Here is a 57,671-nt window from a genome sequence, read left to right as displayed (position 1 = left end):
CAGTGCGCCGGCGGTGCGCGCCTTTGCCGCGTCGGTGGCGGTGCTGATCATCGCCTGCCCGTGTGCCATGGGGCTCGCGGTGCCGACCGCCGTCATGGTGGCGACCGGCAAGGGCGCCGAGCTGGGTGTGCTGATCAAAGGGGGCGAAGCTCTGCAGCGCGCCGGGGATCTGAACACGGTGGTGCTCGACAAGACCGGCACGGTTACCGAGGGCAAGCCCGCGGTCACCGACGTGGTCCTCGCCACCGATGGCGCGTTCGTGCACCGCGAGCATGACCTGCTGCGAATGGTCGCGTCGATCGAGTCACGCAGCGAACACCCGTTGGCCGATGCCATCGTGCGTCATGCGCGGGGGTTGGGCCTCACGGTGGCTGAACCCGACACCTTCGAATCGCAAACCGGCCGCGGCGCGATCGGCGTCGTGCGTGATGGCGACGCGACGACGGGCCGCGACGTCGCGATCGCCGTCGGGAACGCGGCGCTCATGGCCGACTATTCGGTGGACACGGCGTCGGCGCAGGCCGATGTGGATCGCTTGGCCAGCGATGGCAAGACGCCGATGTTCGTGGCGATGGATGGCGTACTCGCCGGCGTGATCGCCGTCGCCGATCCCATCAAGGAGAGTTCACGGGCCGCGATCACGCAGCTACACGCCATGGGTCTCGAGGTCGTGATGCTGACTGGCGACAATCAGCGTACCGCCGACGCGGTAGCGCGCCTGGCTGGCATCGATCGCGTGGTCGCCGGCGTGCTGCCGGCCGGCAAAGTCGCGGAGATCACCCGCCTGCAGGCGCTGGGACGGGTGGTGGCGATGGTCGGCGACGGCATCAACGACGCCCCGGCCTTGGCGCAAGCCGATGTCGGCATGGCGATCGGCACCGGCACCGACGTCGCCATCGAGGCGGGTGATATTGTGCTGATGCGCGGGGATCTGCGGACGGCGGCCCAGGCCATCGCGCTCTCCCGTCGGACCATGCGCACGATGAAGCAGAACCTGTTCTGGGCCTTCGTCTACAACGTGATCGGTATCCCGGTGGCAGCGGGTGTGCTGTATCCCGCCTTCGGACTCCTGCTCAGCCCCATTCTGGCCAGCGCGGCGATGGCGTTCAGCTCAGTGAGTGTGGTCTCGAACAGTTTGCGGTTGCGACGGTTCGCCGCGACCATCCAGTAGCCTTCGCACGGTACAGGCGTCTACACTTCATGGCGCTGCCATGACGTGCTGCCACGCATTTTCCGGCCCGACTGGATTGGACCTGTGACCGTTTCAAGCTCCGACGCGCTACGCCAGACGTTCCGCGACGTCGCCATCGGCATGGTCATCACCGATGCCGACGGTCAGATCGTCCAGACGAATGACGCCTTCTGCCGTCTCCTCGGCTACGACGAAACTGCCCTGTGTGGCCGCTCCATTGCCTCGTTGATTCACGCCGACGATCAGGCGGTCGATTCGCGCGTGCTGCGCGAGCTGCTCGCGGGCGTGCGCCGCAGCGATGTGATCACGAAGCGCTTCGTCCACGCCAGCGGCCGCGAGGTCTGGGGGAGCGTCAACCTCTCGGTCATTCGCGAAGACGACGGGACGCCGGCGTTTATCGTGCGCATGACCGAGGACGTCACCGAACGCCGGCGCATGCAGGTCGAGCGCGATCGGTTCTTCGATCTGTCGCTCGATATGCTCAGCATCGCCAACTACGACGGCTGGTTTACCCATGTGAATCCGGCGTGGACGCGATGCCTGGGATGGACGGCCGAGGAACTCACCAGTCGTCCATTGATCGAGTTTGTTCACCCCGACGATCGGGACAAAGTCTTTGCCGACCGGAAGAAGATCTTTCCCGGACAGCCCATGCGTGACATCGAAAATCGGTATCGGTGCAAAGACGGTTCGTATCGCTGGTTGTCGTGGAGCGTGCATCCGCAGGTCGATACGCGCCAGGTGATCGGCGTGGTACGTGATATCACCGAGAAGAAACGGGACGAGGCAGAACGTCGGCTGCTGGAGGCGCGCGTGGCCCGTGCGCAGCGCATGGAGGGCATCGGTACGTTGGCGGGCGGGATTGCCCACGACCTGAACAACGTGCTCGCGCCGATCCTGCTCTCGATCGAGGTGCTCAAGGACGAACTGGGCTCCGACACGCAGCGCGAGGTACTCGAGACGATCGAGGCAAGCGCCCGGCGGGGTGCCGACATGGTGCGGCAAGTCTTGTCGTATGCCCGCGGCGTGGAGGGCCAGCGCGTGACGCTGAGCATGTCGGCCGTGATGCGCGATGTGTTGCGGCTGGTGCGCGATCGCCTCATGTCCGACGTACAGATCCACACGTCACTCCCGGAACACCTGTGGACCTTCGCGGGCGACTCCACGCAAATTCAGCAGGTCATGCTCAATTTGCTGCTGAATGCCAAGGACGCGATGCCGGGCGGAGGAGCGATCACGATCGCAGCGCGCAACGTGGACCTCCGCAGCGTCGATATTCCCGAGCCCGGACTGCCGCCCGGTGCGTACCTACAGATTGAAGTGCGCGACACCGGCTACGGTATTCTGACCGAGCATCTGGACAAGATCTTCGACCCGTTCTTCACCACCAAAGGGATCGGCGAGGGTTCGGGACTCGGACTCTCGACCTCGCACGCCATCGTGCGCAGCCACGGCGGATTTTTTCAGGTCGAGAGCTCGCTGGGCAGCGGCAGCATCTTCCGCGTGTCACTTCCCGCATCGCAGTCATCGGCGGCACCGACGCCCGATCCCATGCCGACGATGCCGCAAGGCGCCGGCCAGTGCATTCTAGTCATCGACGACGAGGACTCGATCCGTCGCCTCCTGCAGACCACGCTCCGTCGCGCTGGCTACCGCGTGCACGTGGCCAGCAATGGCTCGGAAGGGGTGCAGCAATTCACGACGCACCAAGCTGAGATCGCGTTGGTCTTGACTGACCTCATGATGCCGGTGATGGACGGGATCGAGGCGATTCGGACCATCCGGGCCATCGATGCCACCATGCGAATCGTGGCGATGAGCGGGCTGGCCACGACGGAGCGTCGCCGGGATGCGCTGCTCGAGGGTGCATCCGACTTCCTCGCCAAGCCGTTCTCGGCGGATTCGCTGTTGACGACCGTGCGCGCGGCGATCCTGAGTATTCAGTAGAGGCTCAGCCGGACCGTCGCGCCCGGAATTAGGCATCAAGAAGGCTCAGGCGCTAGTTTGCACGTACGATGAGCCCTTACATCACCTTCCTGCTGTATCTGCTGGCGATCGTCGGATTTCTGGGGCTGGTGCTCACGCTGAACGCGTGGCTCGGCCCCAAGCCGGCGATGACGAGCACCAAGTTCGAGCCCTTCGAATGTGGTGCGACGCCGGTGGATTTCGTGAACGTGAAAGCGGTGCCCATCAAGTACTACGCGGTGGCCATCATTTTCATCCTGTTCGACCTCGAGACGATGTTCCTGTTCGTCTGGGCTCTTGGCGCTCGACCGCTCTCGGGGTTCCTGATGTTCACGCTGGCGCTGTTCATCTTTCTGCTGGTCATCAGCCTGCTGTACGTCTACAAGGCGCGCATTCTGGAAGCGGTGACGGAGTAATCATGTACGGCAAACCGCTTCCCATCGTGGACGCCCTCGGCGCGCCGGCTGCGTCAGCGCACGCGTCCGTGAACGCGCCCGCGCACACCAAGTCCGCGTCGTTCGAGTATCTCACCACGCGGAAGGACGAACTGGTGGGGTGGGCACGCAAGTTCTCGCTCTTCCCGTATCCGTTCGTGACCGCCTGCTGCGCCATGGAGTTCATGGCCGTGAGTGCCTCGGCCTACGACACCGACCGCTTTGGCGCCGCCCTGCCCCGTTTCTCGCCCCGTCAAGCCGATCTGCTCATGGTGGTCGGGACGGTCACGCAGAAGCAGGCGCCGATTCTTCTGAAAGTGTACGAGCAGATGTGCGAGCCGAAGTGGGTCATGGCCTTCGGCGTGTGCGCAACATCAGGCGGCTTCTATCAGAATTACGCCTCGCTGCCCGGCATCGATCGCATCATCCCGGTGGACGTGTACGTGCCGGGATGTCCGCCGCGCCCCGAAATGGTGATCGATGGCATCATGCAACTGCAGGAAAAGATCGCCAACGGCAAGCATCTCATCGTGAACGAGTCGTTCTGATCGTGACCACACCGTTTCTCGATCTCGTGGAGCAGCAGTTTGCGCCGAGCACCGGCATCGAGTCGCATGGTGTGCAGCATGGCGTGCTGGTACTGCACCTCGAGCCGGCGGCACTGCTGCCGGTGGCCGAACGCCTGAAGTCGCAGTTCGCGTTCGACCTCTTTCTCGACGTCACCGCCATCGATTGGCCCGACGACGCGCTCCGTTTCGAGGTCGTGCACCACTTCTACTCGACGACGCACAAGGTGCGCGTCCGGCTGAAAACGCGCGTGAGTGCAAGCGATCCCACCGTGGACACGCTGACGTCGCTGTTCGGATCGGCCGGGTACATGGAGCGCGAGTGCCACGACATGTACGGCATCGTGTTCCGCGGCAACGACGACCTGCGCCCCATTCTGCTGTACGAAGGTTTTTCGGGACATCCGCTGCGCAAAGACTACCCCAAGCAGCTGGAGCAGCCGCTGGTCCCCTACCGTCCGCCGCAGGGTACCCTTGTCCGCTAGCATCCCGAATCCGGTCCGCTCCGCCTTCACCACACACGAGCGCGACGACACCGTCATCGTCAACATCGGACCGTCGCACCCCGCGACGCACGGCACGGTGCAGATCATCGCCGAGCTCGATGGCGAGAAGGTGCTTCGCACCGACGTGCACTGCGGCTATCTGCATCGCGGGTTCGAGAAAGAGTGCGAGGATCACACCTGGCACAATCTCATTCCGTACGTCGACCGCCTGAACTACTGCTCGGCGCTGATCAACGACTTCGCGTATTGCGATGCCGTGGAACAGATGATGGGTATCGAGATCACGCCGCGTACGAAGTACCTGCGCACGCTCCTCTCCGAGTACTCACGCATCACCGACCACCTCACGTGCGTGGCGGCGAGTCTCATGGAGCTTGGCGCCATGACGGCGTTCCTGTATCTCGTCACGGTGCGCGACTTCATGTACGAGCATCTCGCCGCGCTCACCGGTGCGCGCGTAACGTACTCGTACGGCCGCATCGGCGGACTCGCCAACGACGTGCCCGATGGCTGGTTCGCGCGCCTGCACGAGATCCTGGCCGAGTACGAGACGTATATCGAGCGTGTGCACGGCCTGGTCGATCGCAATCGCATCTTCATCGACCGGTTGCGCAACGTAGGCACGATCAGCACCGCCGACGCGCTGCACTGGGGCTTCACCGGCGTGATCCTGCGCAGTACCGGCGTGCCGCGCGACCTGCGAAAGGACACGCCGTATCTGGCGTACGCCGAGCTCGACTTCGACGTACCGGTCGGAATCAACGGCGACAACTACGATCGGTACTACGTGCGCATGCGCGAGATGGACGAGTCGGTGTACATGATCCGTCAGCTCATGGACATGATGCCCGAAGGTCCGATCAACTTGGACGATCGCCGTTGCGTGTTTCCCGAGAAGACGCTCGTGTACAACGAGATTGAATCGTTGATCAACCACTTCAAGCTCGTCATGGAAGGCCCGTCGGTGCCGGCGGGCGAGATCTATCTGGCGCACGAAGCGCCCAACGGAGAGCTCGGATTCTTCCTCGTGAGCACCGGTGGCGGCACGCCGCACAAAGTGCATGTACGGTCGCCCAGCTTCGTGCATATGGGTGGCGTCCACCGCATGCTCGATGGCTATCAACTCGCCGACATCGTCACGACGTTCGGCTCCGTGAACATGATCGGTGGGGAGTGCGACCGATGACCGGTCTCGTACAACGTCTGATCCCCGAGTTCGAACAGTGGAAGCGCCGCTATCCGGCCGGCTTCGACGGTTCGCTCTCGATTCCCGCGCTCCGTCGCATTCAAGAAGAGCGCGGCTACATCGCCGACGAAGATATCTCCGATCTCACCGCGTACCTCGGTGTGCCGCGCACGCAGATCGATGAAGTTGTCGCCTTCTACACGCAGTTCACGCGCGTGCCGCTGGGCACGCACCACATCCAGGTGTGCCACAACGTGAGCTGTTCGCTGCGCGGCGCGGAAGGGTTGGTGAAGCATCTGTGCGGACGACTCGGCATCAAGCCGGGCGAGACCTCCGCCGACGGGCAGTTCACGCTGACCACGGTGGAATGCCTGGCGTCGTGCGGCACGGCACCGATGATGATGGTGGGCGATGCCTTCTACGAGAATCTGACGCCGGCGTCGGTCGACGCGTTGCTTACTGAGTTGAGGGGGACATCGTGAAATTCTTCATGAACTTCCCCGTTACCGACACGTCGCACACGCTCGCCGAGTATCGCACGCGCTTCGGCTATCAGGCGTTGGAAAAGGCGCTGAGCATGACGCCGACTGACGTGACCAAGGAAGTCGCGGCAGCGGGCCTGTTGGGCCACGGCGGCGCCGCCTTCCCGGCCGGTCGCAAGTGGGGCGTGGTCAAGCTGGGTGACGGCGAGCCGCACTACGTCTGCATGAATGCCGACGAAGGCGAGCCGGGCACCTTCAAGGATCGCTGGCTCATGGAGTGCGTGCCGCACATGGCGCTCGAAGGGCTGATCATCGGCTCGTACGCGCTGGAGGGACGTCACGCCTTCATCTACATTCGCGGCGAATTCGATCTGGCGCATCGTCGCATGGCCGAGTCCATCGAAGAGGCGTACGCGGCCGGACTGCTGGGCGAGAATATCCTCGGCACCGGCTATTCGCTCGACGTGGTGCTGTATCGCGGTGCCGGCTCGTATGTGTGCGGCGAGGCGTCGGCCATGCTGGCGTCGCTCGAAGGCAAGAAGGGCTGGCCGCGCAATCGTCCGCCGCGTCTCACGGTGAAGGGGCTGTACCAGAAGCCCACGGTCGTGAACAACGTGGAAACGCTGGCGAACGTGCCGGTGATCCTCCGCCTCGGTTCGGCGGAGTTCAGGAAGGTGGGCACGGCCAAGAGCCCGGGCACGCAGATGATCTCGATTTCCGGCCATATCGCGAAGCCGGGCGTCTACGAGGTCGAGTACGGATACTCGTGGACGAAGTTCATCTACGAGGATTGCGGTGGCATGCAGAACGGGAAGGCGCTCAAGTGCATCATTCCGGGCGGCGTGTCCACCAAGCTGCTCAGCGCGAGCGCGATCGAAGGCGTCACGCTCGATCACAACTCGGCGGTGGCGGCGGGTTCGCAGGTTGGCTCGGGAGGCATGATCGCGATCGCCGAAGGCACCTGCATGGTGCGTCTGGCGGCGGTCATTCAGCGCTTCTACCACCACGAGTCGTGCGGGCAGTGCACACCGTGCCGTCAGGGTATGGGCTGGATGGAGCGCATCCTGAATCGCATCGTGGCCGGCGGTGGACGCCCCGAGGACATCGACCAGCTCTACAAGATCTCCGAGGCGAACGACGGCACCACCATCTGCAGTCTCGGTGACTCGGCGGGTTACGCCTGTTCGGCCATCCTCGATCACTACCGTGAGGAGTTCGAGTACTACATCACGAACGGACGCTCCATGTATGACGGCAACCTGACCGTGGAAGACCCGTTCGCGACGTCTCCATTCGCGAATGCGCTGGTCGGAGCCGCCTCGTGAGCAAGAAGATGCTCGACTTCGCCATCGATGGCGTACCGATGCAGGCGGAAGACGGGCAAACCGTGATTCAGGCGGCGCGTGCCAACGGCGTGGAGATCCCGCACTTCTGCTGGCATCCGCAGTTGTCGGTGCCCGGCAACTGCCGCATCTGCATGGTGGAGATCGAGCAAGACTCGGGCGACCCGTGGTTCGATATCGCCTGCAACATGCCCGTCACCGCCGGCATGCGCGTCCTGACCAAGTCGGAGAAGATCAAGACGCTCAATCAGGATACAATGCAGTTCATCACGCTCAACCACCCGGTTGATTGTGGCGTCTGCAACAAGTCGGGTGAGTGTCTGCTGCAGGATTATCACTACGAGTTGAACGGCGCTGCGTCGAAGTCGCGCGATCCGAAAACGCACGCCACGAAGTTCTTCCCGCTGTCCGATCGCATCATGCTGGACAACGAGCGGTGCATCATGTGCACGCTCTGCGTCCGCTTCACAAACGAAGTGTCGGGCTCGAAGGCGCTTGGCGCCGTGAACCGCGGCGATCATGCGCTGATCCGTCCCGCCGAGGACGCCGACTTCAACCTCGACGTCTACTCCGACAACGTGATCGACCTCTGCCCGGTGGGTGCGCTGCTGTCCACCGAGCTGATGAATCATGCGCGCGTGTGGTACCTGCAGGCCACGCCGTCGGTGTGCCCAGGGTGCGAGCGCGGCTGCAGCATCGATGTGTGGCACCGCAAGCACGAGTGGAAGCTGAACGCGCTCGATCCGCGGTTGAATACGACGATCGATCGAGTCACACCGCACGAGAATCCCGAGGTGAACGGCCTCTGGGTCTGCAATAAAGCCCGTGATCTCGCGCATCTGTTCGAACGACCGCGCGCGGAGCAGTCGATGCAGCACGGCGCGCCGGTGGAGTTGGGTGTCGCGATCGCCGCCGCGAAGCAGCTGATTGCCGCAGCACGCAAGCCGGTGGCGATCGTGTCGAGCTGGGGGTCAAACGAGGAGTTGACGGCGTTCCATACTGCGTTCGGCACCACGGTGCCGGGCTTCGTGAAGGCCGATCACCTGCCGCTCCCCGGCGAAGTGCTCGAGGATCATCTACTCATCAAGCCCGACAAGAATCCCAATCGCAAGGCGGCGCTTGCGCTGTATTCGGCGCTTCCCGAGCGCGTGAGTGATGCCCTGTCGGCCGATAGCGACGTGGTGCTGGTGTGGGGTGAAGGCTTCGACAGCGCGTTGGTCCCGTCGGGGGCGAAGGTGATCCGCCTCGATTCGTACGCGCATGCCGCCAACGCAGCGGCCGATGTGTTCATTCCCATCAGCGTGCAGACCGAACGAAGCGGTCACTACACGAACTTCAACGGCGTGGTCACGCCGTTCGAAGCGTGCTTTCCCGTGAAGCCCAGCATCGTGCACGCTGAGGCCCTGTTCGCCGCGCTCTCCGCCGCGTCGGGCGCATGAACGTGTTCATGCCCGATCTCGTCGTGTCGCTGGTCTTCATCACGTATGCCATCGTCGTGCTGCTCAGCTTCGGCGGGTTACTCACGTGGGTGGAGCGCAAGCAGGCCGCCGTGATGTCAGACCGGATCGGCGCCAACCGCGCCTACATCAAGATCCCGTTCACCAACATCAAGCTGGTGTGGCTGGGACTCTTTCATGGCATGGCCGATGGCCTGAAGATGCTCCTCAAGGAGAACTTCAAGCCGAAGACGCACGACGCGCTGGGCTACTTCCTGGCGCCGTTCATCGTGTTCGCGCCGGTGCTGCTGGTGTTCGCCGTGATTCCGTTCGGCGGCACGCTCGATCCGGCCCAGCTGTTTCCGTCGCTGGCCTCGTGGTTCGGTGGCCGCACGTACCCGCTGCAGATCGCGCAGCTCGACGCCGGTATTCTGATTGTCTTTGCCTTCAGCGGACTCACGATCATCGGCACGATGCTGGCCGGCTGGAGCTCGGAGAACAAGTTCTCGCTCCTGGGCGGACTGCGGGCCGGTTCGCAGATGATTTCGTACGAGCTGGTCATGGCCCTCACCATCATGGGCCTGATTCTCGTGTACGGCACCGTCGATCTGGGCGCGATCGTGCGTCAGCAGTCGGGTGTGATGCTGGGGGTGCTGCCCAAGTGGGGCGTGTTCATGCAGCCCTTTGCGGCGTTCCTGTTTCTCACGGCGGCGATCGCCGAGAACAAGCGTATCCCGTTCGACCTGCCTGAGGCGGAGTCGGAGCTGATCGCCGGCTACTACACCGAATACAGCGCCATGAAGATGGGTCTCTTCATGTTCGCCGAGTTCATTCAGATCGCGATCGTGGGCGCGCTGTTCACCACGCTGTTTCTGGGTGGCTACAACCTGCCGTTCATGAGCGACGCCGGCTTCCTGTTTCCCGGCGGCCATGCGGTGGCGCTCAGTCACGGGCTGGTGGTGCCGCTGCAGATGCTCGGCTTCCTGGCCAAGGTCTTCCTGATGTGCGTGATCCAGATCCAGATCCGCTGGTCACTGCCCCGTTTCCGGTATGACCAGATGCTGTCGTTCGCGTGGAAGATGCTGTTGCCGTTGTCGCTGGCGAATCTGGTGGTGACCGCCGTGGCCATGTGGCTGATGGGGGGTGGCCAGTGACCACGCCGATCAAGCCCGACGTGAAGCCCCCGGCTCCGCCTGTTGTGCGCACCGTGAAGTACGCGCGGAAGCAGTACTGGAACGAGCCCACCATGACGTGGTGGGAGAAGGCGTACTTGCCCGAAGTTTTGCGCGGGCTGGCGATCACGACCGGGATCTTCCTGCGTAACATGGGCAAGTGGATCACCGGCCGTCGTGGCGCCGTCACCACGTACTATCCCGAAGAGAAGCGCGCGGATTTTGCGCCGGCGAACCGCGGCAAGCATATCCTTACACAGCGTCCCGACGGGTCGCCGCAGTGTATCGCGTGCAACATGTGCGCGACCGTGTGCCCCGCGAAGGTGATCGAGATCGAGTCCGCCTTCGACATCAACGATCCGGCGCATCCCAAGTCGCCGATCCGCTTTGAGATCGACTATTCGCGCTGCGTGTTCTGCGGCCTGTGTGTCGAGGCCTGTCCGGAGGATGCCATCCGCATGGAACAGGACATCCCCAACCTCGTGTCGGGCGATCGCTACAACATGTGGCTCACGATGGATGAGATGCTGACCTGGAATCCGAAGCAGGACGTGCTCAAGCCCTATCCACCGAAGCCGGTTGCTTTGAAGGTCAGCGACAGCATTATGCGAGGGCGCGAGTCATCGACACACTGATTCTGGGCCTGATGGGCGTCATCGCGCTCATCTCGGCCGTGCTGATGCTCGTGATTCGTGAGCCCATGCGCGTTGCGCTGGCGCTGATCACGAGCATGGTCATGCTGGGTGGCATCTATGGATTGCTGGGCGTGCACTTCATCGCCGCCTTCCAAGTGCTGATCTACGTCGGCGCGGTGATGGTCTTCATGGTGTACGTGATCATGTTGCTCGAGGTGCGCGAGGCGCCAGGCAATGCGCGATTTTCTCGCTGGCTCGTGCCCGGTGTCATGGGCTTCGCGGCGCTGGTGGGTGTGTTGGGAATCAGTGTGTACCGCAGTTCGGCCGAGGTCCTCACGGCACCGGGTGCCGCGCCGTTCAGCCTGACGCAGTTCTCTACCGCGTTTCTATCGCAGTACTGGCTGGAGTTCGAGCTCACGTCGGTGTTTCTGGTGGCGGTGATCGTCGCCGCGCTGGCCGTGATCAAGGTGAGCCGCCGAGCGCAGGGACGGGCCAATGGATAAGGTGCAGCTGTTGCTCGTGCTCTCCGGCGCGCTCTTCTCGCTCGGCCTGCTGGGCGTGATCGTGCGCCGCAATGCGCTGGTCATGCTGATGTGCATGGAGCTCATGCTGAACGGCGTGAATCTCAGCCTGGTCACCTTCTCGCAGCAACGCGGCGATGCCGCGGGCGCCGTGCTGGTGTTCCTGGTGTTCGTCGTGGCCACCGCGGAAATCGCACTGGCCATTCCGATCGTCCTGCTGCTCGTGCGCTTCAAGCGCTCGATGGACATCGATCGTTACGCTGATCTCAAGGGTTGAGCCGCATGCCTCATACGCTGGCGCTCATCGCCCTGCTGCCTCTCGTCGGCTTTCTGTTCAATGGATTCTTTGCCACGGCGCTCGGCGGCCACCGCGCCAGCGAGCGCGCCGCCGGCATCATCGGCTGCGCCTTTCCGATCGCGGCGTTCGCGCTCACGATCAAGGCATTCTTCGACCTGCAGGGCGGTGGCTATACGCCGATCGTCGAGCCGCTCTATCGCTGGGCGCTGATCGGCTCGTCGTCGTTCGAGATCGCGTTCTACTTCGATCGCCTCAGCGCGATCATGACGCTGGTGGTCACGGGTGTCGGATCGGTGATCCACATCTATTCCACCGGCTACATGCACGACGACAAGAGCTTCGGGCGCTTCTTCGCGTACCTGAATCTCTTCCTGTTCTTCATGCTGCTGCTGGTGCTCGGTCGTTCCATGCTCGTGCTGTTCGTGGGTTGGGAAGGCGTGGGAATGGCGTCGTACCTCCTCATCGGCTTCTGGTTCGACGATCTCACCAACGCCAAGGCCGGCCGCAAGGCGTTCATCACCAACCGCATCGGTGATGCCGGCTTCCTGCTGGGCATGTTCCTGTTGTATCGCGCCTTCGGCACGCTCGACATGGACACGATCAACGGCGCGTTCGTGAGCGGCACCGGCGCGGCGATGCTCGTGCCAGCCAGCCTGGTGGGCCTGCTGCTGTTCGTCGGTGCCACCGGCAAGTCGGCGCAGATTCCGCTGTACGTGTGGCTCCCCGACGCCATGGCCGGCCCGACCCCGGTGTCGGCGCTGATCCACGCCGCTACCATGGTCACGGCGGGTGTGTATCTCACGACGCGCATGTCGGGCATCTACATGATGGCGCCCGAGGCCTCGCACGTGATCGCCGTGGTCGGTGTGCTGACGGCGTTCTTCGCCGCCACGGTGGCGCTGGTGCAGACCGACATCAAGAAGGTGCTCGCCTACTCCACCGTGTCGCAGCTAGGCTTCATGTTCCTGGCGCTCGGCGTCGGCGCCTACGGCGTGGCGATCTTTCACGTCGTCACGCATGCCTTCTTCAAGGCGTGTCTGTTCCTCGGTGCGGGTAGCGTGATTCACGCGCTCGGCGGCGAACAGGATATCCGCAAGATGGGCGGTCTGCGCAACAAGATTCCGCTCACCTTCTGGACCTTCGCCGTCGCGACGGCGGCGATTGCCGGCATTCCGGGGTTGGCAGGCTTCTTCTCGAAAGACGAGATCCTCTGGTACGCCTTCGCCAGTACGAAGGGCGGCGCACCGTGGCTCTGGGGCATGGCCGCGCTGACGGCGCTGATGACGGCCTTCTACATGTTCCGCCTGTTGTGGCTCACGTTCATGGGCGCCTCGCGCATGAGCCACGAGGTGGAGCACCATGTGCACGAGTCGCCGATGTCGATGACCGGCGTGTTGATGCTGCTCGCGCTGTTGTCGGCGGGCGGTGGCTATATCGCGATTCCGCACTTCCTCGAGGCGCAAATTCCCCTGCCGCCGGTCGTGGATAGCCTCGAGCAGTATAAGGAGCCGCTGCTGATCGTGTCGATCGTGCTGGCCTTCGCCGGACTCGGAATCGCGGCATTCATGTTCGGTGGTCCGGCGGCGCGCCCTGAAGGCATCAAACAGGCGCTGCTGCCAGTTCACCGACTGCTGTCGGGCAAGTATTTCGTCGACGAACTGTACGATCGCATGATCGTGAAGCCGTTGGCCTGGTTCTCCGACGTCGTGCTGCTGCGCGGCGGTGACAAGATGCTGCTGGACGGCTCGCTGAACGGATTGGCGTCACTCGCCCAGCGTACGGCGGGTGTGCTCAGTCGCGTACAGACCGGCAGCCTGCACCTGTACGCCTTGTTGGTGATGGTCGGCATCGTGGGCGCCCTGCTCTGGAGCTGGCGTCATGTCTGAGTTCACGATGGGACCGATGCTGCTGAATCTTGTCCTGTGGCTGCCGATCATAGGGGTGGGGCTGGTCTTGCTGGCGGCCCGCGCGAACGACGGGCTGTCACGCACAATCAGCGTCGCCGTGATGACGGTGCAGTTCGCCCTCGCCACCGTGCTGTATCTCCAGTTCGACGCCACCGCAGCAGGGCTGCAGTTCGCCACCCAGCTGCCGTGGATTGGCCAGTGGGGCGTGTCGTATCTGATCGGGCTCGACGGCTTCAACATCCTGCTCGTGCTGCTCACGGCGTTCCTGGGTCCGATCGTGGTGCTGGGCGCGTGGACGTCGATCAAGCAGGATGTGCCGCTCTTCCACGTCATGGTGCTGCTGCTGCAGTTCGCCATGATGGGCGCGTTCGTCGCGCAGGATCTCTTCCTGTTCTACCTCTTCTGGGAAGCGATGCTGATCCCCATGTTCCTGATCATCGGCATGTGGGGCGGCGCGCGGCGCGTGTACGCGACGCTCAAGTTCGTGCTGTATACGGCCTTCGGCAGCATTCTCATGCTGGCCGCCGTGATCTATCTCGTGCAGTCGATGCAGCAGAGCAGCGGTGTGCTGTCGTTCGCCTTCGCTGACCTGTATCAGACGCAGTTGCCGCTGTCGGTACAAACGATTTTGCTGGGTGCCTTCGCGCTGTCGTTCGCGATCAAGGTGCCGATGGTGCCGCTGCACACGTGGCTCCCTGATGCGCACGTGGAAGCGCCCACGGCGGGCTCGGTGATTCTGGCCGGCGTGCTCCTCAAGATGGGCACGTACGGCTTCATGAAGCTCGGCTTCCCGCTCTTTCCCGACGCCGCGCGCGCCTTCACGCCGCTGCTGATGACGCTGGCGGTGATCAGCATCGTGTACGGCGCCTGTCTCGCCCTCGTGCAGACCGACATCAAGAAGATCATCGCGTATTCGTCGATCAGTCACCTGGGCTACGTGATGCTGGGGCTGCTCAGTCTCGAGCTGGTAGGCATTCAGGGCGCGATCATTCAGATGGTGAGCCACGGACTCGTGGCGGCCGGCTTGTTCCTGCTGGTCGGCATGATCTACGATCGCTGCCACACGCGCGAGCTCGCCGCGTACGGCGGTCTGGCCCGCCTGCTCCCGGTGTACTCGGTGTTCTTCATGATCTTCACGCTGGCGTCGGTGGGATTGCCCACCACCAGCGGCTTCACCGGTGAGTTCCTCGCTCTCATGGGCGCCTTCACGGCGGCGTGGCCGGCGCATCTCGACGGCAACAACCTGCCGTTGGTGCTCGCCTCAGTGGCGGTCACCGGCGTAGTACTCGGCGCGATGTACATGTTGCGCTTCGCGCTCACCTTCCTGTTCGGCGAAGTCAAAGCGCCGCACCAGTCGGCCGAACATCCATTGCTGGACCTGTCACTGCGCGAGAAGAGCATTCTCGGGCTGCTCACGATCGCCGTGTTCGCGCTTGGCCTCTTCCCGGACGGCGCGTTGCAAAAGACTGAGCTGGCGGCCAAGACATATCAGTCGTTGGTGACGACGTCGCGCACGCCGGCAGCCTCTCCGATGGTGGGGGTGACGCCGTGAATCCCGCGATGACCTCGTCAGTGAATGCGCAGGACGCGCTGTTGGCGATGCTCCCCGAGCACCTCCTGCTCGGCGGCATCGTGCTGGTGATCATCATGGAAGTGCTTGGACGTGGATCGCGGTCGGCGTTGTGGGTGGCGCTGGGTGCCGTCATCGCGTCGTCGGCCGCGGCATTCTGGTTGTCGAACGTGCCGTACGCGGCCGCACCGTTCGCCGGTCAGTTCTCGGTCACACCAGCCATACTGATGGCCAAGGGTGCCTTGCTCGCCCTCGCCGTGCCCGTCCTGCTCATGTCGCGCACAGAGTTCAGCGACGGTGAGTTCTCGATCCTGCTGCTGTCATCGCTGTACGGCCTCTGTCTGCTGCCGTCGGCCGACAGCTTCCTCGTGATGTTCTTAGGCCTCGAGCTTTTGGCGATGCCGGTGTATGCGCTGGTGCTGTTGGCCTTCCGTCGCCCACAGAGTGCGGAATCGGCGTTCAAGTACCTCGTACTCAGCGGCGCGGCGTCGGCCACGTTCCTCATGGGCGTGTCGCTGCTGTACGGTGCGACAGGCTCGATGGGCGTCGATGTCTTCGGCGCGGCTCTGGCCTCGAGCGATATCATGACGCGCACGGCCGTCGTGCTCTTGCTGCTGGCGTTGTTCTTGAAGGCCGCCGTCGTGCCGTTCCACGCGTGGGCGCCCGACACGTACGAGGGCGCGAGCATCCCGGTCACGGCCTACATGGCCACGCTGACCAAGGGCGCCGTGCTGCTCGCCGCGGTGCGTTTGTTCGCCGGCGCGAATGTCACGGGGCCGCTGGTCGACCTGCTGCTGGTGCTGCCGCTGGTGTCGATCGTGTGGGGCAACCTGGCGGCGATCAAGCAGCAGAGTTTCCGTCGTATGATCGCGTATTCCTCCATCGCGCACGCGGGCTACCTGTTCTACGCGTTCCTGGGCGATGCTGAAGGGCGCATGCAGGCGGTGCTGTTTTATGTGGTGGCATATTCGGTGGTAAACCTGCTGGCATTCGCGGTCATGCCGCAGAACGACAGCGACGAGCAGCGTGATTCGCTCGACGCGCTCAAGGGGCTGTATCATCGCAACCCGTTTGCGGCAGCGATGATCGCCATCGCGATGCTGTCGCTGGCCGGCTTGCCGCCGTTCCCGGGCTTCGCCGCCAAGTTCCTGATCTTCAAGAACGTCGTGGCGGCGGGTTACACCACATATGCTGTGCTCGGCCTCGTGGGCAGCTACCTCGGCATCTACTTCTACCTGCGTGTGATTCAGTTGCTGTTCATGACGGCTGGTGAAGCGGCGCCGAGTGAGCAGCGTGCGGGTGGTATGGCGCGCGCGGCGGGTGTGCTGTGCCTCGTGGGCACGCTGGTACTCGCCGTGCTTCCGGGATGGGTGCTGGGTCGGATGTAGTCGCGGTTGTGATTGGGATTTGAAAGGCCAGCGCAGAGTGTGCGCTGGCCTTTCTTGTGAGGGTCATCGAACAGCCTGACCGCGGATTTCGCGGACGTTGCGCGGATTCGCCGTGGCGAGTGTCAAGGATCGCGCGCGTCATGCGCTGTTCATTTCAAGAATTGAACAGCAGTCGCATCCACTGGCGACGGCGGCGTGTGCGAGCATCAGCGCCCTATCCGCGTGATCCGCGGTTACGCTTTTCACGATCCGTCACAGCAAAAGGCCAGCGCACCTTCGCGCTGACCTTGCCTGTCATCCATCACACGCGCACTGCCGCTCGTGTCAGTCGCGCCACTGCGTGACTTCCGCCACCGCGCGACGCACCTTGGCCTCGGGCGTTTCCAGCGGCTCACCGACCGTCAGCACGGCGATGATCCTCTCGCCTTCGGGCACACCACCCGCAGCGCGTGCGGCCGGATCGTCCATGATCGCGCCGGAACGGATGTGCGTGCCGAGTCCAATCGCGGTCGCTGCCAGACAGATGTTCTGCGTGGCCATCATCGTCGACGCGTAGTCTTCTTCGCGAATTTCGGCGTTCTCGTTCTGCACCATCGCCACCAACAGCATGCACGGCTGCGCGCGATGCTCGTCGCTCGTGTTGCGACGGATCGTCTCGGCGTGCGCCTCGTCGGTCGCCTTCTTCGCCTTGCGGTTGCCCAGCGCCAGGCCGTAGGCTGCCCGCGCCTCAGGGCCAAGCACGTAGAAGCGCCACGGATTCGTGAGGCGGTGGTTCGGCGCCAGCACGGCCGCCTGCAGCAGCTGCTCCAGCTCCGCCTGCGTGGGCGTGCGATCGGTGAACTTGCGGACGGAGCGGCGGGCGGCGATGGCGTCGAAAACGTTCATGATGGGCAACGAAAATGGGCAACAAAAGAAGTGTCGGTAACTGCGAACCGGAAAGATCCGCAGTCACCAACACTTTCGCTACGGCTGCAGGCTTCTGGCGTAGATCAAGTAAGCGGGCTCGAGCTGCGCCAGCGTGCGGCCGGTCCGGTCCTGGATCTCGGCGATCAGCATGTCATTCGTGAACGCGTTGCCCGGCGTGGCGCGAATGCGTGCCAGAATCGCGGGAATCACGAGCGGATAGTCGCGGTTCAGATACGCCAGGAACAGGCTGCTCTGCGCCTGCCGTATCGCCACCGGGGTGCGCTGCGGCAGGTTCTCGAAAAAGCGAGCGTTGGAGGTCCGCACGAGGGTGTCGATCGGCACCAGGAACCCCTGCGCGTCGCCGGTGCGGAAGTCCTGGATACTCGCTCGCAGCGGGCTGCCAGTGATCGCCGCCCCTTGGAACGACCCGCCGGCCAGCCACTGCGTGTAGCCGCCCAAGAACCACGGAAATTCCGCGACGCGCGTCATCGACGACAACAGAAACTGCCGCGACAGCCAGCGCGTGATGTGGTAGAAGTCGGTTCCCGAGGGGACCACCCAATGGGTCCACGTCGGTGAGTTGCAGCCCTGATAGACATCCTGATTGGCGAACAGAATCCCGCCGCAGAAAGGGGACACCTCGAGCCAGATCTCCGGCCACGTGCTGAAGAACATGTCGGTCGAAGCCGAGCCGCTCAAGGGAAGGACGGTTTCGAGGTAGCTCCAGACTTGCCCCATCAGAATGGCGCGCGCGTCCGCATTGCTCTGGCTGATCTCGGAATAGGCACGACGCTGTCCGGCCGACGCCGTGTACTCGAACAGCGGCGTCATGTCGCTCAAGCGCACGATGTTCGCGATGCTGCGCACGATGGATGTGGCCTGAAACGCGCCCGAACTCACGCGCATGCGCGCCACGCCGGGGTTGAGTGGGGTCACGGCACCGGTCTGGCTCACGGTGGCAAGCCCGGGATTTACCGCAGTCCATACGATCGGCGCATTGGCGATCACGTTGCCGCGCGCGTCGAGTGCGCTGGCACGCAGTGGACCGGCCGTCTTCATCACCGTGTCAGTCGGCAGTAGTCGCACCGACGCCACGACCTGCGCCACCGTGACCGTCGCTGTACCGGAGACCGTTCCAACCGTGGCCGTGATCGTGGTCGTGCCATTCGACACCGCCGTCACCGTGCCCGCAGTCACCGTCGCTACCGCCGGATTTGACGACGTCCAGGTTGGTGTTTGGGTGCCGGCGACGCCGTTGGACATCATCACGGCCGCTGCGACCTGCGTGGTCGCACCGAAGGAGGCGAGCGTGTTCGTGGCTGGCGTGACCGTGATGGACTGTACGAACGGAATGGCGACGGTAATCGTCGCGGTGCCGGTCACGGCGCCGACCGCCGCGGTGATCGTCGCGGTACCGGAAGCGACTGCCGTTACGACGCCCGCCGTCGACACCGTCGCCACGGTTGGGGTGGAGGAGCTCCAGGTCACCGCCTGCGACCCCGACGTGCCATTCGACAGTCGGACGTCTGAGGTGAGTGCCGTGGTCGCGCCCGCGGCGACGAGCGTGGCCGTAGCCGGAGACACGACCACCGACTGCACGGTCGGCGTTGGCGTAGGAGTCGGCGTCGGCGTTTTGGGTCCGCTGGGCGAATCACCGCCACCGCAGGCAATAGCGCCCAATAGCGCGAGGGCACCGACAACAAAGCGAACAGAGGGAAGTCGAGACATGGCGGGGGTCCGGGAACGTGGTGAGCAGACTGGCTACTCAGGTGGGCGTCAGTTCCCGGCAAACCGGCTCATTCCCGTCCCAACCGCACCTCCACGGCCGTCCCGCGAGGTCAGGACCCCTTAGCCGACCGTGCCATCCGCTCCTGCCACACGCGCACCGAATCGGGCTTCCCCCAGCGCTGGTACAGCTTCACCAGGCGCGTGCGCGCATCCACCACGATCGGCGCGCCATCGCCGCGCGCCGCCACGAGCTGCTGCTCACTCTTCAGCAGCATCGACTCCGCGCTCGCGTAGCGGCCACGAAGCGCCAGATGCGCACCGACCTGTCCCTCGCTCGACGCGATGAGAAAATGCCCCGGCGGATATACGGACTTTCTGATGGCCAGACTCTCGCGAAGCCACCGCTCGCCAGCGTCGAGCGAGTCGAGGCCGTCGAGCGAACGGCCCAACACACTCATCGACGCAGGAATGAGCGGATGCTCGTCCTTCATCGACTTCCCCCGCATCGCGAGCACCTGACGTGACCACGCCACGCTCTCGGCGTACCGCTCCTTCGTCATCAGAAAGTCGGCGAAGTTATGCATCGTCCACGCCAGGTCGGGATGGTCGTCGCCAAGCAGCGCCCGTCGCATGGCGATGGTTTCTCGGTAGGTCGACTCGGCGCGCGCCGGTAGGCCCGCCCGCTCCTGGATGCTCGCCAGCGGCGACAGAATGGCGGCCACATGCGGATGCGAGGTGCCATACGCACGACGTGCTGCCGCCACGGCCGCCACCATCAGCGTTTCCGCCGACCGGTTGTTGCCAAGGTCGCTCTGTACCACCGCGAGGTTGGTATACGACGCCGCGATGGACGAGTCGTTGGCCGGCACCTGACGACGTTGCAGTGCCAACGCCTCGATGAAGATGGGCTCAGCACCCTTGGTATCGCCGATGCTACTCAGAATGCGCGCCCGTGCATCGAGATGACTGATGCGCTGCTCGTCATCGACAAAACCGTGACGTGTGAAGAGCGTATCGGCCGCACGCAGCAGCGTGTCCGCAGCGGCGAACTGCCCCTGAAACTCCTTCGCCATGCTGAGCTGCGAGAGGGCGAGTGCTTCGCCGCGCCCTCCGGCGCTGCCGCGCCGCTGCTGCGCATGCACCGCGAGTCGGTACTGTGCCTCTGCAAGGGGAAACTCGCCGAGCGCGAGATAGGTACCGCCAATGATCATGCGGATCTCCGACTCCAGCGCCGGCTGACGCGCGAGGGCATTGGCCGAGATCGAGGCCGAGTCGAGCACCTCGCGCACTTTTACGTCACGACCAAAGGCGCCGGGGTTGGCCGCGCCGAGCATCGTAGTAAGAAATGCCGTGACTTCGGCGGCGCGCTTGCCTTCGGCCTCGGCACGAACGCGCTCACGATTGGCAGCGCGTTCCTGACGGATGGCGACGACACTACCACCCACGATCGAGACCAGTGTAAGCGCGACCGCCACCGACTCTGCACGACGGCGACGAACGAACTTGCCGACGCGGTAGCCCATGCTATCCGGCCGCGCGGAGACCGGACGACCGGTGAGATGATTGTTGATGTCGGCCGACAGTTCTTCAGCGGATCCGTAACGACGTTCGGGCTCGGTGCGCAGCGCTTTCAGCACGATCGCGTCGAGATCACCGGCGACGCGCATCCGTGCGCGGTCACTGGACCGCTCGGAGAGTTGCGTGAGACGCTCGGCGGTGATCGCACCGCTGGGTCGCGCCGGAACTGCGTCGCCGCTTCGTGACTGGAACGGTCGCTTGCCGCAGAGCAGTTCGTACAGCACCACGCCGAGCGAGTACACATCGGAGCGCGTGCCAATGGGGAGGCCGAGCAGCTGCTCGGGCGAGGCATAGCCTGGTGTGAGGGCGCGGGCGCCGGCGCGCGTGAGCGTCTCCTCCTCTGCACCGTCAAGCGCCGATGGTAGGAGCGACGCGATGCCGAAATCGAGCAGTTTTACCTGACCGTCGGCATTGACGAGGATGTTCGCGGGCTTCAGATCGCGATGGACGACAAGACTCTGGTGCGCGAACTGCACCGCCGAGCACACCTGACGGAACAGCTCGAGACGTTCGGTGATCGAGAGCGCGCGGGTATCGCAGTAGGTGGTGAGCGGTTCGCCTTCGACATACTCCATCGCGAAGAACGGATGGCCATCACCCGTCACGCCGCCGTCGAGCAGCGCGGCGATATGCGGATGTTCGAGTGTAGCGAGGATCTGTCGTTCCCGCCGAAATCGCCGCACGGCCGACTCGCTCACCGTCTGCGCGCGCAGCAACTTGATGGCCACGCGCTTGCGGAACTGATCGTCGTTGCGCGCCGCCGCGTACACGGCGCCCATGCCACCGACACCGATACGGCGCGTGATCTCGTACACGCCCACGGTGCGTCCAATCCATGAATCGACCCCTTCGTCCTCCGGGAACTCCAGCGATACCGGACTCTCGAAGCCGCTGCCCGTTTGTGCGTGCGCATCGAGGAGCCCGCGCAGGCGCATCGCGAGGTCGGCGTCTTCGGTCTGCAGGTCGCGCAGATACGCAGCGAGCGCGCTGTCCTCGAGCTCCAGTGCGCGCTCGAAGCACTCTTGCATGCGCGCCAACCGCTCGGGGGTGAGTGGGACGTTCGCCATCGCGTGGCCCGGGTCGCTCAGTGGATGCTCGAGAGCGCCTGCAGAAGAAACGCGCGCGCGAACGCCCAGTCGCGTTTCACCGTAGCGCGGGATGTGCCCAGCACCTCCGCCGTGGCATCAATATCGAGACCCGCGAAGAAGCGAAGCTCCACGACGCGCCCCTGTCGAGGGGCGAGCGTTTCGAGTTCCATCAGCGCCTGATCCAGCGCGATCAAATCGAGCGAACCGGCGCCCTCATCGCTCAACGCGTTGTCCAGCGTGACCTGTATGCCATGGTCGCGTTTCACACGGGCGCGGCGGCGCGCATGATCGACCAGAATGCGGCGCGTCACATTTGCCGCGACACCGTAAAAGTGTGAGCGACTTTCCCACGAGGTGTCGCGATGATTCACCAGCCGAACGAAGGCCTCGTCCACCAGCTCGGTCGGTTGCAGCGTGTGCCCGTCGCGCTCCTGACGCAACGCACTCACGGCGATGCGGTGCATGGTGTCGTAGACCGCACGGGCAAGCTGATCCGCCGCGCCGGCGGCGCCGAGCCGTGCCTCTTCCAGGAGCAGCGTGACGTCGGGTTCAGCCGGTGACATGCGGGGGAGTCCTGGGGGAGGGGGGTGATTCCTCGTAAATAGACACGCCGAAAGCGGCCGCGACTAGACGGCGTGGAAGATGCCGCGTACGGGAAAGGGTCAGCGTACCGTCGCGCTGACCCTTTCCGCACGTCGTCGCAACAAGGGCCGGTCAGCCGCCAGTCCCGAACTGGCGCGTGAACTTCAGGAACACCGAGCGCTGTTGCGGTGCGCCGAGGTCGAAGAAGCTGTTCGCCGCGCGACCATCATTCAGCACGATGAACAGGCCAGTGCCAGCGGTGTTCAGCCAACCGAAGCGGACGTTGGCGGAGAAGACCTTCTGCTGGTTGTTGTACTGCGTCAGCGTCTGCACGAACACGCGCGGCGAGAAGAAGTAATTCAGACGGACCGCTTCGAGTGAACTGACGAAGCCGCCCTGAGGCAGCCGCACATCGTTGTAGTCGGCGGTGAATGACCCGGAGAACGTGGCGCCACGACGCAGCGTGATCGTACCACTGCCGCCGCTTCGGCGACCCGTCCAGAACTGACCGACGTCAAAGCGGCCCGTGGCGGACAGGTTTTCGCTCGGGTCGGTGGTATAGTCCCAGCCGAAAGTGCCCCAGTCGTACTGACCGGCGGGAATCACCACACCCGGAGCGATCGTGAACGGCGCTTGCAGGCCTTCATGCGAGATGTTGTACTCGGGGCCGAACTTCGTGCTGTTCGCCAACTCGATCTCGGTGAGATCGATGTGCCAGTACCCCGACTGGTAGAAACCATCGTTGAGGCCGTAGGCGCTGCGGTAGCTCACGTGCGGATTCCACTGCCGGAACCACGCCCACTCCGGCTTGCGCACCAGCCGCATGAGCGACATATCGTAGGCGCGGTAGCCGCCCGGTCGGCTCATGAAGCCCACTTCCGGATTGAACGCTTCGCCGATCTGTGCGATGCGCGCGTTGTGATTCCAGACGTTCGTCTGATACGCGATGCGTCCACTAAACGCGTTGGCGTCGCCGTCGAGATCGCGCGTGGTCGTACGCGCCGCCCAGAGGTCACTGGTCCACCGCTGGCCGAGTCCGATGCGGCTGTCCACCGCGAACGTGCGGTTCACGTCGCCGCCGTCATCGGTGGCCATGCGCTGCACCACCATGGCGCCAACGCGCGAGCGCGCCGAGAGCTCGCGCGTCGCGCGTCCCACTGTGAACGACTGACCGGAATTCTGGGCATCGGGCGCGTCGGTCATCATCTGCAGCAGCCCCACCGTGGTGCCACCCACGCGTCCCGACAAACGACCGCCGCCCAGAATGGACTGCGGCGTTCCGTTGTTGGAGATACCGATGCGGCGCGTGAAGAACAGATCGACCGCCTGCGGCGTACCGGCCGAGAACACGCCGGCATTCTCGAGGAAGAACGGACGCTTCTCCGGAAAGAACACAGGGAAGCGCGTGAGATTCACCCGCTGATCGTCCACCTCGACCTGCGCGAAGTCCGTATTGACCGTGAGATCGAGCGTGAGCGACGGTGTGACGCCGTACTTGATTTCACCACCGAATTCCGTGGGACGCTTGCTGTCCTGCTTGATCCCGCTGGTCCACCGCTCCTGTGACGACGTGAGCACATACGGCGTGACCGTGCGGATGCGCCGCACCGGCAGCGTGAGATTGGCAAGAGTGCCCGCGATCGAGAGTCGATAGAGGTTGAATTGCCGCGGAATGAACGACCAGTACAGCTCCTCGTTCTTGCGACGAATGTTACGCGAGACATTCATGCCCCATGTCTGTTCGGCACTTCCAGACTGATACCGCAACGTCGAGAACGGAATACGGAACTCCGCCGTCCAGCCAAGCGAGTCGACCGTGGTGGCCACCGTCCAGCTGGCGTCCCAGTTCACGTTGAAGCCGCCCAACCCGCCGGCCTGCGTCCGATTCTGGCCCGCGACCTGCGCGCCGCCGCCTTCGCCCTCGCGAATCACCTGTCCGTCGTATTCCACACCGGCCGGTGTGGTGGCAAACACGAAGCCATTCTGGTGATCGTGGTAGGTGTCGAACACGAACGCGATATGATCGCTGTTGGCGAGCTGCACGTCGCGAATCTTCTCGCCGGGCACGATCAGATGCGGCTCGCGGTCGTACATGCGCGCGCCGATGTAGAGATTCACGCCGTCGGTCGCGAGGCGGACTTCGGTCCGTTCGGACGCGGGAACGCCTTCGTTCAGTTCACGCTGCACGAAATCGCGAATGGGCGTTCCCTCCGACCACATCGCTTCATCGAGCTTGCCGTCGATCGTCGGCGCGGTGGTCACGCGCAGCGCGCTGAATGAGGGCCGCGGACGGGCGCGGGCCGCACGGGCGAACGAGTCGGCCACGGCGGCATCGAGGCGTATCGGCGTGGTCGCCGGTGGGGTCGCCTGCGCAGACGCCGTCGGAGCGACCGTGGCGAGGGCGACCGCGGTAAGGAACGCGGTCGCGGACGTGCGAAGCGCGGGGTTTCGCCGCGTGGACGAGAAAGGCAAAGGAGGGGGAGCTGCGGGTGGGTGGGGGGAGTGCGGTCAATCTATGACGCTGGACAACGGCGAGCGATGAGTGCCATTTGGGGCATGTCCATCGACCCCTCTCGCCGTCATTTCCTTACGTTTCTGGCGGGCAGTCCGCTGTTGGCTGCCGCCGGTCTCGACGAATCGGTGTTCTCACGCCTGCTGCAGGCCAGCGACGGACCGCGAACTCGCCTGGACGACACGGCTCTTCAGCTGGCGCAGCAGATCCGCACCGCCGGCGAAGCGCTGGATGTTTTCGACTTCGAGCCGGTCGCCAAGCAGAACATTCCAGTGGCCCATTGGGGCTATCTCGCGACCGGCACGGACGACGACGCCACCATCCAAGCCAACCGCCAGGGCTTCGATCGTTGGGCGATGCGTCCTCGCCGCCTGATCGACGTGAGTCGGCTCGATACCAGCGTGTCGTGGTTCGGCACCAAGTACCCCACGCCGATCATCGTCAACCCGCTGGGCAGCCAGAAGGCCTTTAATCCGCTCGGCGAAATCGCCACGGCCCGCGCGGCCAAGACGAAAGATCACCTCATGGTACTCTCCACGGTGGCCACGACGTCGATCGAAGACGCCATCGAGGCGCGCGGTGGACCGGTGTGGTTTCAGCTGTATCACCAATCCGACTGGGCGGTTACCAAGCAGATGGTGAAGCGCGTGGAGAAGGCGGGCGCCCCGGCGATCGCGTTCACGGTCGATCTGCTGGGTGGCAGTAATCGCGAAACCATGATCCGCGAAGCGCGCAAGGACACGCGGACCTGCACCAAGTGCCATCTGGGCGGGGCACCGCTCCCCGGTGTAAGCGGACGCGTGGACGATCGCGACAACCGACGTAAGCCGAATCTCGTGGGCTATCAGAAAGCCACGCCGATCCCGGAGGTGGGCACGCCCACCTGGGAGTTCATCGATCGCCTCAAGCAGTCGACCAGCATGAAGGTCCTGATCAAAGGCATCGTGACCGCCGAAGATGCCGATCTCGCGGTGAAGCACGGCGTGGACGGACTGTTCGTGTCGAATCACGGCGGTCGCGCCGAGAACTCGCATCGCGCGACGATCACGTCGCTGCCGGAGGTGCTGCTCGGCACCGAACGTCGCATCCCCGTGATCTGCGACGGCGGATTCCGCCGCGGCACCGATGTGTTCAAGGCCATGGCACTCGGCGCCACGTCCATCGGTATTGGCCGTCCCTACATCTGGGGCCTTGGCGCCTTCGGGCAGGAAGGCGTGGAAGCCGTACTCGGCTTGTTGCGCAAGGAATTCGAAGTCGCCATGAAGCAGAGCGGCACCCGATCACTCGCCGACATTACGCTCAAGCACATCACACCGGCATAACGCCACCGTCTGCCGTCGGGCGTACGCGACGGCTAGCGACGGAGATCGGTGAACGCTGCGTACTGATCGGTCGCCACGAAGTCGACGCCGCTCGTAATGGCCGCGCGCCATCGCGCGGCGGCCGCCGCCCGCGACCCGAAGTTGTACGAGGCGGTGAAGCCGCGATCCTCGGTGGGGGAGAATCCGTCGAGCGTGTAGAAGCGAATCCAGAAGCCCTGCGCGTGGGCGCGCTGCACGAACGCGTGCAGCCGTGCCGAATCGGCCGGAACCCATGCGCCGGCAGTTTTCTGCCCACCGGCCTCGATCACGCTCCACGGAAAGTTCACCCAGCGCGCAAAGTTGTCGGCGTGCGCATCGATGTGCTGTGCACTCGTCATGCGCATGGCACGCTGCGCCCGTAGGGCTTTGGTGGCCCCACGTACCGGCACGGGCGCCATCGCACCGAAGGCGCGCAGTTTGGCGCCAACGGGTACATCATCGTGAAAACGGCGGCGTTGCGCCGTATCCGAGCCGGTCAGCACGAGTAGCGGCCCTGGAACGAGCGCCTCAGGGTGCGCCGGCGTGGCAGTGCGAGTGGCAGTCGTCAACCAAGCCTCGTACGTGCCGAGCAGCGCCCATACCGCGTCGAGATGCGCCGGTGTGTTGTCCTTGAAATCGAGATTGAGCGTGATCAACGGCCACGTGTCCCGCCTGTCCTCTGCCAGCGCGCGCTCCATGATCGGCCGGATGCGGGCGAAGAAGTGGGCGTCGAACGACGGGGCGCCCTCGAGCGCGTCGTCGTCGTGCGCCACCACCGTTTGCGGTGCGCTTCCGCCCGTCACCCGCCAATGCAGGTCTTGCTCGATCGCGATCGGCAGGCCGATGGCCAGCGCGTCATCGATCCGCGTACTCCACCGGCCCCGCTCGGGGTACGCGTTGTGCGCGTCCAACAACACCCGTGCACCCGGGCCGAAGTGAGCGGTGGCCTGCGGCGTGGCGTGAGCGCGTACGCCGTACGCCGTCAGGCAGGTGACCCCGAGAGCCAGGGCCGCCCGCACGCGGGTACGGTGAGGGAAGCGAAATGACATGCCGATAGTGTAGCCACGACATGAGAATCGGAACAGATTCCCTCGGTGATCGCTCGTGACCGGTGATGCGGCGAACCAACGCCGTATCGCGTCTTCTCCCTCCCGCGTACCTCTTGTGCCAACTGCTATCGTCACCGGCGCCTCCTCGGGTGTCGGCCTCTACGCCACCAAATCCCTGATCGACCGCGGCTGGCACGTGGTCATGGCGTGCCGCGATCTCGCCAAGGCATCACGTGTCGCCGGCTCGCTCGGCCTGAATCCAGCGCTTTTTACCGTCAGTCACCTCGATCTCGGCGTGCAGGACAGCGTGCGGGCGTTCGTGGCCGAGTTCCTGGCATCGGGACGCGATCTTGATGCGTTGGTGAACAATGCCGCCGTGTACAAACCGCGCCTGACGGAACCGGCCCGTTCACTTGAAGGGTATGAGTTGAGTGTCGCGACGAATCACCTTGGCCACTTTCTCCTGAGCCGCCTGCTGATGGCCAAGCTGCAGCAGGCCGCCTCGCCGCGGTTGATCACGCTGGGCACGGTCACGGCGAATGCGGAGGAGTTCGGCGGGAAAGTCCCTATTCCGGCGCCGGCCGACCTCGGCGAACTCGAGGGACTCGAGCAAGGGTTCCGCACGCCGGTGGCGATGATCGATGGCAAGCCGTTCAAGCCGGGCAAGGCGTACAAGGATAGCAAGCTGTGCAACATGATCATCAGCCGCGAGCTGCATCGACGGTATCATGAGCGCACGGGTATCGTGTTCAACACGCTCTACCCTGGGTGCGTAGCGGATACGGCCCTGTTTCGCGACACACCGCCGGCGTTCCAGCGCATCTTTCCGTGGTTCCAGAAGCACATCACCAAAGGCTACGTGACGCAGGAGTTGTCGGGTGACCGCGTCGCGCAGGTTGTGGCCGACGACGCGTTCGCGCAAAGCGGGGTGCATTGGAGCTGGGGCAATAGACAGAACGGCCGCACCGCGTTCGCGCAGCCGTTGGCCGCCAAAGCACAGCACGTAGCGCGCGCCGCGCGACTCTGGACCCTGAGTGAGCAGATGGTCGGACTCCCACCGAGCGACTGATCGCAGCGGCAGCGCTTCATGATCGAGCCGAACGTGCCGTACGACGGTCGCTACACGTTCGTACGGCTGCGCTACACCCAGGGATACCGCATGGCCTGGAGTGCGGACTATCCGCAGATGGAGCGCAACTTCATGACGATTTTGGGCGATCTCTCCACACTGCGGCTCCACAAGAAAGTCAGCAACGTGCATGTGCTGGACGATCCCGCGCTCAATCACTACCCGGTCGCGTATCTCACGGAGCCAGGCTACTGGATTCCCACGGAGCAGGAAGCCGAAGCGCTGCGTCGCTGGATTCAGAAAGGCGGATTTCTGATCGTCGACGATTTCTACTTCGACCGCCAGTGGGAGGTGTTCGAGAAGGCGATGCTGTCGGTGCTGCCCAATGCGCGCATCGTACCGATGGACGTATCGCATCTGATCTTCAATTCGTTCTTTCACATCAAGACGCTGGTCGGGATGACCCACCCTGCCACGCCGCTGGCCAAGGCCGAGTACCTCGGTATCTACGAGGACAACGACCCGAGCAAGCGGCTGCAGGTGATCATCAACTACAACAACGACATCGGCGACTACATGGAGTGGTCGGGCGAAGGCTGGTATCCCGTGAACTTCTCCAACGACGCGTACAAGTTCGCCACGAACTACGTGGTGTACGGGCTGACGCACTGAGTTCGTTGGATTAGCGCGGGAAGTCCGGCTTGGTGGCCGAGAGAATTTCCAGAATCGCCGCGCGATCGCTGGCTGAGAGTTGCGCGAACTCCGCGCTCGCGTCGGCGCCGGTCAGAATCGCGCGCAACTGCCGGTACACCTCGCTCTTTGCTAGAGCGGGGAGCGCGTTGAAGCTGTCGGAGTAGATCAGGAAGCTGAGCGGATACTTGAAGAGCCGCTTCTCGAGATCGAGATCCCGCAACGACCTCCCCTTCGCATCGCGTGGCGCCGCTTTCACGAAGTCCTGCGCGTACGTGGTGGTGCCTTTCACCGTGCCACTGAACGGGGCTTCGCCGACGAACAGCATCGCCCGCACGAGCTTCTCCACGTCACGACGCAGACGGGCCGCTGGTCCGCCCCCGGGCTGTGCGCGCGAGGTGGTGTCGCGTCCACTGGCCCGCGACATGGAGTCTTCGAACACGGCGTCGGGAGCGGCTTCATGCACCGCCGTAATGAGGTTGTGCACGACAGTCTGATGCACGAGTACCATCAGCGCCACGATGTCGCTCTGCGCCGACAAATACGGCGTCGGATCGAACTTGCCGGTGAGATCCGGGCGTGCGCTTTCGGCATTCATGTCGAGCTGCGCGCGATACGCCGGCTTGTCGGTGATCTCGTGCGCCAGCTTGGGCGAGTACACGTTGCCGGCATGTCCCTGTGCGCCGGCAGAGCCGGTCACATACCAACCACCGAAGCGCTGCCTAAGCGGCGTGGCGTCGGTCGTACTGCCTTCATGCATCCCCACCACGGGATAGCCGTAGCGGTCAGCGATAGTCGAAATCACCATGAACCCCGGCACGCCGCCGGTGGCAGTGCGGGACTGGTGGCACATGAGACACGTGGTCGTCTCGCGGGAGAACACGGGGCGAGCCCGCGGTTCCTGACTCAGCGTGTAGAACACCGCACCCTTCACCGGATCGACAGTGGCAATCTCGAGGAACGTGCTTTCCTGCACGTAGCCGATGTATACCTCGTCGTTGAAGTAGATCGCGCGCGGCGACCATGGCGTGATCTTGTCGGTCTGCAAACTGGTGCGCGAGAACACGAGCCCCTGCGACGAGACAGGGATCTTCAGCGTCTTCAGCAACGCGGGTAGGTAGCCCAACAGCGAGTCGTGGGCCAGTGTGACCTGCCCCACGTCGAGCTGCGACTGCAACCGGGCGATGGGATCGCGCGTGGCGGGGGCGAACGAGCGCGAACGTCTGGCGACCGACGTGGGCGTGCTGCCGAGCGTGGCGGCCACGACTCCGAGTAGCGAGACCACCGCCGCATAGGCGCCGAAAGTCCGACGTAATCCGGTATTCATAGTCCCAGTTACAGTGGGACCGCGTGCTCCCTCTCGCAACCGGTATTTCCCTGACATTCGTCGAGCCGCCACGTCCGTCGTTGCTGCGATCGCGGCCCGCGGGATAGGAACGGAAACAGGCGGTTCCAGCCTGACACGGATACGAACCGATAGCAACGGCTGCGAACGGATCCGTCCCGTGCGGTCGGCGAGATCGTAATCACGCACGAGTTGTTCAATTGCAAAATTGAACCGCCGTCGAGCCACGGGCTCGGTCGCGTGGCGCGGATGATCAGTTGCTATCGGTTCGTATCAGCTCGTATCCGTGTCAGGCAGGAACCGTTGGTATCCGCTGTTGATCCGGCGGCCCGCGGGATAGGAACGGAAACAGGCGGTTCCTGCCTGACACGGATACGAACCGATAGCAACGGATGCGAACGGATCAGCCCCGTGCGGTCGGCGAGATCGTAATCACGCACGAGTTGTTCAATGGCAAAATTGAACAGCCGTCGAGCCACGGGCTCGGTCGCGTGGCACTGATGATCAGTTGCTCTCGGTTCGTATCAGTTCGTCTCCGTGTCAGGCAGGAACCGTTGGTATCCGTTCAATCCCAACGCCGCGGCATTCGCCGTGACGGGACTACGAGCCGAACAGCCCCAGCGCCCACGCGGCGATCGCGGCCAGCAGCAGCACCACCACGCCGATCGTGACGGCGCGCGTCGACACGGCCCGCGTCGACACCGCCGGTGTCGCCGTCGGCACCACATCGTGCGCGCCCGACGTGCGACCTTCCGCGAGTTCATCGAGACGCAACCGCGCCTCGGCCAGCGACGGCCAGCGGTCGGACGGATCCTTGGCCAGCATGCGGGCGATCAACGCATCGATGGTCGGTGTGAGCTCCGGGACGACCGCGCGCAACGATGGCGCCGGCGTGTCCATGTGGCCACGAATAACCTCTGCCGGTGTACCCGGAAACGGTAACCGCCCGGTGAACACTTCGAAGGCCATCACACCGAACGCGTATTGGTCGGCGGCAGGCGTCACGCGCTCACCCGTGCGTTGCTCGGGGCTCATGTAGTCCCATGAGCCCAATACGAACCCGGCCCGTGTCACGATCGCGCCGTCGTTACGACGCGCGATGCCGAAGTCCGACACGTACGCATTGCCCTGATCATCCACCAGCACGTTGGCCGGCTTCACGTCGCGATGCACCACCCCGCGATCGTGCGCATGCTGCAATCCGGCCGCCACCTGCGACAGCAGGCGGGCCGCCTGTGCGGGGGGCAGCGCTCCCTGTTCGGCCACCACCGCATCGAGGCTCGTGCCGTCCACAAACTGCATGACAATCGCGTGCGCGTCGTCGCGACTGCGCACGCCGTACACGGTCACGATGTGGGGATGTTGCAGCGCCGCGACCGTGCGCGCCTCGCGCAGGAACCGCTCCACCACATCGCCGTGCACCGACACATCGGGCAGCAACAGCTTCACCGCGACTTGTCGCTCCAGCGCGGAATCAAAGGCCAGAAACACCGCGGCCATGCCGCCACGTCCGAGTTCACGATCGATCCGCAGCTCGCTACCGAAGAGCGCGTGCAATCGCGCACGCAGCTCCTCGGAATCGACGCGGAACGTGTTCGCCACTACCGTGCCCGGTTGGCGTCGCCGCCGGCCAGAAACGCGGTGATCTTCGCGTTCAGGAACCGCTTGTCCTCGGGATTCGCACCGGCACCAGCCGGATGTCCCCAGAGCGAGGGGATGGGCACCAACTGCACCTTCGGAATGAATTGCGCTTCGTAGCGCGCATCGCCGACGGGGAAGTACAAGTCGGTTTCCGACGGCATGTACAGTAACGGTACCGAGATCGACCGGAGCGCCTTCTCGGTGTCGCCGCTGAAGCCCGGCGTGGTGCCGACATCGTGTCGCTCCCACGTGCGCGCCTGCAGGATGTAGTTGTTGGCATCGGCCGAGAAGCGCGTGCGCCACGACTGCACGAACTGATCGAAGCTGGTGCCAGGTCGCGCGCTCGCTCGCCACAGCTCCTTGCGCCACCACTCCTGCGAATACAGCCACGCGGCCCACACCATGCCGAACGCTTCGAGTCCTGCCTTCGGTGGCGCAGCGTAGTCGCCGTTATTGAACGACGGATCGGCCGTGATGGCAGCGATCTGCCCCTCGAGCCGCATAATCCCATGGCCGTACGTCTTCGCCGTGCCCGACGTCGCCACGATACGGTCGGCGAAGGCTGGATAGCTCACTGCCCACTGAAACGCCTGCTGGGCGCCCATCGAGAAGCCGATCACCGCGCGGAGGTGCGTCACCCCCAGCTGCTCGGTGAGCAGACGATGCACGATCTGCACGTTGTCGCGAATCGTCGTGAGAGGAAAACGCGGGCCATGCAACGGCTCCGGCGTGTTGCTCGGCGACGACGAGGCGCCGTTTCCGAACAGTTCCGTGGCCACCAGAAACAGCTTCGTCGTGTCGAGCGCCAAGCCATCGCCGATCAGCCACTCGTAGCCGTGATGATTGGCCATGTAGTGCGAGGGTAGCAGCACGACGTTGTCACGCGCGGCGTTGAGCTTGCCGTAGGTACCGTACACGATGCGGGCCTGCGGCAATGTGACGCCACTTTCCGTCGTGAAGTTCGACACCACGAACTCGCGATGCTCGGCTCTGTGTGGAGGCGCAGCTTGTGCGCGAAGGAGCGAGGGCGCGAGGGCCAGGAGCAAAGGAAGCGCGAGTCGGTTCATGCCTGAGTTATGGCACGGCCACGAGCGAACAGCCAGTCCCTGCGCAGGTGAGGGCCACGAACACCTCGGAGCGGATCAGCCATCGGCCGTCGCGCTTCACCCACTGCGCGGAGAATCGACCCCCGATGATGACGGGGCCATCACTTGTTCCCTCGCGTCCTTCCCAGACGCCGGTTTCGAAGGCGAGCGGCCACTGCGGGCTCACCTCGACCTCGTTCGGGATGCGGCGGTACACGATGCGTGGAGAGACCGCGGACGCGGTCGCGCCGCTGGGCGGCTCAAAAGCCGCCCGGGCAGCGGTGCGGCCGGCCACCGGCGAGCCAAGGGCCCGACGCACCGTGATGTCATCGGTCCAGAACGACGTGACCGCGTCGAGATCACCGGCGGCGATGGCGGCGTTCTGCGCCGCGCGTGCCGCTCGGACAGACTGCGCATCCGCCGACTGCGCATTCGCATCGCCGGCCGCGGTCAACATCATGAGTCCGCCCAGCACGAGCGCGGTACGGAGAATTCGCATGGCACGCGGCGTCAGCGGTGGAATCCGGCGGCCTGCCCGAGATACGTCGGGCGCAGCATCGACAGGGCGCCTTGCAGCGGCGCGTCCGGTGACCCGTACACGGTGCATCGCGTGGGCGTGAGCAGCGACATGAACCGTCCCGCGAATCGCGCGCCGAACGTGTGACAATGCGCCAGTGCCGCGGCCGAGTCGGCGTAACGCTCGTACAGATGACACTGGCTGCCGTCGGCGCTCATGTACCACTCGTAGCCGTGCGTGCCTGGCTCATGTGCGTGTGTGCTCAAGACCATCTCTTCCATCAGCGTGCGAAGCTCGTCCGAGCGTCCCGGCTGCACCTGCAACTCCAGCACCCAGCTTACCGATCCCGCCATGCCTCTCTCCTCGAGTGGAATGCAGGAAGGTGAACACCAAATCACAAGCTCGGCAACCTTCCCCGCTGTCCGGGAGTACTAGCTCGGATGTTGACCATCCCGTTTCGCGTGATCGCCACCGGCTTCGCTCTTGTCGTCGCCGCATCTGCCTGCTCGAGTCCGGCCGGTGTGCCGCAGCAGCAGCCGACACTGCCAGACCAGCCGAGCACGGCCACGCCCACGCTCACCCGCACGGTGGTGCTCTCGAGTCTCAGCAATCCGTGGGATATCGCCTTCGGCAGTGATGGCGCGATGTTCTTCACCGAGCGCTGCCGTGGACTCTCGGTGCGACACTCCGATGGCTCGGTGACACGGTTGTTCGGTACGGCGGGCTCGTCGCTGGTCGCAGCCGATCTGCTCTGCCAGGGCCAGAGCGGCGTGCACGGCATCGCGCTCGACCCGGCGTTCGCCACGAATCGCGCCGTGTATGTGTACATGACGTCGAGCGCGACGACACCGCGCACGAATCGAGTGGTGCGGCTCGTGCTCGGCGCCGACCAGCGCAGTGCGAGCAACCGCACCGAAATCGTCACCGATATCGCGTTCAAGAATGAGGGCAACGCGCACGGTGGTGCCGGCTCGCACAGTGGCGGGCGGCTGCGCTTCGGTCCGGATGGATTCCTGTACGTCACCACGGGCGACAATCACAACGGCACCATTCCGCAGAGTCCGACCGTGCTCGGCGGCAAGGTGTTGCGCATCTCCACGAGCGGTGCCGCCGCGCCGGGCAACAATGCGCCGGCCGGCTTTGACGCGCGCATTTTCACCTACGGTCATCGGAACGTGCAGGGCATCACGTTCCGTCCGGGCACGGGACAACCGTTCATCGCCGAGCATGGTCCGAATCACAGCGACGAGGTCACGCCGCTCGTGGCCGGCGGAAACGGAGGGTGGGATCCCCAGAATCGGCCCGCACTGAATTGCGCCGACGGCTACTGCGGCTACGCCGGCAACGCGAGCACGATGCCGATGACGGACGTTGCGCGCTTCCCCAACGCGATGCGACCGGCATGGTCGAACAGCGGCTCCTCGCAGGGTATGGGTCCGCTGGTGTTTCTCACCGGCACCTCCTGGCGCGGATGGAACGGTGCGCTCGCGGTCGGCGTCATGGCCGGTCAGCGCCTCGACATTCTCACGATCGACAGCGCGGGTCTCGCCACCGGTCGCGTGAGCGCCGACCTACCCGGTACGCGATACCGCGCGCTCACGATGGGGCCGGATGGTTCGTTGTACGTAGCGACCGACGGTGGCGAGATCTGGCGGGTCACGCCGGGCGCGTAATTTCTCTTGGATATGTTCCGGGCTGCCGCGACCGGCCTCGGGATAGCAGCGGAAACCAACAGTTCCTGCCTGACACGGATACGAACCGACAGGAACGGCTGCGAACGGATTCGCTCCGTGTCGCGCGCGATATCACCATCGAGCGCAAGCTGTTCATTCTCCAAATTGAACAGCCGCCGAGCCACCGAGTCTGGCGCGCAACGACGATGATCTGTTCGTATCAGCTCGTATCAATTCGTATCCGTGTCAGGCAGGAACCGCCTTTTTCCATTCGTATCCCGCTCGACTCCTCGCTCAGAGCTACGGCGCCCATTAACCCGGAAACAACCCCGTGCTCAAGTACCGATCCCCGCGATCGCACACGATGAACACGATGGTCGCGTTCTCCACCTCAGCGGCTACGCGCAACGCGATCACACACGCGCCGGCCGCCGACGGGCCGCAGAAGATCCCCTCCTCCGCTGCCAGTCGCCGCGCCATCTCCTCGGCGTCGGCTTGCGACACCTGTTCGATGCGATCGACCTCGGACGGCTGATAGATCTTCGGCTGATACGCCGGCGACCATTTCCGGATGCCCGCGATCTGCGAGCCCTCCGATGGCTGCGCGCCGACGATCATCACACCCGCCTCCTGCTCGCGCAAAAACCGCGACACCCCCATTATCGTGCCGGTGGTGCCCATCGCACTCACGAAGTGTGTGATGCCGCCCTGCGTATCGCGCCAGATCTCCGGTCCCGTCGTGTCGTAGTGCGCACGCGGATTGTCGGGGTTCGCGAACTGGTCGAGTACGCGCCCCTCGCCGTTCGCCTGCATGGTCATGGCGAGGTCGCGCGCGTACTCCATCCCGCCCTGCACGGCGGGCGTGAGGATCAACTCGGCGCCGTAGGCCCGCATGCTGGCGCGACGCTCGGCGCTGAGATTGTCAGGCATGATGAGCGTCATGCGATAGCCCGTCATCGCCGCAATCATGGCCATCGCGATGCCGGTGTTCCCACTCGTGGCTTCGATGAGCCGGTCGCCCGGATGAATCTCGCCGCGCGCCTCCGCGCCACGGATCATCGACAACACCGGACGGTCCTTCACCGAACCGCCCGGGTTGTTTCCCTCGAGCTTTCCCAGGATCACCGTGCCGCGCGCGGCAACGTCGGCTCCGGGAATGCGCTGCAAACGGACCAGCGGAGTATTGCCGATCGTGCGATCGATCGTGGAATGCATCAGTAGGTGAACTGGACGCCCGTGGTCAGCAATCCATCGAACTTCTTGAAACGCACCGTCTGCGCCACACCATTCACCGGCGGCAGTAACGGCGGCGCGTTGTTGAAGTTCACGAGATATCCCACCTTGATGCCGAAACGCGCCGACAGCGGAGCGACCACCGCCGACTTCGCAGTCAGCAGCCACGCATCACTCGTGGTGAAGTTCGGCGTGAACGTGGCGGTCTGCTCGAGATACGCCGCTTTCGAGAAAGCGTGGCGATAGTTACCGCTGGCGTTCCCTACGAAATCGCTCTGCGATTCGGCGTCGCCTACGAAGCTGCGCTGCAACGCGCCGAGCCCAAGCGAGAACTGCAGCTTGTCGCGCTCGGTGTCGATGAACTGGTAGCCGAGTCCCACCCCTTCCAGGAGCTGGCTGTTGAGTCCGGCCGGTGTATTACGCAACCCGGAGGCACTCAGATACGCGGTGAGCTTCTTGGTGATGTCGTAATCGCTACGCAGCGAAAGCTGATAGAGCTCCGCATTGCGCACGCCATTGGCCGTACCACGGAGCGCTGCGGCGCTCTGCGAAAACTTCCAGTGCGCGAACTTGTAGCTGTAGCGCTGACCGAGCGCGATCGTGGTCACCTGCTGATTTCCTTGACTGGCCGCGAGTGAGAAATCGCCGGCAAATTCGTACGGCCGCTTTGGTGCCTCCTGCGCCTGTGCGCTGAGCGCGAACAGCGACAGGCCAGCCGTGAGGGCTGCCGCACGGACTACACGACGTGATGTCGACATGAGACACTGGACAAGGTTGTATGCAAACGGGCTAGCCGATCCAACTCCAGGCCATGCCGCCGAGACAGGCCAGTACGAGCACGAAACTGATCCAACCCAGGAATCGCGCGCCCGTTGACGAGCGCGCGCTTCCCATAATCTCAGCGTTTCCCGCCAACAGCAGCAAGGCGACGATGTGCAACGGCAACATCACCGCGTTCAACACTTGACTGCTGTAGATCAACTGAATGAGCGGAAGCCCCGGCACGGCGACCACACCGACGCCGGCCACCGTGAGCCCGACGAAGGCGGCATAGAACCAATGAAAATGTTTGGAATCCAGATCCAGCGACGCCGGCTCGCCTACGCCTTCGGCGATCGAGTACGACGTCGCGATCGGCACGATGGCCGCGGCCAACAGGGACGATCCCAACAGGCCGACCCCGAAAAAGAGCGTCGCAAACGATCCCGCCAGGGGACGCAGCGCGGCGGCCGCGTCACCCGCATCCACGATGTGCACGCCCGCTTGGTGCAGCGTGGCCGCGCACGCCACCGCGATGGCGAGCCCGACGATGCCAGTCAGCGCCGATCCCACCACCACGTCCACGCGCTCCCATCGCAGCGAGGCCATGGTGATTTTCTTGTCCACCGCGTACGACTGGATGAACGCCAGCCCCCATGGCGCGAGTGTCGTGCCCAGCGACGCTGCCAGCGCAATCCAGCCGTCGCGACTCACCGGCATGCGCGGCACGACCGATCCGTATGCGACCTCGGCCCACACGGGCCCGGCCAGAATGCCGTCGACCACGTACAGCGCGAGGGTGGCCGATATCGCCAACAACACTTTCTCCACCCGGGCGAACGATCCCAACACCACCACCAGCGTGATCAGCGTCCCGGCGGCGATCGCGCTCAGCCACGCCGGCAATCCAATCAGCGAACCGGCTGCGGCTACGCCGGCGTACTCGGCGCAGATGGTACCGAAGTTGGCGAAGACGAGCCCGAAGACGGCCGCGTAGCCCCATGTTCGGCCCCAGCGCTCTCGCACCACCGCCACGAAGCCCTTGCCCGTGGCCGCACCGATACGAACCGCCACGAGATGGAATTGCACCAGCAGGATCGTGGACGCCGGAATGATCCAGAGCAGCCGATAGCCATGCTCGGCGCCCAGAATAGAATACGTCGTGATGCCCGCCGGATCGTCATCGGAGAGCCCCGCCAGCAAGCCCGGCCCCAGCACCGCGAGCACCGACGCCAACGCACTGGCCCCGGCCACGCGCATCGCGGCAAAGCGTGCCGTGATGCCCCGCTTGTGATGCGCAACGGCGTGGACGGGAGCGCGCGTGACGCGGCGTTTCACTATTTGGTGGTGGCGGTGGGTTTGCGGTTGTCCGGCACGAAATGATCACGCGCCGGCATGCGGATGGCGCGAAGCGCTACGGCGTCGAGCGTGGTCGTGTCGGGAATGACGGCATTCGCCGACAACAGGAACGCGGTCACCGCATACACGTCGTCGTCGGTCATCGAGCCCGGCGTGGCGAACGGCATCGCACGCTTGATGTAATCGAACAGCGTCGTGGCGTACGGCCAGTAGTTGCCGATCGTCTTGGTCTTGTTCTTCGTAGCAAACTGGAACTCCGGCGTGGGAGCGCCGGCTGAATCGCGCCCCACCAGCTTGGGGAACGTGGGCAGTCCCTCTCCCTTGGCTCCATGACACTGCGAACACTGTGCCGCGTACACCACGGCGCCGCGTTGCACCGAGCCACGCCCCGCGGGAAGCTCCACACCGTCAGGGCCGATGTCCTGATTCATCGCCGCGATGGCGGAGTCAGCAGCCAGGTGCCCTAGGGCGTACGACTGCTTGGAACCGGGACCACCGGGTACGGCGCCCGCATCGTACGAGGCAAACGATGCATTCGTCGCGTCGGTACGGTCATTCGGCGAGGGAGAACAGGCGGAGAGGGCAACCGCAACGAGCGTGCACATCCGAGGCATTGGGCGCATGATCAGGTCGCTCCGTGGAACGTGACGGCTCCGCTGCGATCGACCTTCCAGCCGATGATCTGATTGTAGTGATAGTCGGTGAACTCGCCGCGCTCGGCGACCATCGCGGCACGCGTAGGCTGCACGTAGCCGGCGTCGTCGGTGGCGCGACTCAACAGCGTGGCGTCGGTGCCCTGCCAATTCCACATGTACTGAAAGCGAACCGTCGACTTGGGCTGCGGCGTGTTCAGCAGTTCCGCGTCGTGCCAGGACGTGCCGCCGTCGATGCTCACTTCGACACGGGTGATGCGACCACGCCCACTCCAGGCGAGCCCGTTCACACTGCGCCAGCCGCGCGCCGTGATCATGTTCGGATAGCAGGGCGACGTGATCACCGACTTCGCGTCGATCTCGAACGTGAAGATGCGCGCCGTGCCATCAGGCATCGGGTCGGTGTACTTCGACGTTTCCCAACGCGTCATCCATGGCTTGGTGCCGAGTTCGAGACGCCGGAGCCACTTCACGTTGCTGTTCCCTTCGAAGCCGGGCAGTAGCAAGCGCATGGGGTAGCCCTGCGCGGGACGCAGCGGCTCGCCATTCTGCGCCCACACGATCATGGCATCGTCCCACGCTTTCGCGATCGGAATCGAGCGCGCCAGCTTGCAGGCGTCTCCGCCTTCAGCCAGAAACCACGAGGCATCGGACTTCACGCCGACTTCGCGAAACAACGTGGCGAGTGGTACGCCGGTCCACTCTGAGGTGCTGAACAGGCCGGCCAGCGGCTGCGGCGTGGTGTCCGGCTTCGGATCGCGATAGCCCGCGCCGCCGTTGCCCGAGCACTCGATGAAGTACGTGCGCGTGATCTGCGGGAAGCGCTTGATGTCCGCCACGGTGAAGGACATCGGACGATCCACCAGTCCGTGAATCGTGAGCGTGTGCCGCTCGGGGTCGAGCGTGGGGATCCCCGCGTGATGGCGTTCGAAGTGCAGATCGCTCGGCGTGATGGTGCCAGTGAGATCCTGCAGCGGCGTTCGCGAGCTGCCGACCGGCGTGCCATTGGGGATGCGCGTTGGGGCGAAGTACTCCGATCGCGCCCCCAGCGCCGCCGTCGGCGCGCCGGGCATCTTCGTGGCGTCGAGCGGCGCGACCGGACGTGGCGGCGCTGGCGGCGGCGGCACCGTCGAGGGCGCGGTTGGCGGGGCACCGCCTTGTCCTTCGACGGCGAGCGGAAGTCCGGCCAGGGCGGCACCGCCGAGGAATCCAGCGGCGCCTGCCAGCAGATCACGACGAGAGAGATCAGTCATCGGGCAATACTACCGCCCAATTCAGTCCTCAAACAGATAGCGAAAAAAACGCTCCGGCGCGGCCAGGAAATCCCGCGTCACGCGAAAATGGTCGGTGTCGCGATAATCGACCTGCTCGATCACACCATCGTCGAGACTGAACACCGTGGCGCCGGGGAAGGCGAGCAGCATCGGCGAATGCGTGGCGATCACGAACTGCGCCTCACGCGTGACCGTGAGACGATGCAGGATCTGCAGAAAGGCGAGTTGACGTTGCGGCGACAACGCGGCCTCGGGTTCATCGAGCAGGAACAGCCCATCGTCGAAGCGATGTTCGAACAGCGACAGAAACGCTTCCCCGTGCGACTTGCGGTGCAACGACTCACCGCCGTAGCGCGCGAAGTTGCTGTCCAGCGACTCCAGCGTGCTCGCGAAGTTGAAGAACGTTTCGGCGCGCATGAAGAAGCCTTCGGTGGTTCGCTGGCGCCAGCCCAGACGAAGCGCACGACCCAGTTCGTACCCGTCGGCCTCCTCGGCGAACTGATGATCGCGATTACCGCCCTGCGCGCCAAATCCCACGCTCCACGCCAGCGCCTCCAGCAGCGTGGATTTCCCCGATCCGTTCTCACCCACCAGAAACGTCACCGGCGTGGTGAACTCGAGGGATAGCGGGTGCTGCAGCAGCGGAATCTCGAACGGATGCACGCCGGGCTGAATGCGCTCCTCGCGCAATTCGAGGTGCGTCAGGAAAGGACTGCCTGGTGTGCCACGCATAGTCGTGAGCGACTCCCATGTCATGAAGTGGACGGGGCCAGACCCCCTCTCTTCCCCAGTTCGTCAGTGTGAACTACCGTTAATTACGCATGCGGCATCCCATCTGGTACCGGGTCCTGATCAGCCTCTGGGCGGTCTGGTTCTCGACTGCGCTCATCGAGCCAGCCGGATTCTTTGCGTGTGCGATGCATTCCGGGATGGGCGCGGTGACCTCTACCGCCCCGGCACATGCGGCGAACCTGACGCATCACGAGCATGCCGCGTCGCACGCCGGCGCCTCCGCGTCGGCGCCGGCCGCCGAGACCGCCGAGCCCGAGCACGAGGGACACCCGTGCTGCACCTGTCTCGGTCAGTGCTCGACCATGACCGCGAATGTCGTGGCCCGCGTCGATGTTACGATCGAGGAAGTCCTCTCGCGCCAGGCGAGCGTGCAGGCTGCGATCGTGCTCACGCGCGTACCAGTGCGCCCGGCCCACGCGCTGCCGTTTGCGAACGGCCCGCCACCCGGGGTGCGCGCCTAAGGCCCTCTCCGGCCTTGCCGCACCCGCTGGTCTCCTGCCGACTTCGACGCCGCGTGAAGGCTTTTACGCGTGCGTCGCCCCTCTCGTGTTTTTCCTGACAGCTCCCGCCCTGCCTTTCGCCATCCGGCGTCGCGCGGGGCCGGTGTGAGCGCGGGGAGAGCGCCCGTACTCCTATCCTGACCACGTTTATGAAGCTCGTGACCCTGCTCGGCGCCCTGCTGGTCGCCGGCACCGCCCGTGCGCAGACTCCGCCGACGAAGCCTGTCGGGAAAGACTCCACCCGCCGCGACACCGTGGCCACCCTCGGCGGCATGCGTGTCACCGCCGACCGCGATACGCGCCCGGCCCTTACCCGCCTCACCATGCCCGTGAGCGCCAGCGTGACCGCCAAACGCGTCGAAGAAACCGTGAACCTCATGGACACGCCGGACGCGGTGAAATACCTACCCAGCGTGTTCATCCGAAAGCGCAACAACGGCGACACGCAGGCCGTGATGGGCACCCGCGTGTGGGGCGTCAGCTCGAGTGCGCGCAGCCTGGTGTTCGCCGACGGCGTACCACTGTCGGCGCTGATCGCCAACAACAACACCATCGGCGGCCCTCGCTGGGGTCTGGTGGCACCTGAAGAAATCGATCGGGTGGACATGATGTACGGCCCGTTCTCGGCGGCGTATCCCGGCAACTCGATGGGAGCGGTCATGGAGATCACCACGCGACTGCCGGACAAGTTCGAAGGCTCGATCGCGCAGTCGCAGTCGCTGATGCCGTTCGATCTGTACGGTACCAACACCACGTACGGCACGTCGCAGACGTCGGCCCGTGTGGCGAACCGCTTCGGCAAGCTGACCGTGTCGCTCAGCGGCAATTATCAGGACAGCAAAGGCCAGCCCCTCACGTATGTCACCGGCGCCACCTTTCCGGCGAATACCACCGGCGGCTATGCCGCCACCAACAAGCTGAATGCTGCGGCCAACGTATTGGGTGCGACGGGACTGCTGCACACGCAGATGACGAATGCGAAGATCAAGCTCGCGTACGACATCACGCCGACGATGCGTGCTGCCTACACGTATGGTTTCTGGCAGAACGACGCGGACGCCGGCGTGGAAACGTATCTCGCGCGTACCGGCGCGCCCAGCTACGCGGGACTCGCCGGCTTCGCGAGCGGTAACTACGGACTGCTGCAGCAACACAACGCGCAGAGTTTCTCGCTACGCACCGACACGAAACGCGATTGGGACGTCGAAGTCGTGGGTACGAGCTACACGATGGACACCGATCGGCAGCGTTTCCCCACCACCGCCGCCGCCACCACGCCGACGTTCGGCGACGCGGGGCGCGTTGCGGTGCTCTCCGGTACCGGCTGGCGAACGGCCGATGTGAAGGCGGCGTGGCACAAGGGTGGCGCGTTGGCAGCTCACACGGTGACGTTCGGCGCGCATGTGGACCAGTACACGCTCTCCAACCCGACCTACAACACCGCGAACTGGCGGGTGTCGGACCCGGTAACCACCACCGTGGCGTCGCAGGGCGACGGCAAGACGCGCACGACCGCGCTGTGGGTACAGGACCACTGGCGCATCACGCCCATGCTGCGCCTCACGCTCGGTGGCCGCTACGAGCAGTGGCGCGGCTTTGACGGGTTGAATGTGAACGGGAGCACGCGTGTCACGCAGCCCGATGTCGACGCGTCGCGCTTCTCCCCGAAGGCATCGTTGGCGTGGACCATGTCACGCGATTGGACACTCAGCGCCTCGGTCGCCAAGGCTTATCGGTTTGCCACGGCTGCCGAGCTGTATCAGCTGGTGACGACTGGGGTGACGTTCACGTCGCCCGATCCGAACCTCAAGCCGGACAACGTACTGGCGAGTGAAGTGCGCATCGAACACGCGTTCGCACGCAGTCGCGTGCAACTCGCGCTGTTCCACGACGATGTACACGACGCGATCATCTCGCAGTTCCAGCCGCTGGTTCCCGGATCGCAGACGTTCTATTCGTTCATCTCCAATGTCGATCATGTGCGGGCGCGTGGTGTCGAACTGGTAGTATCCGAGCACGACGTCCTGATCCCCGGTCTGGAGCTGTCGGGCAGCGCGACATATCTCGATGCCCGTACGCTGGCGACGTCGGGGCGCGCCAGCGCCACGGCGCCGGCCAACGCGGCCATCGGCAAGCAGCTCCCGAACATTCCCGAGTGGCGCGCCAACTTCGTGGCGACGTACCGGCCCGTGTCGAAGCTCGCAATCTCACTGGGCGGGCGCTACAGTGACGCCGTATGGACCACGCTCGACAATGCCGATCTGAACCCCAACGTGTATCAGGGATTCAGCGCTTGGTTCGTGGCCGACGCGCACGCGAACTACCGCTTCGGCACGCACGTTTCGGCGTCGCTCGGCGCGGACAACCTGCTGAACCGGAAGTACTTTCTGTTTCATCCGTTTCCGCAGCGTACGTATTCCAGTAGCCTGAAGTACACCTTCTGATCCCGATCTGATGCCACGCTTCGCACGCGCAGGACTGTTCGCGTTTCTGGCCGGTGTCGCGCTCTCGGCGTGCGAACGCAGTGCCACCCCGAAAGCGCCGTCGTTGGGCGCTCCGGCGCCGGCCTTCACCGCCATGACGCTGGAGGGCGAGCCGGTCGCGCTGGCCTCCCTTTCCGGTAGCGTCGTGGTGCTGAATGTCTGGGCCACCTGGTGCATTCCCTGCCGGGAAGAAATTCCGCAACTCGAGGCGCTGCATCGTGAATACGGCGCGCAGGGACTCAAGACGATCGGGGTGAGCATCGACGCCGCCGGAATGGGTGCCGACGTGCGCGACTTCGCCACCGAGCAAGGGATGACCTATCCGATCTGGCTCGATCCGGATCATCAGTTCTCACTGAAGTTTCTGACCGTCGGCGTACCGGAGACCTTCGTGATCGATCGCGCCGGTGTGATTCGCTTTCGCATGATCGGCGCCTTCCGGCGCGGCGACACGACGCTGGCCGCTGCCGTACGGCGCGCGATGGCATCGTAGATGACCTTCCTCACCAGACCTCTCTCTCAACGATCCATGCGCGCTCTTCGAGCCGTTCACGTCACGCTGGTTGTTGCGCTGCTACTCAACGGCACAGGGCTGTCGGCGCAATCATCGATTGCGACGCTCGCGGTTGCCGAGCGCACCGGCGCCAATCCTACGGTTGCCGCGAACGGTGCGTTCGTCGCCGTCGCGTTCTCGGCCGCGACGATTTCATCGATGGACATCTACGTGGCCACCAGCAGCAATGGTGGAACGACCTTCGGTGCTCCGGTGCAGGTGAACCGGGTGGCCGGCGAAGCACGGGTGAGCGGCGAAGAGCCGCCGCGGGTGGCGCTCGTGCCGCGTCGCGGGAGCACACCCGAGATTGTGATCGTCTGGACCGCGAAAGCCGGCACGACGTGGAAACTGCTGAGTGCGCGATCGCTCGACGGCGGCCGCACATTTTCTCCGAGTACGCCGGTGCCCGGCAGCGACAGCGAGGGGTCGCGCGGCTGGCAGTCGGTGGCGGTGAACGCCAGCGGTCGGATCTCGGTACTGTGGCTCGATCATCGCGATCTCATGGCGGCCGATCGCGCCCATCAGCACAGTGCGCCGGCAAGTGGTGTGACCCCGGCGCCGATGGTGATGCCCAAGGGCGATCCCACGGAGCGCGCGGCGCTTTCGCAGCTCATGTTTTCCTCGCTGGGAAGCACCAGCGCGCTCTCCATTGCCCGCAGCCCCTGCTACTGCTGCAAGACCGCGATGGCCGTGTCAGGCGATGCCGTCTACGCGGCGTGGCGTCACGTGTATCCAAGTGGTGAGCGCGACATCGCGTTCACCATGTCGACCAATCGTGGCCGTACGTTCGCGGCACCGCTGCGGGTGAGCGACGATCACTGGAAGCTCGACGGCTGTCCCGACAACGGACCGGCGTTGGCCATCGACGCCACGCGACGCGCGCACGTGGTGTGGCCGACCGCGGCGGAGGGCAAGAACGCCACCGCGCAAGACGCGATGGCGTTGTCGATCTACTATGCGGTCTCGCGCGACGGCAAGGCGTTCAGCGCGCGCACTCGCGTACCCTCGCGCGGACCGGCGTCACATCCGCAAATCGTCATGCTGCCGAACGGCACGGCATTGGTGGCGTGGGATGAGGTGGTCGACGGCACCCGCCGACTGGGGCTCGTCCGAGCCACCGTGAATACGACGGGCGCCGTCAGCTTCACGCCCGTGGCCGCCCCCGATGCCGGACCGGGGCAGTGGTATCCGTCGCTGGCCGCGTCCTCGAGCGGTGCGGTAATTACCTGGGTGCGTCAGCTCGAGAAGGGAAGCACGGTAGCGGTGGCGGTGGTGCGTTGACGATCGGCTCCAGAGCCGAAATCAATTGTTGAGCTCGCTATCGCCGAGCGCGAAACCCCGTAACTTCCGTTGTTCACAGGTGACGGTCCACGCCACTTGAACATCGGCTTGAAGTCTGGAGAGCACCGCTCGTGGCACTACGGGATCACGTTGGCCGCTCCGGCGGTCGTCTCGTCCGACTCGGCGCACTCGCGGCCGTCGCCCTCGTCGGCATCGCCACGGCACGCTATCGCGAGCCCCTGATCGCGCAGGACACGGCCCCCACGTTCACGAAGGACGTGGCCCCGATCCTCTACAAGAATTGCACGACCTGCCATCGGCCCGGCGGGCTCGGTCCGTTCTCGCTGGTCGATTACGACAGTGCGAAAGCGAATATCGACGACATTCGCGACGCCGTGCGGTCGGGCTTCATGCCGCCGTGGCACGCTGAAGGACCGCACGGCACGTTCAGCAACGATCGCCGGTTGTCCGACCTCGAGAAGTCGACGGTGATGCGTTGGATCGACGCCGGCGCGAAGAAGGGCGACGAGAAGAAGGCGCCGGCGAAGCCGGTCTATGCCACCGGATGGGAGATCGGCACCCCCGACGCGATCGTCACGATGCCGGAGGATTTCACCGTGCCGGCAGCGGGAACCATTGAATATCAGTACTTCGAGATCCCCACGAACTTTACCGAGGACAAGTGGGTCTCGGCGATCGAGTTCATGCCGGGCGCGCGCGAAGTCGTGCACCACGTGCTGGTCTATGCCAAAGTGCCTGCACCGGCGAACGCGGCTCCCGCGGCGCCGCGTCCCGCCGGTTCGCCGGCACCACGCCCGCTGTTCGTGCGGAAGCCGCAGTACGATTCGCCCGAGGATCCGCCGCGCCAGGATGTGCGGAACGGCCCACCGAGTCGGCTCGGCGTGCTAATCGGCGGCACCGCGCCCGGCACGAACGTCATGACCTTCCCGAAAGGCACGGCCACGCGCATTCGCGCCGGCACCGTACTTACGTTCCAGATGCACTACACGGCGCACGGGCACGAGATGAAGGACCGCACGAGCGTCGGGTTCCGTTTTGCGACTGAAATGCCCGACGAAGAGATGCGCATGGGCGCGTACATCAACGGCGCCTTCACGCTGCCGGCGGGACAGAAGGACATTGCGGTCACGGCGGATCTCGAGCCCACCGAGCCAATCAAAATCTGGGGCTTGCTGCCGCATACACACCTGCGCGGCACGCGCTGGAAGTACACGCTCGACAAGCCGGATGGGACCTCGCAGGTCATTCTCGACGTGCCGCGCTACGACTTCAATTGGCAAACGTACTACTTCTTCAAGGAACCACTCGACGTCCCCGCTGGCGCAAAGCTCGTGTCGACCGCGTGGTACGACAACTCCGCGACGAACAAGCACAATCCTGACGCCAGCAAAGACGTGAAGTGGGGCGATCAAACGTGGGAAGAGATGCAGTACACCGGTTACCTGTTTACCGTCCCCAGCCGTCGTCTGAAGCCGGCGGCGAAGTAGCGGCTAGCGCACCACCCACTCGGCCGTCAGCATCACTGTGTCCCATCCGATGCGCAGGTCACCGCGCTGCGCACCGGGTGCGGTCGACGGCACGAGCCAAATGGAGAGACTCTCTAGCGGCGTCGCGATCGCGCCCTGACGAAGATCGATGCGCGCAACATCCTTCTTTGCATCATACGCGGTCGGATTCACCGATGCGGCACCGGTCGTCTCGGCCTGCAGGATCAGGGTCCAGCCCGTGCGCGCCGGGAGCAACTGCGCGATATAGCGTCCCTTGGGCACATCCTTGCCACCGATGGTGAGATCGACATCGGTCGTGAACAGCGTGGCGCCGTTCGCGCCGAGACGCCACACCGTGCCGAATGGCACGAGACTATCGGTGTTGATATGGCGACCGCGCAGGTGCGGCTGACCGTAGTCGATGCGCATCACCGCCGCCTTGCCGGCCGCGCGTTGCGCCGCCGTATCGACGAGCGTGAGCGACACTTCGGCAATGGCGCGCGTGCTGGGCGCGGCTCGACGGGCGCCGGCCTGTGCCGCGAGCGGTGCAGTGAGGAGTGAGGACAGCGCAAGCGCCGGGAGTAGGTGTTTCATGGGCGGGGCGGGAGGAAGGAATACGTAGCGTGTTGCTCAACTCTATACATTTTCGGTCTACCGCGCATCCGCTCTAGGTAATTCATGCCCATCGAAGCATCACCATCGGCATCACCGGAGGCGTTTGCATCGGCCTTCTTTGCCGCGTTGCGCGATGATCAGCACGAGCGTGCCAAAGTGCTCCTCGACGCGCACCCGGCGATCGCGGCCTTCAGCGCGCACACTGCAGCGGCCGTGGGCAATGCAGACGCGTTGCTCGCCTTCCTCGCCGCCGATCCCGGCGCGGCCACGCGCCCGTCGCAGCCCGACGGAATCGAACCGATCATCTTCGCCGCAACCGGACAGCTGAAGACGCTGCTTGGCGTGTCCGCCAGCGACCGTGCCGACGTGGTCCGCATGTTGCTCGATGCTGGCGCCAGCCCAAATGCCTTTGTGCAGCTGCCGCACGATCCGAAGGCGCGCATCGCGGTGCTCTACTTTGCGTGCGTCTCGAACAATGTGTCGGCAGCCCGTGTGCTCCTGGAACGTGGCGCCGACCCCAACGACGGCGAGAGTGTGTTTCACGCGGCCGAGCACGATCACCGGGACTGCCTCGAGCTGCTCCAGATGCACGGAGCGAAGCTCAGTGACGCGCACGCCGAGTGGGGCAACACCCCGTTGTACTTTCTGGCCGGCTATCGCGAACCGAACGCGCGTATCGCGACAGTGACGCGCGGCATGCAGTGGCTGCTCGAACACGGTGCCGATCCAAATGTGCCGAGCCACATGACGACGCGCGACGGCACACCGGGTATCGGTGAAGTGCCATTGCATCGACTCGTGGTGGGTCGCTCAGGGAGTGCCGTGCGACTGTTCATCGAACAGGGTGCCGTTATCGATACGCCGCGTGCAGACGGGCGAACGCCATATGCGCTGGCCGTGCGCACGGGGAATGCCGACGTTGCCGATCTGCTGGCCCACAGCGGCGCCGACGTCACACGTCTCGACGACGTTGATCGCTTCCTCGGTGCCTGCGCGGCGGCCGACGAACGCGAGGCCCAGTCGATTCTCGCCACGCACCCCGATCTGATCGCGCGCCTCGTGCTCGCCGACCGACGCGCGTTGCACGAGGCCGTCGACCGCAACCGCGAAGCCAGTGTGCACCTTATGCTGCGACTCGGCTGGCCGGTGATCGACGAAGGCGAATGGGGCGGCACCGCGCTGCATTGGGCTGCCTGGCGTGGTCGCCCGGCGTTGGTGCGCATGCTGTTGGACCACGGGGCACCGGTCGACGTGCGCGACCATGAATACGGCAGCTCCCCGATCGCCTGGGCGTCGCACGGTTCGATGCATTCGCAGGAAGGCGCGGACGCCGACTACGTCGCCATCGCCGGCATGCTGCTCGATGCCGGTGCCACGCGCTCGGAGTCGTTCAATCGTTGGGGCGAGTCGCCGGAAAGCATGGCGAGTCCGGGCGTCGCCGACCTGCTGCAGCGCCGCGGCTTTACTTTCGGGGCCGAAGGCGCAGGGTCGGCGGGCGCCACGTAGCCTTGTCGCCCTCCACGCCCAGCTTGGCACTCACGATCTCCAGGCGCTCCGCCTGCACGACGATCAGGACAACGCTGGTATCGCGATCGGGGTAGTACGTGCTCCATTGCGGATTCCAATGGGCGTCTTTGGTGGGGCGGTCGCGCACGACACGCGCGCGTCCGGCCAGGGCGACATAGCTCTGCGTGACCGGATCGAAGTAGTGCAGCACGACGTGTGGGTGCCGCGCGATCTCCGTCACCTTGCGCGTTCGGGGATTGGTCGCGAACCATACCGCCCAGCCGCTGTCGGGTGCCATCGGCTGCACCGTACGCGCTTGCGGATGGCCGTTGGCGTCGGTCGTGATGAACGTGGGATAGGGCACGCTCGCCACAATCTGCCGCGCGGCGGCTTCGAGCAGCGCGGGTGAGAGGGTGGACGGGCGCACGGGCGTCGTCTGCGCCGAGAGCAACATCGGTGCCGCCAACAACACGGCGGACAGGATTCGCATCTGAAGTTCCAGAGAGAGACAGGACAGGCCTTCGCGCAGAGTCACGCGCCTACCAGTCGGTCGGCGCGTAATCCTTCAGAAACTGCCCCCATACATGCGTGCCGCTGGACACACCGGCGATGATCGGATCGACGATCCGCGCCGCGCCGTCCACGATATCGAGCGGCGGATGGAACCGGTGGTTCTCCACCTTCCGCGCGGCGATCTCGGCCACATCTTCGTCCGTCACCCAGCCGGTATCCACGCTGTTCATGTGGATACCGTTCTGCTGATAGTCCGCCGCCGAGGTGCGCGTCATCATATTGAGCGCTGCTTTCGCCATGTTCGTATGCGGATGCCGCGTCGTCTTGTTGTTGCGATAGAACTGCCCCTCCATCGCCGACACATTCACGATGTGCTTGTCGAGATTCGCCGTGCGCAGCATGAGCGGCTTGAGGCGCGCATTGATGAGGAACGGCGCGATCGCGTTCACAAGCTGCACTTCCAGCAGCTCGACACTCGGCACTTCATCCATCAGCAGCCGCCACGAGTTCCGTTCGCGCAGATCGATCTGCTGCAGATCCTGATCGAGCTTCCCGGCCGGAAAGAGTTGATGCGCGACCAACATGTCGTCGGGCACCAGCGGCACCTGCGACAGCGCAGCGGCGTGCGTGAGTCCGACGCGATCCAGCGCCGCACCGCTCTGCACGACGGCCGCACGGCTGTCCGCATCGGGATCCGGCAGCAGCTGCGCTCCCAGCAGTCCCTCGTAGGCGCCAAGTATCTTGCGCGCGCCTGGGGACAGGCTGCTGGCCGCCGCCGTCTCGCCGTCCATCATGTGCGCGTAGAACGCCGGTGGGCGGCGCACCGTCTGGCAGGCGTTGTTGATGATGAAATCGAGTCGCGATTCGGTGTGCGTCAGTTCGCGACAGAACGCCTCCACGCTGGGCGTGTGGCGCAAATCGAGCCCGAAGATTTGAAGACGATCGCTCCACGCGTCGAAGTCGGGCTCGGCGGCGTAGCGCATGGCCGAGTCGCGGGGGAAACGCGTGGTGACCAGCAATCGCGCGCCGCAGCGCAGCAGCTTGAGTCCCGCCTGATACCCGATCTTTACGCGGCCACCCGACAGCAACGCCGTGCGCCCGCTCAGGTCCACCAGTTCCGTACGCTTGGCGAAGTTGAAATCACCGCACGGCAGGCACATTTGATCGTAGAAGTGATGAATCGTCGTGAACTTCTGCTTGCAGATGTAGCAATGCTGCGGCACGATCGCTTCGGGCGCGTCATCGTCGCGCGACGCATCGGTCGACGTGCCGGCGGCGCCGTCACCGAGCAGGTACACGTTGGGCGTCGTGAACACAGGCTTGCGCCGCAGCTCGCGGATACCGGTTTCCTGCAGCACGCTATCGTCGCGCTTGGCCGCGTCGAGCTTGCGCTGCTTGCTGGTCGCCTTCACCATCGAGCGCCGGGCGCGCGCATCGGGGTGAAACACGTGTCCGACGGCGTCGAGAAAACGCTGCCGTTCTTCGGCCGGAACGTGCACCAGCAGCGAACGATCGGCGATCACCTGCTCGAGCAGCACGGTGGCGGCGAGGAGATCGTCGCGGAACGGATCGGTACCAAGTTCGCTGGGTGTCGCTTCGGGATGGGTCACGGATTCACCATCCCGAAGAATATCAAGACGGCGCTAACCGCGCATTACCGTCGGTCGATCACGACCTCGAGATACGCGCTCGGCAGCACCAGCGTCCCGTCCCCGGAGCGATTCCCCTTCTCCATCAGCAGCAGCAGATCCTCGGTGAACGCAGCCTGTCGATCGGCGTCGAGCGCCGCGAAAGTCTTGTTCATTGGGCCGTAGTACATGCGGAACACTTCGATCCAGTGCACCGGCGAGTGATAGCGGAAGACGAACTCGCGGGTGGTGAAGATGATGTCACTGGCCGTGTCCGCAAACAGCGTTTCGATGCGCTCGCGAGTGCCCCACGCGCTCGGCGACGTCACACCCGCTGCCGGCGGGAGGTACTTGCCAATCGTCTTGAACAACTGGCCGATGAAGCTCTCGGGCGTCCAGCTGGCGAGCCCGATGCGGCCGCCCGACTTGCAGACACGCGCCATCTCGGCCGCCGCCTGCGGCTGGTTCGGCGTGAACATCACACCGAACGTCGACACCACGTAGTCGAACGAACCATCAGCGAAGGGCAGGTTCTCCGCGTCGGCTTCCTGAAACGTGAGCGACATGCCATCGGCCTGAGCACGCGCACGCCCGGACTCGAGCAACGACGGCACGTAGTCGGTCGACGTGACCTCACACCACCGACGGGCGGCGGCGAGCGACGCATTGCCGTTACCGGCGGCCACGTCGAGCACCGTCGACCCCGAGCGGATATCCATCGATTCGCACAACTGCTCACCGACGATCTGGAGCGTGGTGCCAACGACGGCGTAGTTGCCGGTGGACCAGGCGATCTGCTGGCGTGTCTTGAGCGCGACGAGATCGGTAGCGGGCAATGCCGAGGGTGGTGACGAGAGCGTATCCTGAGACATGGCGATGGACCGGTGCGAGGGAAGCGGGGCGCGATTGTCGCGACATCGAGAGGATACCGATGGCATGGCACGACCCGCTTCCCCTGATCAGGCCATCTTTTCAACGTGGCCCCGCTGGCCCGAACGGGCCATACGGCGGGCTATAGCAGACCGAGCCGCGCCGCCTGGGCAACCGCGGCCGAACGCGACGGGACGCCAAGCTTGGTGAGCATGTTCGCGACATGCCGATGCACGGTGTGCTCACTGATGGTCAGACGCTCAGCAATCGCCTGATTCCCCAGCCCCTCGGCGATGAGCTCGAGCACTTGCACCTCGCGACGCGTCAGCGCGGTTGATGACGGGCTCGCGGGGGCGACGACATGCGCTTCAGCGGCCGTCGGCGTAGACGTCGTGGTTCGTGCCCGCAATGCGCTCGCGCGGTCGAGTTCGACGGTCGCCTCCAACGGCGCCAGCACCTGAACGGCGCGCTCCACTTCGCGAGCCGCCGCGTCGTTTCGACCCAAGGCCAGCAGCGCTGCAGCGAGTTCGAGGCCCGCCCGTCCGCGCTCGAACGAGGCGCCACTCTTGTGAAACAGATCCACCGCGTCTTCGAAATGGCGGCGTGCCGCCTCGTAGTCGTCGGCTCCGCACGCCAGCACGCCGTTGGCCAGACTGGCCGAGCCACGCAGTGGCGTCGTGAACGCCTGTTCGGCGATCCCCTGCAGTTCGATCAATGCCGCCAACGCGCGCGACTGATCGCCGCGCGCCACACGCGCGCGCACCAGCAGCTCGAGGGCGGCAACGCGCTCGGTGCGATTGTGCGCCGGCAGACTGCGCAGGTGACGTTCGGCCAGGTCACCGGCCGATTCCCAGTCGCCACGATCGAGTGCCACCGCCGCATGTCCGACGGCGGCGAGGGGATGCGCGCCGGAGCGCTCGAAGAGACTCGTGGCCTCGTCGAGTCGGCCCTGGCGACGGCGGAGTTCACCGAGACGCACCAACGCTTCGGAAACCATGCCCGGTCGAACGGCCGCGAGTTCGCTGCTCGCCGCTTCGAGTTCGCGTTCCGCTTCACCCCACGCACCACGCCACATGCAGACGGCCGCATACTGGGTGCGGCACACCGCGAATAACACGCGGAACTCCCACCGTTCGCAGAACGCGCGCAGACGCGCGCACCATTGCACAGCACGATCGTAGTCGCGTACGCGATCGCATGCTGAGATGAGGTAACAACAGGCGAGTCCGATCGCCACGCGATCCTGCATCTCGCCGGCGAGCACCGCGGCGTTTACCCCATCGAGCTCGTGCATGCCTTCGGGTATACGCCCCGACGTGGCGAGCGAAAAGCCGCGCAGGGCGCGTCCCACCATTTCGTAGTCCACAGACCCCGATGCGCGTCCGGCCTCAATGGCTTGCTCGGCGTGCTTGAGCGCGTCTTCCGGATTGCCGTGATCGAGCAGGGCGAATGCCGACTCCCGCACCGAGAGCCAGGCGTAAGCGGCGGTGTGGTGGTGCCCCTCAAGCAGCTCGCGCGCGCGGTGCAGCCAGCCGCTCGTGATCGCGTATTCGCCGCGGAACGCATCGTGATCCCAGGCCAGCCAGACGGCCACACGCGCCGCCGACACCTCGTCGCCGCGAGCACGATACGCGCGATAGGCCCGTTCACGGGCGGCAAACACGACGTCGGCCAGATCGAGCCACCACGCGGCCATCCCTTGCCCTTCAAGCGCTTCAGCCCGATCCGACTGTTCGACCAGCGCCGCCTCGAATGCCTGATACGCGTCGGACCATGCGCCGCGCAGCAGCGCGGCCTGTCCGACGTCCCAAGGATCATTCAAGGTCATGGCAGCACGCTAGGGTTCGCGCTGAGTGACGGCAAGAGTGGCCTCGTCTCCGGATCGCGTCGCGGTCGACGCAATGTTATTTCCGGCCCAGCGTATCGGGAACAACAGTGGCGCACCCACGCCATGTCGAGTCGCCACGCGTGACCACGGCGCTGCCCGGATAGCGTTGATCCGACATGCCGTCGCTGCAGTCGCCGCGCGCGATCACCAGCGTAAGCAGGGGATCCGCACCGAAGCGCTTCGTGCGATACACGGCCCGGCCATCGACGTCGAAGTCGGGCGGCGCGTAGGGATAGACGGTGCTGTCGATGCCCATCCGGCTGAACTGCACGCGGTCGCTCCGCACCTCGAGCGCCCAGAACGGCTCGGTGCCGCGCGCGACGGTCAGCACAACGGGTTCCGGCCGTTCACGACGACACGCGCCGGTGGAAATTCCGATCAGCACCAACAGGGCGAGCGGGGTCAGCAATCGATGGGACATCGGGGGAAGTCTACTCCTCCACCGCAGCCTCGCACTACGGGACGCGTGGGCGGACATTCCGCTCGCCGGACGGGCCGAGCCGTTTGTCACAGCGAGTGCCAGGCGCGACACTCCCGTTTCCCGATGCACCTGCCGATAATAGACAGGAGTTATCCCTATTCCTTACGCTTTACCCGGCAGCCGACCTATGTGGAACGAACTCTGCGATGACGCCCACGAGGCGCACGCGATGAAGGTTATCAACCGCGCCATTCTGACGATCGCCGTGTGCTTCCTCACCTTCGGTGGAATCGCCATGGCCACGCGCCTCGGCGCCGACGCGCCGCCGAGCTCGGTCAGCTACGGCAGCGAGAAGGCCCACAAGGACGCCGCGGTCTTCGGCGACTGAACGTTCCAGTATCAGGAATAGACGAATCCCCGCGGGCGTGCTGAGGCACTCCCGCGGGGATTCGCGCATTACCGGGCGTTTATCTGTACACGGCCCCGGCGGCCGCTCGCGATTCAGCCACCCGATCAGCAGAACGCGTGCGTGTCGAGCACCTGGGCACGGAGCACATGGAACGCAGGCTGGCCGGCAATGCATGGCAGCATGACGCCATGTCCTGAGAACGACACCGGCGCCCCGAAGGTAAGCGTGACCGGCGCGACCGTTGCGGCGGCGAGGCGGTCGCGCCAGACATCCCCGGCGTGCTCTGCGAGCTCGTCTTCGCGACAGAGCGTGACATGGGCCGGAATCAGTCCATGCTGCACTGGGTCGAGCTGCGCGCGGACCTCCTCGATGGCGCCCGCGCCGGCGTGCGGCACGAACAAGGTGAGCTGACGTCGTCGCGCGATTCCCGCGTCGGTCATGCACGGCGAGGGAGCGGGAGCTGCACGAGTCGCTGGCACTCTTTGAAGAAAGAGTCGTCCGCAGCAGAGCGAACCGTTCCAGCGGGAAGGAACGAGACCGCTCGCCGGTAGGCAAGTAGCGACGGCGGCTGTGAGGAACGTCCGTTTCCCTCACACTCCGGAGCCGTGCACCCTAGTTTCAACTACGCTCATCAGCGGACGCCGTTATCGGCCCCCAAACGCTTCAGTCGTCCATGTCTCAACAGCATGCCGCACCGCCCCTCGTCATTCTCGCGATCGATTCGGCTGACATCGAGTTGGTGACGCGGTGGACCGAGTCCGGGCACATGCCGACGCTCGCCGGCATCATGCGGGCGGGCTGCTTTCTGAAGATCGACGGCGCCGACCTTGTGAACGAGATGGGCAGCTGGATCTCGCTGCACAGCGGGGTCGCGAAAACGACGCATGGTTTCTACAGCGTGCGACAGTTGGTGCCGGGCACCTACACGCTCATGCAGACCAACGCCGCCGTCGCCAAGAATGCCCCCCCATTCTGGCGCTTCCTGCGTGGCGGAACGAAGAAGGCCGCCATCGTCGATCCGCCGGAGCTCGATGTCATTCCCGATGTGCCGGGCGTGCAGCTCACCAATTGGGCCGCGCACGAATCCGAGCGGCTGTGGGAGATGGCCCGCTCACTCCCTGAGCATGTACTGCCCGAAATCCGCGCCAAGTTCGGCGCTGGGGAGAAGCTCGCGACCTTCGCGCACCGCGGCACCGAGGAAGAAGATTTCGCCGACTACCAGCGCGCCCTCGCCCGCATCGCCACTAAAGGACTCGTCTGTCGTGACGTGATCGGCCGCGACGACTTCGATGTGATCGTCGCCACATTCTTCGAGGCCCACACCATCGGGCATCGCCTCTGGTCGTATCAGCCGGAGTTCGCGCCACCCAACCGCTTGTCGAATGGACTGCGCGATCTGTACGAGGCGATCGACGGCGAACTCGCGCGCACGCTGGCCGATCTGTCCGCTGAGGCGAACGTGTTCATCGTGTCGGCCTACGGGATGGCTGGCATGTATCCCACCACAGGGCTGATGGATGCGTTCCTGCACCAGCTCGACTACCAGGTGCCGCTGCGCACCGAGCAGCTGATCGCCGGACAGCGCTTCGATCCGCTCACGCTCCTTCGTCGCGCCCTTCCGCAGCCGGTTCGGAAGTGGGTAAGTCGGTTCCTGCCGGCCAACGTGCAGGAGCGGCTCATCGCGAGCGACTTCGCGGCCAATACCGACTGGAGCCGCTCGGTTGCGTTCGGGATCCCGAATCTGTACAACGGGCAGATCCGCCTCAATGTGCGGGGACGCGAGCCACAGGGAATCGTCGAGCCGGGGGCCGAGTACACCGCGCTGCTGGATCGCATTGAAGCCGACCTGACGCAGCTGGTCGATCCGAAAACGGGACGTCCGGCGGTCGCCCGGGTGTTTCGCAGCGCCGACGCGTTCCACGTGGGTATCGATCACGTGTTGCCCGACCTCTTCGTCGAGTGGGAATGGGCACCGCATTTCATGGACGAGGTGCTGCACCCGAGGGCCAAGCTCGTACAGGA

Annotated in this window: 52 protein-coding genes (2 of these 52 cut by a window edge); 28 read left to right on the top strand and 24 right to left on the bottom strand. The window is 64.7% G+C overall.

Going from position 1 to position 57,671, the window contains the following annotated elements:
- The 16 genes from HKW67_RS18290 to HKW67_RS18215 all read left to right on the top strand — a co-directional run.
- Nucleotides 1-1,171, top strand: the 3' end of a protein-coding gene (locus tag HKW67_RS18290) for a heavy metal translocating P-type ATPase (RefSeq protein WP_171226751.1). The gene continues 1,220 nt to the left of window position 1, outside the view; the window shows 1,171 of its 2,391 coding nt (coding positions 1,221-2,391); its start codon lies off the left edge, out of view; it ends in the stop codon at nt 1,169-1,171.
- Between the two features lie 84 nt (nt 1,172-1,255).
- Nucleotides 1,256-3,139: a hybrid sensor histidine kinase/response regulator gene (locus HKW67_RS18285; RefSeq protein WP_171226750.1), complete on the top strand. Its 1,884-nt coding sequence runs from the start codon at nt 1,256-1,258 to the stop codon at nt 3,137-3,139.
- 68 nt (nt 3,140-3,207) lie between these two features.
- A complete protein-coding gene (locus HKW67_RS18280; RefSeq protein WP_171226749.1) occupies nt 3,208-3,573 on the top strand; it encodes an NADH-quinone oxidoreductase subunit A in 366 nt (121 codons plus the stop codon).
- A gap of 68 nt (nt 3,574-3,641) precedes the next feature.
- Nucleotides 3,642-4,139 carry an NADH-quinone oxidoreductase subunit B gene (locus tag HKW67_RS18275; protein WP_171227742.1) on the top strand — a complete coding sequence of 166 codons (498 nt, stop codon included), beginning with the start codon at nt 3,642-3,644 and terminating at the stop codon, nt 4,137-4,139.
- Nucleotides 4,140-4,141: 2 nt separating this feature from the next.
- Entirely contained in the window at nt 4,142-4,642 is a 501-nt protein-coding gene (locus HKW67_RS18270; protein WP_230981057.1) for an NADH-quinone oxidoreductase subunit C, read from the top strand.
- Nucleotides 4,632-5,849 (top strand): NADH dehydrogenase (quinone) subunit D, encoded by a 1,218-nt coding sequence (nuoD, locus tag HKW67_RS18265; RefSeq protein WP_171226747.1) that lies wholly within the window; start codon nt 4,632-4,634, stop codon nt 5,847-5,849. The genes HKW67_RS18270 and nuoD overlap by 11 nt, the downstream gene beginning before the upstream one ends.
- Entirely contained in the window at nt 5,846-6,331 is a 486-nt protein-coding gene (nuoE, locus tag HKW67_RS18260) for an NADH-quinone oxidoreductase subunit NuoE (RefSeq protein WP_171226746.1), read from the top strand. The genes nuoD and nuoE overlap by 4 nt, the downstream gene beginning before the upstream one ends.
- On the top strand, nt 6,328-7,656 hold the full coding sequence (gene nuoF, locus HKW67_RS18255; protein WP_230981056.1) for an NADH-quinone oxidoreductase subunit NuoF: 1,329 nt from the start codon (nt 6,328-6,330) through the stop codon (nt 7,654-7,656). The genes nuoE and nuoF overlap by 4 nt, the downstream gene beginning before the upstream one ends.
- Nucleotides 7,653-9,113: an NADH-quinone oxidoreductase subunit G gene (locus HKW67_RS18250; protein WP_171226745.1), complete on the top strand. Its 1,461-nt coding sequence runs from the start codon at nt 7,653-7,655 to the stop codon at nt 9,111-9,113. The genes nuoF and HKW67_RS18250 overlap by 4 nt, the downstream gene beginning before the upstream one ends.
- Nucleotides 9,110-10,264 (top strand): complex I subunit 1/NuoH family protein, encoded by a 1,155-nt coding sequence (locus HKW67_RS18245; protein WP_171226744.1) that lies wholly within the window; start codon nt 9,110-9,112, stop codon nt 10,262-10,264. Before HKW67_RS18250 ends, HKW67_RS18245 begins: the two co-directional genes overlap by 4 nt.
- Nucleotides 10,261-10,917: a 4Fe-4S binding protein gene (locus HKW67_RS18240; protein ID WP_230981055.1), complete on the top strand. Its 657-nt coding sequence runs from the start codon at nt 10,261-10,263 to the stop codon at nt 10,915-10,917. The genes HKW67_RS18245 and HKW67_RS18240 overlap by 4 nt, the downstream gene beginning before the upstream one ends.
- Nucleotides 10,918-10,928: 11 nt before the next feature.
- Nucleotides 10,929-11,420 (top strand): NADH-quinone oxidoreductase subunit J family protein, encoded by a 492-nt coding sequence (locus HKW67_RS18235; protein ID WP_171226743.1) that lies wholly within the window; start codon nt 10,929-10,931, stop codon nt 11,418-11,420.
- Nucleotides 11,413-11,715 (top strand): NADH-quinone oxidoreductase subunit NuoK, encoded by a 303-nt coding sequence (gene nuoK, locus HKW67_RS18230; RefSeq protein ID WP_171226742.1) that lies wholly within the window; start codon nt 11,413-11,415, stop codon nt 11,713-11,715. The genes HKW67_RS18235 and nuoK overlap by 8 nt, the downstream gene beginning before the upstream one ends.
- A 5-nt stretch (nt 11,716-11,720) precedes the next feature.
- A complete protein-coding gene (gene nuoL / locus HKW67_RS18225; RefSeq protein ID WP_171226741.1) occupies nt 11,721-13,622 on the top strand; it encodes an NADH-quinone oxidoreductase subunit L in 1,902 nt (633 codons plus the stop codon).
- Nucleotides 13,615-15,195 (top strand): complex I subunit 4 family protein, encoded by a 1,581-nt coding sequence (locus tag HKW67_RS18220; protein ID WP_171226740.1) that lies wholly within the window; start codon nt 13,615-13,617, stop codon nt 15,193-15,195. Before nuoL ends, HKW67_RS18220 begins: the two co-directional genes overlap by 8 nt.
- An 8-nt stretch (nt 15,196-15,203) precedes the next feature.
- Complete coding sequence (locus HKW67_RS18215) at nt 15,204-16,601, top strand: NADH-quinone oxidoreductase subunit N (RefSeq protein WP_171226739.1); 1,398 nt, start codon at nt 15,204-15,206, stop codon at nt 16,599-16,601.
- A gap of 324 nt (nt 16,602-16,925) precedes the next feature.
- Here the strand turns inward: HKW67_RS18215 and HKW67_RS18210 are convergent, their stop codons facing one another.
- From HKW67_RS18210 to HKW67_RS18190, 5 genes are all read right to left on the bottom strand, one after another.
- Nucleotides 16,926-17,486: a nitroreductase family protein gene (locus tag HKW67_RS18210; RefSeq protein WP_171226738.1), complete on the bottom strand. Its 561-nt coding sequence runs from the start codon at nt 17,484-17,486 to the stop codon at nt 16,926-16,928.
- Between the two features lie 78 nt (nt 17,487-17,564).
- On the bottom strand, nt 17,565-19,235 hold the full coding sequence (locus HKW67_RS18205; RefSeq protein ID WP_171226737.1) for an Ig-like domain-containing protein: 1,671 nt from the start codon (nt 19,233-19,235) through the stop codon (nt 17,565-17,567).
- A 110-nt stretch (nt 19,236-19,345) separates the two neighbouring features.
- Nucleotides 19,346-21,880 (bottom strand): serine/threonine-protein kinase, encoded by a 2,535-nt coding sequence (locus HKW67_RS18200; protein ID WP_171226736.1) that lies wholly within the window; start codon nt 21,878-21,880, stop codon nt 19,346-19,348.
- Between the two features lie 17 nt (nt 21,881-21,897).
- Entirely contained in the window at nt 21,898-22,464 is a 567-nt protein-coding gene (locus tag HKW67_RS18195) for an ECF-type sigma factor (RefSeq protein ID WP_171226735.1), read from the bottom strand.
- Between the two features lie 151 nt (nt 22,465-22,615).
- Nucleotides 22,616-24,955: a carbohydrate binding family 9 domain-containing protein gene (locus HKW67_RS18190; RefSeq protein WP_171226734.1), complete on the bottom strand. Its 2,340-nt coding sequence runs from the start codon at nt 24,953-24,955 to the stop codon at nt 22,616-22,618.
- A gap of 66 nt (nt 24,956-25,021) precedes the next feature.
- Between HKW67_RS18190 and HKW67_RS18185 the strand changes: the two genes are divergently transcribed.
- The gene (locus tag HKW67_RS18185; protein ID WP_206044491.1) at nt 25,022-26,317 is read left to right on the top strand and encodes an alpha-hydroxy acid oxidase; all 1,296 of its coding nucleotides are present in this window, start codon (nt 25,022-25,024) and stop codon (nt 26,315-26,317) included.
- Nucleotides 26,318-26,349: 32 nt separating this feature from the next.
- Here HKW67_RS18185 and HKW67_RS18180 read toward each other — a convergent pair whose 3' ends face one another.
- A complete protein-coding gene (locus tag HKW67_RS18180; RefSeq protein WP_206044490.1) occupies nt 26,350-27,384 on the bottom strand; it encodes a hypothetical protein in 1,035 nt (344 codons plus the stop codon).
- Between the two features lie 85 nt (nt 27,385-27,469).
- Here HKW67_RS18180 and HKW67_RS18175 point away from each other — a divergent pair, with 85 nt between their 5' ends.
- Together HKW67_RS18175 and HKW67_RS18170 are read left to right on the top strand one after the other, a co-directional pair.
- On the top strand, nt 27,470-28,453 hold the full coding sequence (locus HKW67_RS18175) for a protochlorophyllide reductase (RefSeq protein ID WP_171227737.1): 984 nt from the start codon (nt 27,470-27,472) through the stop codon (nt 28,451-28,453).
- Between the two features lie 18 nt (nt 28,454-28,471).
- Nucleotides 28,472-29,125: a DUF4159 domain-containing protein gene (locus HKW67_RS18170; RefSeq protein WP_171226733.1), complete on the top strand. Its 654-nt coding sequence runs from the start codon at nt 28,472-28,474 to the stop codon at nt 29,123-29,125.
- Between the two features lie 10 nt (nt 29,126-29,135).
- Here HKW67_RS18170 and HKW67_RS18165 read toward each other — a convergent pair whose 3' ends face one another.
- From HKW67_RS18165 to HKW67_RS18145, 5 genes are all read right to left on the bottom strand, one after another.
- A complete protein-coding gene (locus HKW67_RS18165) occupies nt 29,136-30,470 on the bottom strand; it encodes a hypothetical protein (RefSeq protein WP_171226732.1) in 1,335 nt (444 codons plus the stop codon).
- Nucleotides 30,471-31,088: 618 nt separating this feature from the next.
- On the bottom strand, nt 31,089-32,090 hold the full coding sequence (locus HKW67_RS18160; RefSeq protein ID WP_171226731.1) for a serine/threonine-protein kinase: 1,002 nt from the start codon (nt 32,088-32,090) through the stop codon (nt 31,089-31,091).
- Entirely contained in the window at nt 32,090-33,196 is a 1,107-nt protein-coding gene (locus HKW67_RS18155) for an alpha/beta fold hydrolase (protein WP_171226730.1), read from the bottom strand. The genes HKW67_RS18160 and HKW67_RS18155 overlap by 1 nt, the downstream gene beginning before the upstream one ends.
- A gap of 7 nt (nt 33,197-33,203) precedes the next feature.
- On the bottom strand, nt 33,204-33,713 hold the full coding sequence (locus HKW67_RS18150; RefSeq protein ID WP_171226729.1) for a YybH family protein: 510 nt from the start codon (nt 33,711-33,713) through the stop codon (nt 33,204-33,206).
- An 11-nt stretch (nt 33,714-33,724) separates the two neighbouring features.
- Complete coding sequence (locus HKW67_RS18145; protein WP_171226728.1) at nt 33,725-34,084, bottom strand: putative quinol monooxygenase; 360 nt, start codon at nt 34,082-34,084, stop codon at nt 33,725-33,727.
- 87 nt (nt 34,085-34,171) lie between these two features.
- Here HKW67_RS18145 and HKW67_RS18140 point away from each other — a divergent pair, with 87 nt between their 5' ends.
- Nucleotides 34,172-35,404: a PQQ-dependent sugar dehydrogenase gene (locus tag HKW67_RS18140; protein ID WP_171226727.1), complete on the top strand. Its 1,233-nt coding sequence runs from the start codon at nt 34,172-34,174 to the stop codon at nt 35,402-35,404.
- Nucleotides 35,405-35,716: 312 nt separating this feature from the next.
- Here HKW67_RS18140 and cysM read toward each other — a convergent pair whose 3' ends face one another.
- Genes cysM through HKW67_RS18110 form a run of 6 tightly spaced genes read right to left on the bottom strand, consistent with a single transcriptional unit; the run spans nt 35,717 to nt 41,438 of the window.
- Nucleotides 35,717-36,619 carry a cysteine synthase CysM gene (gene cysM, locus HKW67_RS18135; RefSeq protein WP_206044487.1) on the bottom strand — a complete coding sequence of 301 codons (903 nt, stop codon included), beginning with the start codon at nt 36,617-36,619 and terminating at the stop codon, nt 35,717-35,719.
- Complete coding sequence (locus tag HKW67_RS18130; protein ID WP_171226726.1) at nt 36,619-37,395, bottom strand: DUF481 domain-containing protein; 777 nt, start codon at nt 37,393-37,395, stop codon at nt 36,619-36,621. The genes cysM and HKW67_RS18130 overlap by 1 nt, the downstream gene beginning before the upstream one ends.
- A 31-nt stretch (nt 37,396-37,426) precedes the next feature.
- Nucleotides 37,427-38,734: an NRAMP family divalent metal transporter gene (locus HKW67_RS18125; protein ID WP_206044486.1), complete on the bottom strand. Its 1,308-nt coding sequence runs from the start codon at nt 38,732-38,734 to the stop codon at nt 37,427-37,429.
- Nucleotides 38,734-39,378 (bottom strand): c-type cytochrome, encoded by a 645-nt coding sequence (locus HKW67_RS18120; protein ID WP_206044485.1) that lies wholly within the window; start codon nt 39,376-39,378, stop codon nt 38,734-38,736. Before HKW67_RS18120 ends, HKW67_RS18125 begins: the two co-directional genes overlap by 1 nt.
- 2 nt (nt 39,379-39,380) lie before the next feature.
- The gene (gene soxC, locus HKW67_RS18115) at nt 39,381-40,661 is read right to left on the bottom strand and encodes a sulfite dehydrogenase (protein ID WP_171226725.1); all 1,281 of its coding nucleotides are present in this window, start codon (nt 40,659-40,661) and stop codon (nt 39,381-39,383) included.
- A gap of 21 nt (nt 40,662-40,682) precedes the next feature.
- The gene (locus tag HKW67_RS18110) at nt 40,683-41,438 is read right to left on the bottom strand and encodes an AAA family ATPase (RefSeq protein WP_171226724.1); all 756 of its coding nucleotides are present in this window, start codon (nt 41,436-41,438) and stop codon (nt 40,683-40,685) included.
- A gap of 65 nt (nt 41,439-41,503) precedes the next feature.
- Between HKW67_RS18110 and HKW67_RS18105 the strand changes: the two genes are divergently transcribed.
- The 5 genes from HKW67_RS18105 to HKW67_RS18085 all read left to right on the top strand — a co-directional run bounded on the left by HKW67_RS18105 (nt 41,504) and on the right by HKW67_RS18085 (nt 47,799).
- Nucleotides 41,504-41,935, top strand: a complete 432-nt coding sequence (locus HKW67_RS18105; RefSeq protein WP_171226723.1) for a hypothetical protein — start codon at nt 41,504-41,506, stop codon at nt 41,933-41,935.
- A 188-nt stretch (nt 41,936-42,123) separates the two neighbouring features.
- Nucleotides 42,124-44,418 carry a TonB-dependent receptor gene (locus HKW67_RS18100; RefSeq protein ID WP_171226722.1) on the top strand — a complete coding sequence of 765 codons (2,295 nt, stop codon included), beginning with the start codon at nt 42,124-42,126 and terminating at the stop codon, nt 44,416-44,418.
- A 10-nt stretch (nt 44,419-44,428) separates the two neighbouring features.
- Nucleotides 44,429-44,950, top strand: a complete 522-nt coding sequence (locus HKW67_RS18095) for a TlpA disulfide reductase family protein (protein ID WP_171226721.1) — start codon at nt 44,429-44,431, stop codon at nt 44,948-44,950.
- A gap of 36 nt (nt 44,951-44,986) precedes the next feature.
- The gene (locus HKW67_RS18090) at nt 44,987-46,291 is read left to right on the top strand and encodes a hypothetical protein (protein WP_171226720.1); all 1,305 of its coding nucleotides are present in this window, start codon (nt 44,987-44,989) and stop codon (nt 46,289-46,291) included.
- Between the two features lie 131 nt (nt 46,292-46,422).
- The gene (locus HKW67_RS18085) at nt 46,423-47,799 is read left to right on the top strand and encodes a cytochrome c (protein ID WP_171226719.1); all 1,377 of its coding nucleotides are present in this window, start codon (nt 46,423-46,425) and stop codon (nt 47,797-47,799) included.
- 3 nt (nt 47,800-47,802) lie between these two features.
- On the opposite strand, the gene HKW67_RS18080 is transcribed toward HKW67_RS18085, so the two are convergent.
- Nucleotides 47,803-48,393, bottom strand: coding sequence for a DUF2911 domain-containing protein (locus tag HKW67_RS18080; protein ID WP_171226718.1), 591 nt, complete (start codon nt 48,391-48,393; stop codon nt 47,803-47,805).
- Nucleotides 48,394-48,477: 84 nt separating this feature from the next.
- Between HKW67_RS18080 and HKW67_RS18075 the strand changes: the two genes are divergently transcribed.
- On the top strand, nt 48,478-49,920 hold the full coding sequence (locus HKW67_RS18075; protein ID WP_171226717.1) for an ankyrin repeat domain-containing protein: 1,443 nt from the start codon (nt 48,478-48,480) through the stop codon (nt 49,918-49,920).
- Here the strand turns inward: HKW67_RS18075 and HKW67_RS18070 are convergent.
- From HKW67_RS18070 to HKW67_RS18050, 5 genes are all read right to left on the bottom strand, one after another.
- The gene (locus HKW67_RS18070) at nt 49,877-50,410 is read right to left on the bottom strand and encodes a pyridoxamine 5'-phosphate oxidase family protein (RefSeq protein WP_171226716.1); all 534 of its coding nucleotides are present in this window, start codon (nt 50,408-50,410) and stop codon (nt 49,877-49,879) included. The two genes, HKW67_RS18075 and HKW67_RS18070, sit on opposite strands and share 44 nt — an antisense overlap.
- 49 nt (nt 50,411-50,459) lie before the next feature.
- Nucleotides 50,460-52,043: an SDR family oxidoreductase gene (locus HKW67_RS18065; protein WP_171226715.1), complete on the bottom strand. Its 1,584-nt coding sequence runs from the start codon at nt 52,041-52,043 to the stop codon at nt 50,460-50,462.
- Between the two features lie 44 nt (nt 52,044-52,087).
- The gene (locus HKW67_RS18060; protein ID WP_171226714.1) at nt 52,088-52,933 is read right to left on the bottom strand and encodes a class I SAM-dependent methyltransferase; all 846 of its coding nucleotides are present in this window, start codon (nt 52,931-52,933) and stop codon (nt 52,088-52,090) included.
- Between the two features lie 140 nt (nt 52,934-53,073).
- Nucleotides 53,074-54,759 (bottom strand): LuxR C-terminal-related transcriptional regulator, encoded by a 1,686-nt coding sequence (locus tag HKW67_RS18055; protein ID WP_171226713.1) that lies wholly within the window; start codon nt 54,757-54,759, stop codon nt 53,074-53,076.
- A gap of 76 nt (nt 54,760-54,835) precedes the next feature.
- The gene (locus HKW67_RS18050) at nt 54,836-55,240 is read right to left on the bottom strand and encodes a COG3650 family protein (protein ID WP_171226712.1); all 405 of its coding nucleotides are present in this window, start codon (nt 55,238-55,240) and stop codon (nt 54,836-54,838) included.
- A gap of 187 nt (nt 55,241-55,427) precedes the next feature.
- On the opposite strand from HKW67_RS18050, the gene HKW67_RS18045 reads away from it, so the two are divergent.
- The gene (locus HKW67_RS18045; RefSeq protein WP_171226711.1) at nt 55,428-55,628 is read left to right on the top strand and encodes a hypothetical protein; all 201 of its coding nucleotides are present in this window, start codon (nt 55,428-55,430) and stop codon (nt 55,626-55,628) included.
- A gap of 125 nt (nt 55,629-55,753) precedes the next feature.
- On the opposite strand, the gene HKW67_RS18040 is transcribed toward HKW67_RS18045, so the two are convergent.
- Nucleotides 55,754-56,089: a 2'-5' RNA ligase family protein gene (locus HKW67_RS18040; RefSeq protein ID WP_171226710.1), complete on the bottom strand. Its 336-nt coding sequence runs from the start codon at nt 56,087-56,089 to the stop codon at nt 55,754-55,756.
- Nucleotides 56,090-56,322: 233 nt separating this feature from the next.
- Between HKW67_RS18040 and HKW67_RS18035 the strand changes: the two genes are divergently transcribed.
- Nucleotides 56,323-57,671, top strand: the 5' portion of a protein-coding gene (locus HKW67_RS18035; RefSeq protein WP_171226709.1) for an alkaline phosphatase family protein. The gene runs 229 nt beyond the window's last position; 1,349 of the gene's 1,578 nt are visible here — the first part of the coding sequence; it begins with the start codon at nt 56,323-56,325; its stop codon lies off the right edge, out of view.

Origin of the sequence: Gemmatimonas groenlandica (genome assembly GCF_013004105.1) — a bacterium.
Classification (GTDB): domain Bacteria; phylum Gemmatimonadota; class Gemmatimonadetes; order Gemmatimonadales; family Gemmatimonadaceae; genus Gemmatimonas; species Gemmatimonas groenlandica.
Note: the sequence above shows the minus strand (reverse complement) of the source record. Positions and strands in the feature narration are given on the sequence as shown.

Bases quoted from the DNA above. Each gene is read 5' to 3' on its own strand.
- HKW67_RS18280 (WP_171226749.1), top strand. From the start codon at position 3,208: ATGAGCCCTTACATCACCTTCCTGCTGTATCTGCTGGCGATCGTCGGA.
- nuoE (WP_171226746.1), top strand. From the start codon at position 5,846: ATGACCGGTCTCGTACAACGTCTGATCCCCGAGTTCGAACAGTGGAAG.
- HKW67_RS18245 (WP_171226744.1), top strand. From the start codon at position 9,110: ATGAACGTGTTCATGCCCGATCTCGTCGTGTCGCTGGTCTTCATCACG.
- HKW67_RS18235 (WP_171226743.1), top strand. From the start codon at position 10,929: ATGGGCGTCATCGCGCTCATCTCGGCCGTGCTGATGCTCGTGATTCGT.
- nuoK (WP_171226742.1), top strand. From the start codon at position 11,413: ATGGATAAGGTGCAGCTGTTGCTCGTGCTCTCCGGCGCGCTCTTCTCG.
- nuoL (WP_171226741.1), top strand. From the start codon at position 11,721: ATGCCTCATACGCTGGCGCTCATCGCCCTGCTGCCTCTCGTCGGCTTT.
- HKW67_RS18220 (WP_171226740.1), top strand. From the start codon at position 13,615: ATGTCTGAGTTCACGATGGGACCGATGCTGCTGAATCTTGTCCTGTGG.
- HKW67_RS18215 (WP_171226739.1), top strand. From the start codon at position 15,204: ATGACCTCGTCAGTGAATGCGCAGGACGCGCTGTTGGCGATGCTCCCC.
- HKW67_RS18210 (WP_171226738.1), bottom strand. From the start codon at position 17,486: ATGAACGTTTTCGACGCCATCGCCGCCCGCCGCTCCGTCCGCAAGTTC.
- HKW67_RS18205 (WP_171226737.1), bottom strand. From the start codon at position 19,235: ATGTCTCGACTTCCCTCTGTTCGCTTTGTTGTCGGTGCCCTCGCGCTA.
- HKW67_RS18200 (WP_171226736.1), bottom strand. From the start codon at position 21,880: ATGGCGAACGTCCCACTCACCCCCGAGCGGTTGGCGCGCATGCAAGAG.
- HKW67_RS18195 (WP_171226735.1), bottom strand. From the start codon at position 22,464: ATGTCACCGGCTGAACCCGACGTCACGCTGCTCCTGGAAGAGGCACGG.
- HKW67_RS18185 (WP_206044491.1), top strand. From the start codon at position 25,022: ATGAGTGCCATTTGGGGCATGTCCATCGACCCCTCTCGCCGTCATTTC.
- HKW67_RS18180 (WP_206044490.1), bottom strand. From the start codon at position 27,384: ATGTCATTTCGCTTCCCTCACCGTACCCGCGTGCGGGCGGCCCTGGCT.
- HKW67_RS18170 (WP_171226733.1), top strand. From the start codon at position 28,472: ATGATCGAGCCGAACGTGCCGTACGACGGTCGCTACACGTTCGTACGG.
- HKW67_RS18165 (WP_171226732.1), bottom strand. From the start codon at position 30,470: ATGAATACCGGATTACGTCGGACTTTCGGCGCCTATGCGGCGGTGGTC.
- HKW67_RS18155 (WP_171226730.1), bottom strand. From the start codon at position 33,196: ATGAACCGACTCGCGCTTCCTTTGCTCCTGGCCCTCGCGCCCTCGCTC.
- HKW67_RS18150 (WP_171226729.1), bottom strand. From the start codon at position 33,713: ATGCGAATTCTCCGTACCGCGCTCGTGCTGGGCGGACTCATGATGTTG.
- HKW67_RS18145 (WP_171226728.1), bottom strand. From the start codon at position 34,084: ATGGCGGGATCGGTAAGCTGGGTGCTGGAGTTGCAGGTGCAGCCGGGA.
- HKW67_RS18140 (WP_171226727.1), top strand. From the start codon at position 34,172: ATGTTGACCATCCCGTTTCGCGTGATCGCCACCGGCTTCGCTCTTGTC.
- cysM (WP_206044487.1), bottom strand. From the start codon at position 36,619: ATGCATTCCACGATCGATCGCACGATCGGCAATACTCCGCTGGTCCGT.
- HKW67_RS18130 (WP_171226726.1), bottom strand. From the start codon at position 37,395: ATGTCGACATCACGTCGTGTAGTCCGTGCGGCAGCCCTCACGGCTGGC.
- HKW67_RS18120 (WP_206044485.1), bottom strand. From the start codon at position 39,378: ATGCGCCCAATGCCTCGGATGTGCACGCTCGTTGCGGTTGCCCTCTCC.
- soxC (WP_171226725.1), bottom strand. From the start codon at position 40,661: ATGACTGATCTCTCTCGTCGTGATCTGCTGGCAGGCGCCGCTGGATTC.
- HKW67_RS18110 (WP_171226724.1), bottom strand. From the start codon at position 41,438: ATGACATGGGAGTCGCTCACGACTATGCGTGGCACACCAGGCAGTCCT.
- HKW67_RS18105 (WP_171226723.1), top strand. From the start codon at position 41,504: ATGCGGCATCCCATCTGGTACCGGGTCCTGATCAGCCTCTGGGCGGTC.
- HKW67_RS18100 (WP_171226722.1), top strand. From the start codon at position 42,124: ATGAAGCTCGTGACCCTGCTCGGCGCCCTGCTGGTCGCCGGCACCGCC.
- HKW67_RS18095 (WP_171226721.1), top strand. From the start codon at position 44,429: ATGCCACGCTTCGCACGCGCAGGACTGTTCGCGTTTCTGGCCGGTGTC.
- HKW67_RS18090 (WP_171226720.1), top strand. From the start codon at position 44,987: ATGCGCGCTCTTCGAGCCGTTCACGTCACGCTGGTTGTTGCGCTGCTA.
- HKW67_RS18080 (WP_171226718.1), bottom strand. From the start codon at position 48,393: ATGAAACACCTACTCCCGGCGCTTGCGCTGTCCTCACTCCTCACTGCA.
- HKW67_RS18075 (WP_171226717.1), top strand. From the start codon at position 48,478: ATGCCCATCGAAGCATCACCATCGGCATCACCGGAGGCGTTTGCATCG.
- HKW67_RS18070 (WP_171226716.1), bottom strand. From the start codon at position 50,410: ATGCGAATCCTGTCCGCCGTGTTGTTGGCGGCACCGATGTTGCTCTCG.
- HKW67_RS18060 (WP_171226714.1), bottom strand. From the start codon at position 52,933: ATGTCTCAGGATACGCTCTCGTCACCACCCTCGGCATTGCCCGCTACC.
- HKW67_RS18055 (WP_171226713.1), bottom strand. From the start codon at position 54,759: ATGACCTTGAATGATCCTTGGGACGTCGGACAGGCCGCGCTGCTGCGC.
- HKW67_RS18050 (WP_171226712.1), bottom strand. From the start codon at position 55,240: ATGTCCCATCGATTGCTGACCCCGCTCGCCCTGTTGGTGCTGATCGGA.
- HKW67_RS18045 (WP_171226711.1), top strand. From the start codon at position 55,428: ATGTGGAACGAACTCTGCGATGACGCCCACGAGGCGCACGCGATGAAG.
- HKW67_RS18040 (WP_171226710.1), bottom strand. From the start codon at position 56,089: ATGACCGACGCGGGAATCGCGCGACGACGTCAGCTCACCTTGTTCGTG.